Source organism: Xenorhabdus griffiniae (assembly GCF_015163655.1).
Lineage (GTDB): Bacteria > Pseudomonadota > Gammaproteobacteria > Enterobacterales > Enterobacteriaceae > Xenorhabdus > Xenorhabdus griffiniae.
Map to the genome: position 1 here is coordinate 57,672 of NZ_JADEUF010000001.1, position 56,914 is coordinate 114,585.

A 56,914-nucleotide genomic window follows, 5' to 3' on the forward strand; every position below is an offset into this window, starting at 1 on the left:
GATTACACCACTCCTGTCTGAACGTTGTGGTGTCAAACTGGATATAGAAAGGTTGGAGAAGAAATTACAACAATGGAAAAAAATTGCCATTTCTGCCTGTGAACAGTGCGGACGTAACCGAATCCCTGAAGTCCGCCCTGTTATGTCACTGGAAACCTGGTGTGCAGAAAACGATGGCAGCCTAAAATTGAATCTGCATCCTCGTGCCAGCCATAGCATTAATACCCTCCCACTTCCTGTGGAAAAAGTGCGCCTGCTGATTGGCCCTGAAGGGGGATTGTCTGCCGAAGAAATAGAAATGACAGCAAAATATCAATTTACTGATATCCTGTTAGGGCCTCGCGTCTTGAGGACAGAAACGACGGCACTTACCGCAATTACCGCATTGCAAGTACGTTTTGGCGATCTGGGTTAAGGAGAAAAAATGATCAAGCTCGGTATTGTGATGGATCCTATTTCATCCATCAACATCAAGAAAGACACTAGTTTTGCCATGCTGCTGGAAGCACAAAAGCGCGGGTGGGAAATCCATTATATGGAAATGCATGATCTCTACCTGCATCAAGGGGAGGCTCGCGCCCGCACACGTTTGCTCACAGTAAAAGAAAATCCACAACAGTGGTATCAGTTTGGCAGTGAGCAAGAAATCGCTCTCGATACTTTGCACGTTATCTTGATGCGCAAAGATCCTCCTTTTGATACTGAGTACATCTATGCGACCTATATTCTGGAAAGGGCTGAAGCCAAAGGCAGCCTGATCGTTAATAAGCCTCAAAGCCTGCGCGACTGTAATGAAAAACTATTTACTGCCTGGTTCCCTGAATGGACACCCGATACACTCGTCACCCGCAGTGCCAAAAAACTACGCGAATTCCACCAAAAACATGGCGATGTTATCTTTAAGCCTTTAGATGGTATGGGAGGCGCTTCCATATTTCGTCTGAAACAAGATGACGCCAATGTCGGCGTTATTATTGAAACGCTGACTGAACATGGCAATCGTTATTGCATGGCACAAAATTTTCTGCCGGCCATTAAAGATGGAGATAAACGCGTATTGGTTATTGATGGTGAACCTGTGCCTTATTGTCTTGCCCGTATCCCTGCTCAAGGAGAGACCCGTGGTAATCTGGCGGCAGGTGGTCGTGGAGAAGCACGTCCATTGTCAGAAAGCGATTGGGCAATTGCCCGTGCAGTTGCGCCAGTGTTAAAGGAGAAAGGATTAATTTTTGTTGGGTTAGATATCATTGGCGATCGTTTAACTGAAATCAACGTAACCAGCCCAACTTGTGTACGTGAAATAGAAGCGGCATTCCCAGATATCTCCATTACTGGCATGTTGATGGATGCAATCGAAAAACGATTGGCAAAACAGATAGCATAACAGGCTAAACAACGTTCGTTTCCTGACAATATTTGCCATTTATAATCAGAGCCCACATACTGTGGGCCAGTCATTCTTACATTGCCAAAATAATTATCAGAAAACACATGAATCTACAGCATCATTTTCTTATTGCCATGCCTTCGCTCTCTGATCCTTATTTCAATCGTTCTGTAGTTTATATCTGCGAACATGATCAAAACGGAGCGATGGGTTTAGTTATCAATAAGCCAATAGCCAAAGTTTCTATCGAAAGTATCTTACAAAAATTAGATATCACCCCTAAGGATAGAGACAGTACGATTAATCTCAACCAGCCAGTGATGGCGGGTGGTCCTCTGTCTGAAGAGCACGGTTTTATTTTGCATACGCCACAATCAGGTTTCAGTTCCAGTATTCAAATCTCTGAACACACCATGATCACAACATCCAAAGATATGCTGGAAGCGCTGGGTACATCACGCCAACCGCAAAATGTTTTAATGACACTTGGATACTCAAGCTGGGAAGCCGGTCAGTTAGAAAGGGAAATTATGGAAAACAGTTGGCTTACTGTCAGCGCTAAACCTTCCATCATTTTTGATACCCCTATCGCTACCCGCTGGCATGAGGCAGCTTCTTTACTGGGAGTTAATATTTACAATCTCTCCTCACAAGCAGGACATGCCTGATGAAAAACCGTACAATCATCGCTTTTGATTTTGGAACTCGCAGTATTGGCGCTGCCATCGGGCAAGAGATCACAGGTACAGCCAGAGCATTGACCTCTTTTAAAGCTAACGAAGGTTCCCCTAATTGGGAACTTATTGAGAAACTACTTAAAGAGTGGCAACCCGATCTGGTTATTGTTGGTTTGCCACTCAATATGGATGGCACAGAACAACCCGTCACCGCACAAGCCCGTAAGTTTGCCAATCGCATACATGGCCGTTTTGGGGTACAAGTTGAACTGCATGATGAGCGATTAACCACCGTGGAAGCACGCTCTCACCTTTTTGATCACGGTGGCTACAAGGCACTGAATAAAAGTAAAGTTGATGCCACTTCCGCTGTTATTATTCTGGAAAGCTGGTTTGAACAGCAGTATTAGTAATAGCACTATTCGTAATAGCCATACTCATCATTAGGCATGGCTGTTACCGCAAGCGGTTTATTCCAGCAACCCCAACGACTTACGTTGTTGTCGGCTTTGCGCGTAAGTCTGCATACCACAAGCAGCGCCTGTCTGCATTAATGATGTTATTTGATGATTTTTGCCTTCCCTTATCAAATGACTAACCGCCTGATTGATGACCAAAACTTCGTAAATAGCCACCCTGCCTCCCCCTTTAGCAGGAAGCAGTTGCTGAGAAATAACGGCCTTTAAACTTCCAGCCAACTGACTACAAATCCACCCTTTTTCTTCTGCGGAAAAAACATCAACCAGGCGATCTATCGCCTGAATGGCGCCACGGGTATGCAGCGTCGACAACACCAAATGCCCCGTTTCAGCCGCAGTCAGAGCCAACCTGATCGTCTCCTTATCCCGTAATTCTCCTAGCAGGATCACATCAGGATCTTGGCGTAATGCTCCTTTCAGTGCGGTTTGATAATCCGTGGCATCCTTACCAATCTGCCTTTGCTGTATCAAACAATTCCGGCTTTGGTGAACAAATTCTATGGGATCTTCCAGTGTGATGATGTGCTTACAAACATGGCTATTCAACGCATTAATCATAGCTGACAGCGTCGTGGATTTACCGTTTCCCGTCGCACCTGTCACTAATATCAATCCACTCATCTCCTGCAAGGTAAGGTGCTGGATGATGTCAGGCGCATAAAGTTGTTCCAATGTCGGGCACTTATTCTCAATCAGTCGCAATACCAATGATAAATGAGATTGTTGATAGAATAGATTTCCCCTGAGTCGCCGTTTATCTGGCATAGTCACCACAAAATCGACATGACCGTGCTGATGTAATTGCTGTTTCTGCGTATCCGATAATATTTCTTCACTCCACGTTATAAGAGTATTAGGTTGAATTTCCTCACATTGTCTCTGTGGGTATAACACACCATTGATACGCAAAACCGGCACTTGCCCGACACAAAGGTGCAGATCGGAAGCATTATGCTTTACACTAAGGGACACCCATTTTTCCATATTCATTTTTTTATCTCCTGAGTCAACTATGAACAATATCGAACAAAATCTTCACGATGTCAGGAACCGCATGACACTTGCAGCGCAAAAATGCGGACGTTCTCCAGAAGAAATTACCTTGCTTGCAGTCAGTAAAACCAAACCTGTGGATGCCATCGCAGAAGCCATCGCCAATGGTCAGCGGGAATTTGGTGAGAATTACGTGCAGGAAGGAGTTGAAAAGATCCAATACTTTAATAACCATGACGACTTAGTGTGGCACTTTATTGGCCCATTACAATCTAACAAAAGCCGTCTGGTTGCAGAAAATTTTGATTGGTGTCATACCGTTGACAGGGCAAAAATTGCTCAACGTTTAAACGAACAACGTCCTGAAAATAGGCCACCTCTTAATATCCTGATCCAGGTTAATATTAGTAGAGAAGAGAGCAAGTCAGGCATTTTACTGGAAGAATTAACCGAATTAGCTGCAACTATTGATGGGTTACCTAATTTGGTATTGCGCGGTTTGATGGCAATACCGGCACCGGAAAGCAACTTTGAACGCCAAATAGCCATTTTTCGCCAAATGGAAAAAGCCTTGATTGATCTAAAAGCGCAATATCCCCAAGTTGATACACTATCAATGGGCATGACGGATGATATGGAAGCCGCTATTACTTGTGGTTCTACACTGGTTAGGATTGGAACGGCAATATTCGGTGCCCGTCAGTACACTTAACATACCTGAAATTAACTGATTAATAGACGAGATTATCTAATGGAAAATCGTAAAATCACCTTTATTGGCGCAGGCAATATGGCTCATGCCATGATTGCCGGGTTAGTCAGAAAAGATTATCCTGCCGGACTCATCACTGTCTGTTCTCCAACAACCACCCGCCGTGATGTACTGGCAAAAGAATATGGCATTAATAGTCAAGGCGATAATATTCGTTACGCACAAGAAGCCGATGTCATCGTCCTGGCGGTTAAACCGCAAATGATGGACGAAGTTTGTGGTGCACTGCATTCATACGTCGATTTCAATGGAAAACTGGTTATTTCTATTGCTGCTGGTATTCCAGTGTCCCGTTTTTATACGTTTTTGCAGGAGAATCTTAATATTATCCGTATCATGCCAAATACCCCTTCGCTTGTAGGACAAGGGATGAGTGGATTGTTCGCACCTGAGCATGTCGGGCAAGCTGATCGCGACTTTGCAGCATCGCTAATGCGCAGTGTCGGGAAAGTCTGCTGGGTAAATGATGAAAACGGTATCAACGATATTATCGCCATCGCAGGCAGTGCTCCTGCTTATTTCTTCCTGTTCATGGAATCGATGCAACAAGAAGCGGAACGTCTGGGATTTGACAGTGAAACAGCCAGAGAACTTGTTCTGCAAGCAGCCATAGGTTCAGCTAAACTTGCTGAAACGCAAAAAGATCTTCCTTTTGCTATCCTGCGAGAGCAGGTAACATCTAAAGGCGGTACAACGGCTGAAGCATTGCGCATTTTTTATGAAGGCAAGCTGCCTGAAATGGTGTCCAATGCCATGCAAGGAGCCATCCGCCGAGCACAGGAAATGGAAAAATTATTTTAATTCAATTGGTTTAATTCAATCAGGGCTGCTACATGCAATTCTTAAATTTCGTCTTTTTCACCGTTCTGGATTTATATATTGCCGTTTTACTGCTGCGTGTCTGGATGCAGTGGGCACGTTGCGATTTTTACAATCCATTCTCACAATTTATTGTTAAAATTACCCAACCTGTGGTGCGCCCATTACGCAGATTCATTCCTGCCATTGGTCCCATTGATACCGCGTCTGTGCTTTTCTCCTATCTGCTGATTCTTATCAAGATCTTGTTGCCTATATGGTTAGCCACAGGGCAATTTCTCGTTCCTTCTGGCGCCATATTCTTGTTTGGCTTGATTGAATTACTGACCGCTGCCGGAAAGCTCATATTCTGGTTAGTGATCGCTCGCGCGTTATTAAGCTGGATCAGCCAGGGACGCAACCCTGTAGATTATGTCCTGATTCAATTAACTGAACCACTCATGGCACCTATCCGCCGCATTATCCCTTCGATGGGTGGTCTTGATTTCTCTGCCATGATTGTCATTCTTATTCTCTACGCACTAAATGCCCTGCGCTACGATGTAATGGGGTGGTTGGCTGCCATGTTTGCAGGCTAATGAGATAGACAGATCAATAAGATACGTAAATTAATTGGACATACAGGTTAATTAAATAAATGGCAATGCAAAAAGTTGTTCTCGCCACGGGAAATGCAGGTAAAGTACGTGAATTGGCTGATTTTGGCTTAGATATCGTGGCCCAAACCGAATTAGGTGTGGAGCCAGCCGATGAAACAGGGCTTACTTTTATTGAAAACGCCATCATCAAAGCCCGCCATGCCGCAGCAGTAACGGGGTTACCTGCAATTGCTGACGATTCAGGGTTGTCTGTTGACGCATTAGGTGGCGCGCCAGGCATTTATTCCGCTCGCTACGCAGGCTGTGAGGCTTCCGATCAGGAGAACCTGGAAAAATTATTGCAAGCCATGCACGATGTTCCTGATGAACAACGTCAGGCTCAATTCAATTGTGTGCTGGTCTTCTTACGCCACGCAGAAGATCCTACCCCTCTGGTATTTCATGGTCGCTGGTCAGGCATGATTACCCGTGAACCGGCTGGAAAAGGCGGTTTTGGTTATGATCCTATTTTTTATGCCCCTGAATTTAACTGTACAGCTGCCGAGCTAACTCGTGAGCAGAAAAATACCGTTTCACACCGTGGGAAAGCATTAGCAATGTTGTTGGAAGCCATGCGTAATGCTTAAGTTGCCTCCTCTGAGTCTTTATATCCATATTCCGTGGTGCGTACAAAAATGTCCTTACTGTGACTTTAATTCACATGCTTTAAAAGGGGATGTGCCGCATCAGGAATATGTTGATCATCTATTGGCGGATTTGCATGTAGATCTTCCAATGATTGGTGATCGTGAAGTATCAACGATTTTTATCGGTGGAGGCACGCCAAGCCTGTTAAGCGCTGAAGGTATGCAACGATTGCTTGATGGCGTCAGGGCTGCACTGCCACTCTCGCCGCAAGCAGAAATTACCATGGAAGCCAATCCGGGAACCGTTGAAGCCGATCGTTTCAGTGCTTATCAGCAGGCGGGGATTAACCGCATCTCCATCGGCGTACAAAGTTTCGGGTCAGATAAACTTATCCGTTTGGGACGTATTCACGGTCCAGAAGAGGCGAAACGAGCGGCAAAATTAGCTAACGGGCTTGGATTACGCAGTTTTAATCTGGATTTGATGCATGGCTTACCCAACCAGACGCTCAAGGAAGCACTGAATGATTTGCGTCAGGCTATCGAGTTATCTCCCCCTCATCTATCCTGGTATCAACTGACGATTGAACCCAATACCAGTTTTGGCTCCCGCCCTCCGGTTTTACCGGATGATGATGCACTATGGGATATTTTTTCCCAAGGCCATCAATTACTGACAGAAGCGGGTTATCAACAATATGAAACTTCGGCCTATGCCAAGCCAGGTTATCAATGCCAGCATAATCTCAATTACTGGCGTTTCGGTGATTATTTGGGGATTGGTTGTGGTGCACATGGCAAGATTTCGTTTGCGGATGGCCGTATTCTCCGTACCGTGAAAACCAAACATCCACGCGGTTATATGCAGGGGCGTTATCTGGATCAACAAAATCAGGTGGATAATGCAGATCGTCCATTTGAATTTTTTATGAACCGTTTCCGCCTGCTGGAATCAATGCCACGTCAGGATTTCAGTGATTTCACTGGGTTACCAGAAAGTGTCATTCGCCCACAAATCGACGAAGCCTTGTCGAAAGGCTATATCACTGAAAGCGATACTCACTGGCAAATCACTAAGCACGGAAAACTGTTCCTGAATTCCTTACTGGAGCTGTTTCTTTAGGAAAAAAACTGCACCTTAAAATTCAGGGTGCAGTTTTTTCATACTATTTAATTCTTCCTGACGCACGAGCGTAAGAAAATAGCCCTCCGGCATAGACAATATTAGCAAGTTCACCAATAGGATCGATTTGATATTTTTCACCTTCTTTCAGCAAAGTAACGGTCTGGTTTTCAATATCAATCTCAATACTGTCACCTGTGACTAATTTTTCACACAAGCGCTCCTGGGCTGCAACAGGCAATAACTCTCCGGTTGATACACAATTTCGGAAGAATATACGGGCATAAGATTGAGCAAGAACCGCTTTCACACCTGAAGCACCTAATGCGGCAACCGCATGTTCACGCGAAGATCCGCAACCAAAATTCTGCCCTGCCACAATGATCGGATATTTCGCTTTTCCTTTACTTTCATCAATAAAAGGCAGCGAACCTTCCGGCAGTCCACACATCGCCAGCGAAGCCAGTTGGGCATACCCTTCAGAAGTGGAAGGGTTGACCTTGAGATACTCGGCTGAGAGGATTTGGTCAGTATCAATATTATCGGTCAAGACATAAACCTCACCCCGAATGATATTTTCCTTTAACTCACTCATAAAAACTCCTCAGGATTTGTTATTTGACCAGTAATCGCTGCCGCAGCAACAGAATAAGGGGAAGCCAGATAAATGTTGGCACGTTTATGCCCCATTCTGCCGACAAAATTACGATTGGTGGTGGATATCACTGATATTGGATCATTGACACGGCCAAACGTGTCTGGCGGACCACCACAACAAGCTGCACACCCTGATTCAGAAGAAAGTTTTACGCCTGCATCGCTTAAAATTTGGTAGACAGAAACGCCATCGATTTGGGTGGTAATCGTCCTATGGAAAACTTCTTTTGTTGCAGGCACTGCATAAGTCGGAATAGTTACCTTATGCCCTTTAATAACGCGCGCTGCCGCAACAAAATCCTCCAGCTTGCCTCCCGTACAAGAACCAATATATGCCTGAGAAATGGCGACATTGGCTACCTGGTCAATGGAAACGACATTATCTGGCGAATGGGGTTTGGCAATCTTTGGCTGCATCGTGGAAACATCTATATTTAACACGCGGCTATATTGTGCATCTTCGTCAGGGTAGACAATTTCAAACGGGAGATTATTGCGTTCTGCCAAATAATCCAACGTCGCTTGATTGGGAACCATAATGCCGTTTTTAGCGCCGCACTCAACGACCATATTGCAAATCGTCATGCGTTCTTCTACCGATAACTCATCAATGACGTTACCACCAAACTCGATGGCCTGATAGGTCGCACCATCAACCGTCAACTCTGACAATACGGATAAAATCATGTCCTTAGCCAAAACATGGGTTGGCTTGGTTCCGGTAAAATTAACCCGAATGGTTGTTGGCACCTTAAGAGGAATTTCTCCCGTACCTAACGCATAAGCGGCGTCAGTAATACCTAACCCAATGGCAAATGCCCCAAAAGCACCCGCGGTCACAGTATGAGAATCTGTACCCAGTAATACCTCGCCAGGGCGAATATGCCCCCCTTCTGCGAGTCCTATATGGCACACACCCTTATAATTAGGCGTCCCGACATCATAAAAATATTTTATGTTCTGCTCAGCGGCAAATTCACGCATGACCCGAATATTTTGGTTAGCCTGTGGATCGGCTGAATAGACAAAATGGTCTGGAATTAAAATAAAGCGTTCAGGATCCCATATCTTCGCATCTTGCCCGAACTCCTTTTTAAATACACTGGCTACACCCGGTGTGCAGGGATCGTGAGACATCAGAATATCCACTTTCGCCCAAACCACTTCACCCGGAGTGACTTGTGCACGCCCACTTGCCCGTGCAAGAATTTTTTGTGTAATAGTTTGGCTCATCTCACATTGCCCTCTGAAAGATAAAAACAGACTTAATAGATTGTCATCCTAACAAGATTACGATGCCTTAACGTAGGGAAATACCATCGTATGGTTCACTGTTTCCAGTATGGGACAGTTGTTCACAAAATGGGAAATTCTTGCCCATTGAATCTGACCTATCACTACAGGATATGTGATATGTTATAGGACAGTTCCCACGCGTAAATCATCAGGTTATTGCATGAATAATATTGAAAATCTTACCTCTATGGTGATCTTTGCCCGTGTGGTAGAGACACTGAGTTTTACCGAAGCAGCAAAATCATTAAGGCTATCCAAGTCTTCCGTCAGCCGCGAGATTGCACAATTAGAAGTAAGATTAGGTACTCAATTACTCAACCGCACTACACGTAAAATTCAAGTCACAGAAGTTGGGATGAGTTATTACCAATACTGCCAGCGGCTCCTTACCGAAGCCCAAAACGCTGAACATTTTATACGTAATTTCCATGAACAACCGATGGGAAGTTTACGCTTGATTGCTCCAGTATCTTTTGGCAGCCAATGTATTGTCCCCGCCCTGAATCACTTTGTCGCCGGGAATATTCATATCAGCGTTGATCTGGAACTGACCGACAGAACCATTAATATGGAAGAAGATCAATGTGATATTGCCATCATCATAGGGCGTGAGACGCCACAATATCCACTTGTCATGCCTTTAATTGATATCACTTGGGGACTTTATGCAACCCCAGACTATATCAACCAATTTTCGCCAATAGAGAAACCCGAAGATCTTCCTCGTTACGATTACCTGTTATTTCGTGGCCCTGCACATACTATTTCCCTGCCATTCCGTAAGGAAAGAAATAAGCTGGATATTGAAGTACGTAGCCGATTTCGCATCAATAACAGTGTGGCGCTAATGAATTCCTCTCTGGCTGCGGCTGGCATTGCCTATCTACCCGACTATGTTACCCATGAAGCCGTGGCAGAAGGGAAATTAGTACGGCTTCTCCCAGAATGGGACATGGATATTTATCAGGCATGGATACTGTTTAAATCAGAGGATACGCTATCTTCGCGTGTGCAACAGTTTGCAAACTCTTTACAACGTAAGCTAAGGCAAGATTTGGAGAGAGGAAAAAACACGTAACGACAGATATCAATGCGGGCACAACAGCACCCGCCAAAGATATTAATCAATAGTAATTGCCGTGGCGGTAATCCCAGGTAGTGAAAATATCGGACATCATCGCCATGATTTTATGTACATCCAATCCCTTGCGGATTAATACCGGACACGGGGTAATATCACGTTGCCCTTGTTGCAGTGGAACTAATTGACCATTTTCATCGACCATTGAAACCATAACACCTTGTTCATAACGAGTTTGCTCAGTTTCATTTGGCTGAATAGATTTAACATAGTCATTGGCGCAAATAATCAGATCGGCCCGCTCTTCTATCCTCTCACCGATACATTCAACCAAACCGCGATTTCCCTTACCTGATGGATTAGCTGAGCTGGCAAAAGAGAACTTGCCATATTTTTCCCACAATTCTTTTGCCAGAATTTCGCCAGGCTTGCCAAATTTAATCACGAAACAGCTCGTACCACGCTGATCCATCATCAGTTCTTTAGAACCATCATCTGGGATACGGGCTATCGCTTCTTCTTTCCACGGCAAGATACAACCTAACAGGACGTCTTCATCCCAATGTCTTTGATAAAGTTCTTCAATTTCCGCGTTAAGTTGGGCCAGCTCTTTCAACTGTTCCAAAGAACCACATAATACAACACCGGGTTTGTTACGATTACGCTGTTTAGCCTCAAATTTACGCTCCAGACCTTGCGCATCGGATGTCATAATAATGTAGCCAACTTTGGTTGGGCAGACGATCATGCCTCCATTATTAGAAAGGATCTCTACCGCTTCCGGCTGTAATCCATAGTTCCATTGAATTTTTTTGCTGCTCATATTGATACCCCTTACTGGAAACGGAAGAATAATTAATCAGTTAACGCTGGTAGTAGCCGGTAATAGATGCTGTTGCCAGGGTATTGGCCTGGATCATAAAACGCGCAACGGCATTTGTTGTTTCAGCATCAACTCCCGGTAGTTTCTCTACCGATAAAGCATGTACGGTGAAAATATAGCGATGGGCTTTATCCCCCACAGGTGGGCAACAACCACCGAAACCAGACAGACCATAATCATTTCTGCTCTGAGTTGTACCGATTGGTAATTGGCTACCATCACTTTGCCCTGCATTTGCAGGTAAGGATTGTGTTTCAACGGGAATATTGAAAGCGACCCAATGCCAGAAGCCACTACCCGTTGGTGCATCAGGATCATAGACAGTTATCGCAAAACTTTGGGTTCCGGCTGGTGCGTCCGCCCAGAAAAGTTCGGGGGAACGGTTATCACCATTGCCATCAAATTGATTAAATTCATGCTCTTTTTTCAAGAAATCATTATTCTTAAATTCAGTTGAACTAATAATCATGTTTATATCCCCCATTGGATGCCTTTTGAAATATCCTAACGTAGATTTTCTGTGTCGCAAGGCCAAGTCATGATTTAGCTTGATTGTTTCAATTTAGGAACAATATCAGTTTAGGAATAATAAGTGAGTCGAGTTTACCCTGAAATCTGAAGAATGAGATTTCAGGGTAAATTCAGAGAAAAAGGATTTTAATTTGCGAAATTACAAAGCATCAGCAACGGCATTGATTTGTCGCGTCATGCTATCCAAACCGCCACCAGACAAGTACCAAAGATCAGGCTGTAAATACACTATCTTGCCGTTTTTATAGGCATTAGTTGATTTGACTTGATCATTTTCAAACTGAGCTTTTTCTAACTTACCGGCACCAATTGCTTCACTACGGTCGATAATAAAAATCACATCAGGATTCGCTTGTGCAATCATATCCGCCGTCACGCTCCTGCTTTTGTCTTTATCCGATTTAGCCGGCAAGATAGCACGAGGTGCTTTAATCACGTTGTAAACAATAGCCTGATTATTGGGATATAATTCCCCTGCATTATGCAGTAATACCAATACTTTGCTGTTCTCTGCTTGCGCTCTTACCTGAGCGGCTGCAAGCGTTTTTTCCAAATCAGCAAATTGCGTTTTCACGATATCCTGCTTATTAAATAACTCACCCAACAATTTAAGATTACTATCAACGGATGACAGATAATTTTCATTGTCCGTGCTTAAATTAATGGTTGGTGCTATTTGTGACAGGCGATCATAGAAAGCACCTTGACGACCAGTAATAACAATCAGATCAGGTTTGATTTCCGCTAATTTTTCCAGATTCGGCTCTTTCATTCCGCCGGCATTGTGCATAGTTGCAGGCACACCATTACGCACATATTCAGGTAAGTTATTGATGGGTAATGCAATCACTCGATCAGACAATCCCAGTTTTACCAGCGAATCGTACGTTCCGAAATCGAACAAAACCACCCGTTTTGGATTCTTTTTAACCTGAGTTTCACCGGAAAGATGTTTTACCGTGACATAATCACCAGACTGGGCTGTTACTGAATTTGGCATAATTAATTCTGGTGATTGGCTAAATGCAGAGTAACTGGTAGCAGAAAGCAGTGATGCAATAACAATTGGCAGGATTTTTTTCATTAGTGACACCTAAATTAAGTCTATTAATATAAAGGTGACTTGCATTCTAGGTGGCAACATTAACATGTCAACAAAATAAGAATCAATTTCATATTGATTCTTATTTTCCTGTAGGGTGAAAACCTGTTTCATTTAATGGTATTCATAAGACTAATGCGCTGTTGTTCTAATTGGCTGGCTTTACTACATACTTCCACTTTTAAGCGTTTTAATTCTTGTTCCTGCTTTTTCCATTCTGTATCAAAACCATTTTGCATACCGCCTAACCCGCCAAGAAGAGACATTAGCATCTGTTTGCCATCACCATTTTGCTCGCTATTTTTCCGGCTCATTTCATTAATGCTATCTTGCAAGATACCACCAAGACTCTGTTCAATCAGTTTTTTGCCTTCAGGTTCTACCTGCTTGACTGCCTGAGCATTAAAAGCAAAGCCATTAGCACGGGTTTCAATCACTTTATCAACTTGTTTACTGAGGCCAGATTCCAATTGAGATAGACGGTTACGGATATTACTTTCCTTACCCATTGTTTCGACCACTACTTTATCCAGTGACTGTCGTGCATTCGCCAAATGACTTAGCGCTTCTTTCTTAACCCAAGGTAAATCCTGACGGATCGTCTGTTGATATTGTTGGGCTTTGCTACGTTGTTCTGTATCCAGCGATAACACCTGACCGTCTCTGGTTATGGAACCATCAGGCAATATCTTTAAGTTTCCACTTGCCCCTGTGATCTGGACAGAATTTGGCGTGACAATAATGTCATCATTAAACGTCGCATGACATTCAGAATTCGCCTGTGCCTGAGTAACAATGGCTTGAGACACAAATATCAATATTGCAGCAATCGTGATCCTGCGTAACATACCTTCTCCTGATTTTTAAAGTTAAGACACTGACAGGTTAAAAGATAGAGCGTCCAATACGCCCGGCTAATTTTTCCAGTGCTGCACAACCTGCCAATGAGTTACCGGATTTATCCAGCTCAGGCGACCATACTGCAACCGTAAATTCTCCCGGCACCACACAGATAATGCCGCCACCCACACCCGATTTCCCTGGCATACCGATCCTGAAAGCAAATTCGCCAGAGCCATCGTACATGCCACATGTCAACATAAGCGCATTAATCTGGCGAGTTTGTCGAAGGCTTAAAATTTGTTGGCCAGAACCCATCATTCGCCCTTGGTTGGCTAAATAAATAAAACATTGAGCCAATTCAACACAATTCATCTTTAAGGCACAGTATTGGAAATATGTTTGCAAAACGGTAATAACATCGTTCTCAAAATTACCGAATGATTTCATCAGGTAAGCTATCGCGGCATTGCGGTTGGAATGCTCCATCTCTGAACGGGCAACGATATCGTCATAGCAAATCCTTTTTTGCCCGGTGAGGCTACGGACAAACTCCAGCATTCTATGCTTAGGGGCACTTAAGCGAGATTGCAGCATATCGCAAATAATCAAGGCTCCGGCATTAATAAAAGGGTTACGGGGAATACCCTTTTCCAATTCCAACTGTACCAATGAGTTAAACGGCTGCCCCGAAGGTTCCGTACCCACCCGTTGCCAGATATCCTCTTCCTTATAACGTGTCATTGCTAATGTTAAGCTCAACACTTTAGAAATGGATTGGATGGAGAAGCGTTTTTCTGCATCTCCCGCTTTAAAAATTTGCCCATCGACCGTACAAATGGCCATTGCCAAATTGTCTGCCGGAACTTCTGCCAGAGCAGGAATATAATCCGCGACTCTTCCTTGACCAATCAAAGGGCGCACTTCTTCTAAGATATCTGCCAACAACGAATTAGAGAACCTTACCTTCACCACGTTTTCTCCAGACAAACAGGGGCCCCTAAAGAGCCCCTGCATACAGCGCTATTTTTACGTAATACGCTTTTTCTTAATGCAACAGCGAATCAATCCCACCACACATCAAACAGTTCTGATGTGATAACGTCTTCCATACCGCGATCTTTCAGCCAATTCTCAACTAACTGGCGATGTTCTTCCGTACATTTGCCGATTTTTTGCAGACAGACAATACCTTCCCATTGCAAATAACCGCTGGCATCCAGAGCAAGGCCATTTGGCTCGATCAGTTCTTCAATCAAGGCATCAACCGTGCTATCAACAACCTCAACGGAGGTATCAGCCGGAAAATTCCACTTTATTGAAAAACCCAATTCCTGAAACTCATCAATACGCAATTTTTTACGCAGACGACGACTACGGTTTTTAGCCATTATTTTACCCTCTCAAACATTAGATCCCATACGCCATGACCTAACCGCTGACCACGCGTCTCAAATTTTGTGACCGGGCGCGACTCAGGACGTGGCACATAATCACCGTTTTCCGATAAGTTGTGATACCCTTCTGCTGCGCTCATCACCTCCAGCATATGCTCTGCATATGGCTGCCAGTCAGTCGCCATATGGAAAACACCACCGATTTCTAGCTTACTTTTAACTAATTGAGCGAATTCAGGCTGCACAATTCTACGCTTGTTATGACGAGCTTTATGCCACGGATCAGGGAAGAAAAGCTGAACCATTGCCAGGCTCTGATCTGGGATCATGTTGTTCAATACTTCGATAGCATCATGGCACATCACTCGCAGATTACTGAGATTTTCATCTTCTGCGGATGCCAAACACGCTCCAACTCCCGGCGCATGAACTTCGATTCCCCAAAAGTTTTTATCTGGATTTTCGCTTGCCATTGTGACCAATGATGCGCCCATACCAAAACCGATTTCCAGCACAACAGGGGCTTTACGGCCAAAGATCTCTTCCATATTGGACAATTCTGCCTGATAGTCCACGCCCATCTCTGGCCACACATTATCAAGCGCTTGCTGCTGGCGACTCGTTAACCGCCCCTGCCGACGCACAAAACTGCGGACACGGCGCAACGCCCTGCCATTTTCATTATATTCCGGTGAAATTACGTTATTTATCATGGTACTTTTTGTCAGTTTTAAAGACATTTTTTCAGGCGTCCGGGACTTTATATACCGCAGGAGCGCCCAAAGAGAGCGCAATTATGCAAAGATGGCTGAGTTTATCAAGTTCAGTGTCCATAAGCACAACTTTAATGCTATGTTTGCGTAAGATATAGAATTACTTACTTAACTTATTGATATTAAATATTTTTAATATTTTTAATTCTACACAAACTCCTATACAACTTACTTTGAACTAAGAAGCTTCACCAATATTATTATTCTGTTGGTATTTTTTCGACCTGTGATCCAGCACTTCCACAATCAAAATCAGATGGATACGCTAACCGTTCCAACGCTATGAAGCGGTGCAACTATTGTATCAGGAGTTATTGAGAAAAGAGTAATGACAGTTTCTGGGAGTGAAAAGATATCCGACCAAGGCTTAATGCGACGCAACTTGTCATTTCATGCCTTTTTAATCGCCAACTTGGACAGAATGGCCTGCTGAACCTTTAATGCTGCATTTAATATAGCTGAGGAAGTCGACCCCGCGATATGGGGTGTCAACAGGGCCTCATCAAAAGCCTGAATTGGCGTAGAGAATTGTTCTCCTTCATTTTCGAAAGTATCCAGAGCCACACCGGAGAGCCAACCGGGGTTTTGTTGCATGAATAACGCGAGAGCCTTTTCATCGATCAAACCGCCACGCGCAGTATTAAGTAAGTAGGCACCTTTTCTAAAATGAGGAAGGATGGCACTGTTAATTAGATAATGGGTTTCAGTAGTAAGAGGAAGATGTAACGAAATCATATCATTACTAGTAACCAACGCTTTGATATTACTGGCCCGACGAACACCTAAAGCCTCTGCATTTTCATCAGTGAATCGTGGGCTGCCCAGGATTGTCACCTGAGAGGTAAAGGGTTTTAACAAATGTAATAGCGCTTGGGAAATGGCGCCACTGCCAACCAGTCCTATGCTGATATCATTCAATGAGCGTGAAGGCGGTCGCATTGTTTTCGTCCAGCTACCTCCGCGCATTTGTCGTTGATGCCAGTCTGTTCGATGTAATAGTGCCAGCATTTGCAATAAGGTGAATTCAGCGACGGCTGTCGCATTTGAACCCGGAGTGTTAATCACTTCTATTTTAAGTGATTCTGCTGCCTGGATATCGATATGATTCAGTCCAACCCCTGCTTGGCCAATCACCTGTAACGGTGTAGTCAGTTTTTTTCCAACTAAATTGCACAATAAATCCTTTCTGACAGGAATGTTAATAACTAATTCAATATCAGGAGAGAGATAGCCATTTATTTCTTTATCAAATAACTCTCCCGGGAGTGTATCTAACAAAAAAATTTTCTTTTTCATACATTGCATCCCCCTGTCAGCCTATTACTAAGTCTGCCAGCTTCTCTACCAATATTGTGTAAAAAAATTTATAGGCGGTTTCTATACAGAAAACTATGCAATAAATTGCATAGATTTAGAAAGCTAATACTGAACTGCGAGAGAATACAATGGCGTGATTCACTTGATTTTAATGTGATTAGTGGGCTTTCATAGACGGTGGGATAAGTATGTTTACAGTTTGCGTACTGCTTCGAAACAAAGTTCGGGTTTACACCAAGGTTACACTATGTTGCAATCCCGCTCACGAAACAATTACCAAATATAAAGACAATTATTCTAATGATGGAAGCTGAGCAATTTTCACAAGTGGTACTTGAGTGGTATCACCGCTACGGCCGCAAAACTTTGCCGTGGCAGTTAGAAAAAACATCCTATCACGTCTGGCTTTCAGAGGTGATGCTGCAACAAACCCAAGTTGCGACGGTCATTCCCTATTTCCAAAAATTTATTTCACGTTTTCCCAATGTTGCTTCTTTGGCTGCTGCCCCTCTGGACGAAGTTCTCCATTTGTGGACTGGGCTGGGATATTACGCCCGTGCCCGCAATTTACATAAAGCCGCACAACAGATTGTGACATTGCACAATGGCAAATTTCCGACCACCTTTGACGATGTTGTTGCACTGCCTGGTGTAGGGCGTTCAACTGCCGGAGCCATTCTCTCATTGTCCCAAGGCAAGCATTTTCCGATCCTTGATGGTAACGTAAAACGTGTTTTGGCCCGCTGCTACGCTGTTGATGGTTGGCCGGGGAAAAAAGAAGTTGAAAGCCAATTATGGGATATCAGCACGCGCGTAACTCCCAAGCAAGGTGTCGAATATTTCAATCAGGCGATGATGGATTTGGGTGCGATAGTCTGTACCCGCAGCAAACCAAAATGTGAAATTTGTCCACTTAATACGGGTTGTATCGCTTACGCCAATCACAGTTGGGCAAACTATCCGGGGAAAAAACCGAAACAAAGCATTCCTGAAAAAACAGCCTACTTTTTATTAATGCAACACGGCGATATGGTTTGGCTGGAGCAGCGCCCACTTTCTGGTATTTGGGGTGGTTTGTTTGCTTTCCCCCAATTTGCTGATCAAGTATCACTGGAACAATGGCTAAAAAACTCAGGTATCTCGCACAGCAAACTTGAACAACTGACAGCATTTCGCCACACATTCAGTCATTTTCATTTAGATATCGTTCCTATTAAAATCGATATTTTAACTTTTGATTCTTGCATGGATGAAAGTAAGGGACTTTGGTATAACTTACGTCAGCCAGCAACCATTGGATTGGCAGCACCCGTTGAGTACCTTTTGCAACAATTGGGTTAAGTTGCCTACTATTTTGAGGATTAATTATGAGCAGAACTATTTTTTGCACTTTTTTACAACGAGAAGCGGAAGGCCAAGATTTTCAGCTCTATCCAGGGGAATTGGGCAAGCGTATTTTCAATGAGATTTCAAAAGAAGCATGGCAACAGTGGATGAATAAACAAACCATGCTGATTAATGAAAAAAAACTCAATACCATGAATCCAGAAGATCGCAAACTGCTTGAACAAGAGATGGTGAAATTCCTGTTTGAAGGACATGATATTAAAATCGACGGTTATACACCTCCGGAACAATAATATTACTATTCGATTAGTATAGATTGACAAAATAAGAGCCATTTTGTATGGCTCTAAACATTGATTGAAACCTAAATATCCAACAGTATTAATATCCAACGGCATTGTAAAATGAAAAGACTGCTGGCCCTGATCCTCCTTGCTCCACTTTTAATTTCCTGTTCTAGCAAAAAAGACGTTGAATACAACGAAGAATATATAAAAGACACCAATGGATTCGATATTTTGATGGGACAATTTGCCCACGATATTGAAAATATTTGGGGTTTGCAGGAAGTTTTAATCGCAGGCCCAAAAGATTACGTTAAATATACAGATCACTATAAGACCCGCAGCCATATTAATTTTGAGACGGGAAACATTACGATTGAAACCATTTCCCCCATTGAACCCGCTGAACATTTACGCAAAGCGATCGTTACAACTTTGCTGATGGGAGATGATCCTGGAACTATCGATCTTTATTCCGACGCCAACGATATTCAGATCAGCAAAGAACCCTTTCTATATGGACAGGTCTTAGATAACACTGGTGAACCCATTCGCTGGGAGTGGCGCGCACGTCATTTTGCCAATTATCTGATCCAAAATAAATTGCAAAAACGTCAATCGGGGTTACACATCATTTGGTCAGTTACCATACAGTTGGTGCCTAACCATTTAGACAAACGTGCCCATAAATACCTTCCTATCGTTCGCAAAGCATCCATAAAATATGGCGTTGATGAATCTCTCATCCTTGCCATCATGCAGACTGAATCCAGTTTTAACCCTTATGCCGTCAGCCGTTCTGATGCCTTGGGGCTTATGCAGGTAATGCAACACACTGCCGGACGAGATGTTTTCAAGATGCAAGGAAAATCAGGCCAGCCTAGCCGCAATTATCTCTTCGATCCTGAGAACAACATCGATGCCGGCACTGCCTATTTGTCGATATTGCAAAATACCTATTTAGGGGAAATCAAAAACGCGACCTCACGCCGATATTCCGTTATTACCGCTTACAATGGCGGTGCTGGCAGTGTATTACGCGTATTCGCCAATGATAAAAAGAAAGCGATTCAAATCATCAACTCAATGGAACCTGGTGAAGTTTATTCAACCCTGACCAATAAACACCCTTCTGCTGAATCACGTCGCTATTTGATGAAAGTGAACAATGCACAGAAAAGCTATCGCAGATAGTTGATAATCAATGAGCGGATAGTAGGAAAATAACAAATGGAGAGGCGATTGTTTCTCCATTTTGTTTAGATTTATAGCTTATTGTGTGAATTAAAAGCATATAAATAAATTTATGTAGAAAGTGTTTGACGGATTGGGCTGAATACGGTTTAATGCGCCCCGTTAGCCCGGATAGCTCAGTCGGTAGAGCAGGGGATTGAAAATCCCCGTGTCGGTGGTTCGATTCCGCCTCCGGGCACCAAATTCCCTAACCTGGGCGTTGAAAGTGAGAAACTCAACGAACAGTAAAACTTCTGGAAACTGGATTTCAATCATGCTTAGTTGGTAGTTGAACGCATGGTTGAATGTAAACCTAAAAGAGGAATGCATGTTGCATCATGTATTCTTCTTCTCGTCTATTTTTATACATAGAGTTGGACTATTCGTCAACTCTATGTAAATTTTTTTTAATTTTTCTGCCTATCTCATCACAGTCAAACGTTTATGTTCCCCACCTAACCCCATGCCTAGGTAGGTAGATAGCTCATTCTCTAACATGTGAAGAGTGTTATGAATATCTTGGCCTATATATTCCATCGTAGAAGACAAGCTTCTATGCCCCAACACATTCTTTGTCAAGTGCATATTACGGTCAGGGCTACGCATTAATGTGGTTGCTAACGTATGACGAAAACGGTGTGGGCTAACTGGAAAACCACATTCCGTAGAAAAACGCCGAAAAAATGATTTCACAGGTTGGCTATCAATTATCTTTTCTCTATCTACTTCTCTATCTGATAACCGATGTACATTGAAAAATATGTCATTAGGAGTAGCTCCTCTTAATACCATTTCATTTAACAAATTTTGCAATAGTGGTTTCAGTGGGCTTAATAAAGCTACTTGGTGCTCACAATGGTTTTTACTACTTTCGCTCCGTAAGAAAATGGCATTTTCTTCAAAATCAATATCTTTGATCCGAATATGAACTAATTGGTTTAAACGTATACCCGTTAATCGAAATGTTTCCATTACAACAATCCAAAATCGTGTCGGGTATAATGCACAACAGCGATAAGTAGCTTGCTGTGCTGATAATTCCTTCTCTAGTTGCGTAAACCTTTCAAAAACACGATACATAGTACGAAGCTGTGCTTCTGTAAAAACTTTCTTCCTTTTTATCCCTGGTTCAACCTGGCTATCAAAAAACGGGTTATCTTTACTTGTTTCAGCTAACAAACCTTTTTTTATCCAAAAGCTATATAGCACTTGCATATGTCTAGCTTTTGTATTCCAAGTTCTTTCTGCCACACCTCTAATATTTAACTCATGCCTACGCCAACGCAAAACATGTTTATGAGTTACTTCTTCTGGGTTTATTTGTATATTTTCTATTCCCCTTAAATATTTAAGAAATAGTCTAACCACCTTACGATACGTTTTTTCTGTATCTGGGCGCAGAACCTTTGAGTAAAAATACTCATCCAATAGTTCATACCAAATAGGATCATCTTTTTCTTGCTTTAAAGACATTTGTTTTTTCATAAGGAATACTTCCATAATAATTTTCTTAGTATCATTCTGAGGAAAAATCGACGAAGAGACTGTCTGGGGTGAATTCAGAAAAAATCAAACTCATTTTCACTAAATATCCGCTAGCACGTAAAAATTTATTATTTTTACATGCTTCCTCTGTAACAGGAACTGGATATATTTTGCATGTGTAATGGCGTTTTCTTCTGTTTCCCTTCTTTTCGACTCTATGCACATTCAATGACTCGAATGCAGATAATAATTGCTTATGATCGATTTCTAGTTCTGGGTGTTGGCGCAAAAAAAGAAAAAAGATTGCTGGAGTTTGTAAAAATACAAACCCTGCAACGCAATGTACTTTTGCGCTAGCAGTGTTGTACTCAATTTTTTCAGCCTGCAACCCTTGTTTAAGCCATTGCCAAAATTTGACCTTCAATGGTTCATTTTTTCCTTGTTCTTGTCCATCCATCCTTATGTGTGCTTCCTCTGTGTCCTTTTCCTCTCTCCCTTTAAGAAACACATTTTCTTCTATAATTTCAACTGATTTATTTTCAGCAAGTGAATTATTTCTAATTTTACTTTCACCATTGGGCAATTCATGCTCAACATGTTGATTTTTCAAACTATTTAATGATGAACTATCAACACAGTTGTCTTGCTCTTTTTGTGCTACTTCTTCTTCTTTTATGTCTAAAAGCGACATTGCTGTTTTTAAATCATCACTAATAGCTTCTTTTGTGTTCACTACAAAAGCAGTTTCTGATAGTTCCTCTTTTTGGGACGTAGTTTCATTAAATGCACTTTTTAGTGACACTATATCTAAACTCTGCGTTTCTTCTTGAATTTTGTTTGCATCACTCTGTGTGTATATTGCAGATTGGGTTGGAGGTATAATGCTAATATTTTCAGTTGGTTCTAAAACAGAATTATTAATATTTTTTCCTATAACATCATTTATATTTGGCAACTTATTTACAGCTTCATCTATCAAATTACTAACATCTCTTCCACCTTCCCATTTTCCTACCATACAGTGCATTAAAGCTTGTAGTGCCACAGGAGTTTCACTCAACCAGTAAATAACTTTTTCTGGTAACAGTGTATAGCTCATTAATGCACCTGAGACAGAACGCAATTCCTCTAAATTTGAACTATTAGGCTTGGATCTAAATCGGTAGGCTTTATTTGGTGTCACTACTCCAGGCATCCAGCACGTTTGATCTATATACTCTCCATCAAATTGTCCCATCAACGGTAACCAATGAAACATTGATGCATAAAAGACTACCGCGTTCCAAGCGCTGCTTTGACTAGATTGTTCTTCCGGTAATGCTCCGGTTGGCAATAACTTTTTTTTTGATAGTCTGACTGAATAGACCATGGTAAGTAATGTAAGGTCAAGCAGCCCTCCTTCCAGAGCAAAAATTCCCCGATTAAACGCTGGCAAGTTCTGAATTCGTTCTGCGGCTGAAGACAATGGGAATAAAAAAAATTCTTGATATTGTGCTTTTGATAGAGAAGCATTTTCCCAAAGTTGCTGTAAGCAATTCTTACGTAATGTAGTATTAAACAAGTCACATGATTTTTTAGGCAGAAAATAACCATCTGGTGCAACGGGTATCTCGCTTTTAGATTTGTTTCCCCCCGAAACATCGAAACTACTATTTAACCACTTTTTAAATATCTTCATATAAATCTTCCGGTAATTTCAGTAAAACATTAAACACACTTTCCATGATTTTTTAGGTAAAAAAAATAACCATCTGATGTAACGGATATCTCGCTTTTAGATTTGTTTCCCCCCGAAACACCGAAACTACTATTCGATTTTTAAACATCTTCGCATAAGTCTTCTGATGATTTCAGTAAAACATTAGATACACTCTGATCAACTAAATTTTCTTTTGTTAAATTATTTCCGTTCTCAAGTACGCTTTGAATAATGTCGTTAATCATAAGCTTTTTACGAGCACGAGTTGCAGCAACATAAAGCAAATTTATTTCATCTCTTCTAGACAGTTCTGTTAATTTAGGATCAAATAAATCAGGGAAATCATTATTTAACTCAACAAATTCCCATTCTAATCCCTTAGCTCTATGCGCCGTTGAAACCGTTATATTCGCGTTACTTTCATTAGTTATCGCAAATTTGCGCATTATTTCTAAATTTTGGGGTAACGGAAAATATCGTTCTAACAGATTGATAGATTGCATCATTTCAACATCTTGTGTGGCCCTGGCTATTCGGCAATATTCATCATAATTTTTGTAGTCCCGCATTAAACGAGGCTGTTGTACTTTTTGTGGCATATCTACCGAGAACCAATACAAATCTTCTAACTCTTCAGTTCGATAAGCTTCAATCCCTCCAACCCAATATACTGATTTTTTTTCTCTTGCTGCTCCTAGTGCTGTATCAATTACACCTGCCACCGTTCGGCTCAATACTGCTTTATGAGGTACATCAAATTGTTGTGGTAACAAAACTTCATCTTCTTCCCCTAACCCAATAACTTGGTGAGTTTCACCATCAAAGGCAAGTAACGAATTCGCTATCTCAGCAACATGTGAACCAAAACGAAAGCTATTTGTTAGCCATAAACGATCAGCATCAGCTAGTTGTGGCACATCCAAGGCATTATCTGCTCCCCGAAAACGGTAAATTTGTTGATGTTTATCGCCAACTAAAATTACATTTGTATGCTGATTCAAAACAATCGCATGAATGACAGGGTTAGCATCTTGGGCTTCATCAAACAAAATTGTTTGATAGTTGCGAGATAAATCAGGTTGAGATAATTGATAAAGTTTCAAATAAGTATCATGTGTAATCGGAAAGGAGTCATTCAAATTTTTCATCAAATTCCAAATATGCTCTGATCTTTGAATTATTTTAATTGGGTCAATGCCCTCTATTACTTCTTCATCTGGGCAATGAATTAACTTTATTTTTCCATCAGCACTAGATAGAAAACGATTTAACGTACTTTGAACCCTATGGATTAATGACCAATGTCGAGTATTTAAAGCCCGCGCAATGTCTGTAATACGTAGTTGATTAACCAGTCTATGCTTGTAATGACGACCTTGGGTTGACCAGGCTAATTGGTGTGATGTTTTACAGTCAACATTAAAAGGAAATTTACGTTCTGCTTCTTCTCTTACGGAACGATTAAAAGCCAAATAGAGCATCGAAACTTTAGGATTAGCTAACGCATAATTTACTAATGTACATGTTTTCCCTGTTCCCGCAAATGCATTTACTACTAATTTCGAACCATTCCATTCTACTACTGCTTTTTGTTCATCCGTCAGCGTAAGCATAAATAGCACCTCTATTTTAAAGTAGCCAATTTAATTTACGGTAATAATTAAAAACGCGGGGACTTAAGTACAGTAAAAATTCTTTTTGTGTATTGATAAAAAAACGCCTCCGAAGAGGCGTTCAGTAAAAGTATCTCGAAGAAGCATTTTTTTAATAAGAAACTGATATTTTCGATATATCTATCGGTATTCCTATCTTATTAAAAGTTTCTGCGGGAGACAGACCTTGTTTAATAAAACTTTTTACTGTTTTATCATCATTTAAAACTGTACCACTTAATGTCATACCAACATGTTGCATTAACAACATATGCGCCAGCAATTTGAAGCGAATAATGTCATATCGCATAAATTCCCTCTATGCTACTCTACTTTTGTATTTTCGATCCTGGTTAATAATAAATCAATTTGATTATTTTTTAATAAACAGAGGCAGCACTTTAATTGCTTTCTGCGGTTTCCATTTAACAAATCCATCCAGAATATCGCGCAGTTCGGAATATTTCATTCCTCTTTTCTTAGCGTGTGCTTTAATTAAATCCTTATCAACGAGCGCCCATAATTTTTTAGCTGCTTCTTTATTTGTATTAAAATCATATTTGATACACTCCTGCTTGTCTTTTTTCTGCCTAGCTTGCTCAGCTTTCCATTTGTCAATCTGGTTATCGATATTCCCACGTTTATGCAGTGGAATATTTAAAAGCCCGTGGTCTAATGACATATTGTCATACCTTAATTATCTGTTTAGAAGAATAATTGCATTGGTAGGTAACATACCCCCAAGCTGTTTAGTCGCAGAACGCTAAATAGGTTTTCATAATACTGAGAGTATCAGATGTTGGAGTTCCTTACCCCGCGCTCCGCGCGGGGTAAGGAATACTCCTAAGATAAAAATGCGTACTCCCCCTAGGCGGTGAGAGTACACCGCCTGGTGAAAAGTAAGTAAGATTAGAGTATTAAATCAGCCATCTGATTTTTACCACCACGCCCAAAAAAATAGATCGTGGTTATCAAAATCAAAAGATTTCAGCGTACTGCTAACCCAGTTTTTTACTTCTTCAACATCCGATCAATAATATTGATCATATTCAGTTGAACCAAAGAAAAAACCATCTTCTGTAGGGAATATTGTCATGCAATTATCTTTTGTCAGTCTATTTAAATCTGCTAATAATTGTTCTAACTTTTGTTTTGGTATCAATATACTTTTGCAATTATCGACACTTTGAACATTGTAATTAACCCAACGAAAAAGCGAGTTAATTTTTCGAAAATATCCCACTTGTGTATCATAATCAACACGTTCTTTCTGTTTTTCACCTGAAAAAAAGTGAATATCAAGTCCCATTTTTTATTCCTCATATAATAAAAACAAAGACAGGGACTTTCCCGCAGGAAAGTACCCTGCGGGGTTGGTCAATTAAGTTATTATTAATTATCTTCAGTCTTCACTGGTAGTTCATCCCATGAAACAAAATAATGATTGCGATAATAGCCTTCCTCAACTTGGATTATTCCGTGGTTTCCACATTGAGTACATATAGCATCATCATTTTCACAGAGAAAATCATCATCGCCATCAGTTAGATACACTCCTTGATATCCACAATTTTCACATGGTTCCAACCAATTGATGAATACTTTCGTAAGTATATTTCCCATTAGGCGTTCCCTCTAAAGCGGCTCTTCCATGAAATTATGGTGTCTTGTGAAAAAAAAGCATTTGCATTTATTTCATCATGTAACTGATATTTAGAATCTACAACGTGCAATAACAATAAACCAGCTTTATGCCACATTTGTCTGGCTGTTTCATAGTCATTCCAACGGTGCTCACCAGATCCTTCGTCCCAAAATTTTTTGTGCATTTTGTATAATTCAGTTTCATTTGTAATAGGGTGTGCCCAAGTGATGCCACCATTTAATAACTCACCACCTAACACTTTTCTATTATGACGATCATAAATGATTACAGTCATAGGATAAAAATTAATCGGCCCCATATCACGCCCTAAATCAGGGTCATAATAATAATCCTCATCTTTATCCCGAAAAGGCCAGGAGTTTGCTTTATACATAATTTTGAGCTTATTAACAGCATCAGTAAATGTAGATGTTTCACAAATGATCAGAGTTCCTTTGTTTTTATAAGTACCATAAATCGAATCGTCTTCAGGATACTCAAACATACCTGTGACTTCGACCCTAAACTGTCTATGGTAAATATCCCAACGTAATGAAACGCCTGGCTCATAAGGTGTACGTAAGAACTTCTTACTCATAAGACTTCTCCATAATTAAATAAAATAGAGAAATCTTCCCAGGGGAAAATTTCCCCATTAGGTGAAAAGAATAATTGAAAATGTTACTGTCTATTGTTATGAAAAGTTTCTTAATCGCCTTAACGATCCCCGTTTTCAAAGAATAAACGGGTTTACCCAGAGTATTTACTGTCTGCTTTTTCAGGTATAGCAGATGGCGCAGTCACCCGAAAGCGTTCCTCTCAGACTACCGGAACATTAGTTATATAGCCACCCGAAAGCGCTCTTCTCAGGCTATTAGAGCATTAATAGATTGCACAAGGCAATGTAAGAACAACATTATTTTCTAACTAAGATTGCTACCTGTCAATAGCAAAAATAAAATTATAAAGATAACTTCAAATATTCCATCACTAGATTTGCTCCGTGCTTAGTAATATGGATTCCATCATCTGTTCTAATTTTTTTTCCATCTAAAAAACCTGTATACTTTTCACCCATCACAGCATTTTGTGTTATATCTAAATACGTAACACCTAATTGTAATAAAGATTTTTTAATAATATATCGTGTGTTTTTTAACAAAAAATCATGCTCCTTATTTTTTAAAAATGGGGGAGAAATCCAGATAATTTTTATGTCATAATTTTTACTCCTAATCCTGCCAATCAGTTCAAAAATAGAACGAGAATAATCAATTGAGTTTATTTCTTTATTGAAGTCGTTTGTTCCAATGCTTATAATAATGAGGTCATATTTATCAAAATCAATACGTTCAATAGCAGAAAACCAATCATACCTATGCCTATTTAAAAGCCCAGAGCCAACTTGGTAAAAAACATCCGCACTTTTATTAATTAAAGATTTATATGATTCACTATAAACATAACTTAAAGAGTCACCTAAAATTAAAGCCTTACAATATCCATTTAATGAAAAAAAGGAAAATAAAATGAAAGAAAATTTCATTGAATGAATAAAACTCATTCGTCACCTCCATTTACACTCTGGTAATATACTTGATTAATATACCTACCTCTACCATCACCATGACCTAAATCCATAGATACCTGTGCTAATATTTCTTTTTTATTAAATCCTGCTTTCTGATAATGGGCACTGAGTTCTTTAGCAACATAATATCGCATACTGTGAGGTGCTTTTTTACCAACTAATCCGGCTGAACGAACTATGTTTCTATAACGATCAACCGCCTGATGAATATTAGGTTTATCAATTAATTTACCATCACGTTCTTTCATCACATTTTCAGCATAATTAATAGCGTTTTTAAGTTGTTCATTATTTAAAATTGTAGTATCTCTAGGACGCCCGCCTTTTGTGCCAAAGACCACTCTGACAGAATGATGTCCATTGCTTAAAGATTGCTTCCACGTATTTATAGATTTACAAGCTTGAACAGCTTCTTTTGTTCTCAGCCCTAAAACATATGCCAATTGTAAAGTTGCAGCAACACCTTTATCAATTTTTTCTACTTCTTTAAATGCTTTCTTAAATTCATCGGGAGATAATGCTTCTTTTGTTCCCATACGGCTTGCGCCTGCTATTCCAAGAGAACGATTATTCAATCGTTCATTATTTGGATCAGCTAATTTATGTTTTCCTGCTTGTGAAAGAATACCACGCAATGCTGACATCTCATTTTGTAAAGTTCGATTGCTAATGTTTTCAGATTTTCTGTTTTCAATATACCCCTCGATATATTTAATTTTCAGGCTATCTAACTGACGTAATTTAATGCCCGAAGAATTCAAATAGTTCAGAAATTGTTTGGCTATTCGAGTGCGATCGGCCACCGTAGTAAAACTCCCTCCTGCTTTACGGGCACAAGTAATAAAATCTTTCTTAAATATTTCTACCTTTGATCGTGACGTTTTTTTATCCATAAAAACCTCCAATAGCAATAATGTTATGAATAATAAAAGTTATTTATAACATTATTGCCTTATCACAAATTGTTAGTTTTTCGTCATTACAGACGTTCCCTGCGTATCGGTTATGTGTGTCATCCTGACAGTCAGATATTGTGTAGCAGGGCGCTATCATGTTGAGTTATTGCAGGAGCGCGCTCTGTGCTCTGCACTGCGCTTTAATGCTCCCCGTTCAGAGCCTGCTACCAGGATGAACGCCTCAATATCTGGACTACTTATCTCCTATTTATCAAAAAGTTAGATTCATTATTAATTGAAACTAAAAGTCGAAGTTTTCCCAAGCGACCGTTCGTAAAACGGGCGCGTCGGGCGCTTTGTAAAAAATTTAAGACACTCTCTTACAACGTTTTGAAGCATACTAACTTTTGTCTTCATTTGGTAAAACCGTTTGAAAGGATGTCTTAACGTTAGCTGTAATGCGGTCTGGAAGTTTTACGCCTGGCGGCGTCACTTGGTAATCGCTACGCTTTTACTCAAGTGACGCCGCTCATCTTTCTGCTTCCAGTACCGCGACTCGAAGATAACGAAGATGCCAAATGTTCCAAATGGCATACCGTTATATCGACGCTGTTAAAGGCCGCAAAAGCTCTCGACGCATGTACAAAAGACGCATTACATCGACAAAGATGTTTGATGTTTTTCTGCATCAAACAGCATGTTTGAAGGGGTTCATCTACATTTGACGAACTTTAGTTGAATATTTCTTAATCGCTTTAGCGATCCCCGTTTTCAAAGAATAAACAGGTTTACCCAGAGTATTTACTGTCTGCCTTTTCAGGTACGGCAAATGGTGCAGTCACTCGAAAGCGTTCCTCTCAGACTACTAGAACATTAGTATTTGCAATCACCCAAAGGCGCTCCTCTCAGATTGCTGGAACATTGATTGGTTACCATAAGGTAACGTTACAGCGATGAAAATCTTACACTTGTAGCTCATACTCGTCAATGATTGAAAACCACACACAAAAATCAGGTTGCTTTTTTTTGCACAAAGTACATACTTTAAATATGTATTAATAATATACACTTTAGGTGCATAATGAAACATAGAGTTAATGTAACAGTTGATAAAGAAAATTATCTAATTCTAAGCTCCGCTGGCATAAATATTTCAGGCTTTGTTAATGAAACCATGGCAAAGGAAGCTCAGCGCATCAAAGCTGAAAATTGGAAGGTAAATAATCGTAAAGGAATGGAAGAGGTTGCACAATTTATTACGCAATATGGCTCATTTGCTGATGAAAATAGGAACTGGTAAATGCAATTTATTGTTTATCAATATAAACGAAAAGAAAGCAAATACAGCCTGCTTATTGATGTGCAAAGCGACATTATTGAAACACCAGGAAGGCGTATGGTCATACCTTTGATTGAAGCGTACCATTTGTCAAACAAGGTAAGTCACCATTTATTTCCCATAGTGCAAATAGAACATAAAGATTATCGGCTTTTAACAACAGAGCTTTCAAGTGTCCCAGAGAACGCAATTGGAGAGAAAATTTCTGATGTGGCTCAATGGTCGTCAGATATCAAAGATGCACTTAATCTCTTATTTTGGGGAATTTAAATAATCGTTCTTGCATACTGAATGATACTATCTACTTATTATAGAATAAGGGTGGTTATATGCAAAAAGATCTAAAGGTGAGATCCCGAGGAGAATTTTGGGGGATAAAAGCAGCGTGTATCTGGAAACGCTGTTTTAATAAATTGAAAAGCTGGGATAAGACGTGCGTTAGTAAAGCGAAGAAAAATAATGTTCCTGCATGGATTGGTCATATTCCAGTATTTGTAGCAAGTGCCTTAGCCATAACAGCACTTATCTTAAGCACTATTATCACTATAATTACAGTGTCAATTTTCTTTATTATAATATTAGTTTTATCTAAAACACCTAGTGTAGAGCCTTTAAAACATGGGCATTACGATTTAGACGGATATCATTACCCTGATGGGAGTATTGATCAGAGTGATCCGTGATAATTATTTAGCATTAACGAAATTCCGCTTCCTCGCTTTAGCTGTTCGTTCCTCGCTCTGCTGCGGTACGCCTCAGCTAAAGACTGCGGCGAGCGTTGCGAGGGTGGAAGGTGGAGATTGTTTCCATCCTAATATAGGTTATCGAACGCTGTTTTGGTTTTTTGAAAGATAATAGACGTATTTTAGCTGTTATTAGGTAAACTAATTAGCACGCGGTCATTTGATATGATAAGAATTCTGTTTGAAAGAAAATCATCACCTAACAGGCCATCAAAATCTATCCGTTCATCTGGAATTTGATAGATAGCCGCAGATAACTTAATTCCATCAGGTGTTATAATAGTTTGCTTTGGGCAGGTCTGTGATAAATTGGCACACCCGTTCTTTGAACGAGTAAAAAGCACCGTATGACTTGCACCAGTATCAATAACCATGCGGTTTATCTTCTTACCTTCAGATAATACACTAATTTCTATCCCATTCCTTGTGCGAGTAAATGGAATAGATTGCCAACGATAGCCATCGGGAAGAGCTTTGAGATGATCGGTTATCGTCAGTACCTTTGAAGCGTAGTTGATAATAAGCGTTTTGTTTTTGGCAATACCCAGCCCCAACACGCCATCTATGATAAGTTGTCCCTTATTATCGAACATGCCGTTCCCCCACGGTTTAAAGAGTTCAACGTCAACATCTGAAAGGTGTTCACCATTAACAGTCATATTGGCCGTCCTTGCCACTACAGTAGATTTATCAACTCCAAAAACATCTACGGAATTTTGCACGGTTATTGTGTGATAATTCCGCTTTGGAAAAAGAGAATCAAAGATAGATCGAGGGAGATAAAAAGCACCAGACGCCCCAGTATCAACTGAAAGTCTTTTAATCTCTTCACCATTGATATTGAGCGAAACAGAAGGAGTTATATGCTCAAGGTAAACAATCGGTGCAGTTATATCTGCCTTTACTGCTTCAACTGGAACGATAGTAAGGCACAACAACAGGCACCGACTCAGAATTCTATTCATATTAAACAACCCATTAAGAGCAGTGGATGATATTTAATTCAAACTTTTTCCCCATCTTAAAACATAGCAATGAATAGTTTAGACTACAAATATTTTTGTTTTGGAATTAATTTATTTCATTCACATAATAATAGTTGATAAAAATTGTGTGGTCAATGACCACACAATTATATCACGTACTCTTATCTTCTATCCCATGTAGTTTTAAAAAATATACCATCATCATCAGATGAACCACCGCGAACAGCATCAAGTAGTTCAGACGCTTTTTGGCCCTTCTGATTTTTCAGGTTTGCAGAATTTTCCTGAATCACTTTCTGTAGTTCTTTCATATTAAGATCCTTAAAAAGATTGAAATAAAGAAGATAATAACCTAATTTGTGTTTTATTTTGCTAGCCTACAAGAATTAATTTATTAAAATTCATTTGTAAGCCACATTGTTTAATATATATTATTCCAGAATAAGATCAACAGTATTTTTACATAAAAAACAAATGCGTAACATCCGTAAAATATAAACATATCAACATAATATAATTAATATTATTAACGTTAAAAATTATAACTATAAGGGCTGATTACATATTCAAAGGATATCTCTAAAATGGTAACCTAAATACCCCGCGGGTTAATATGAACCCGTATCATCAATCAATGTGTTTGAGTGATTGCAAATACTCTTGAGGGGTTGTAAATACACCGTTAACCATATCAAAAACTTTGTCGGCCACAGCGATAGCATCTGGTCGATGAGCCGCAAAAAGACGCGTTATTTTCATGGCCTTAATGGCTTCGTTTATTTTCCGCTCGTTTTCGATATCCAAAGCAGATGTGGATTCATCCAATATGAGAATTTTAGGTCTTCTATAAAGTGCCCGTGCAATGGAGACTCGTTGTTTCTGGCCTCCTGATAACACACTCCCCATATCCCCAACCCTAGAATTATAGCCATCTGGCATCATCTCTATTCCATCATGAATAGCGGCCATCCTTGCACATTCATGCATAAGTTCAATGTCTGGCCTTTCGGCAAAGCCAGTAATATTTTCCTGTAATGAACCGGTAAACAAAAAATCATCCTGTAAAACATAGGAAACATGCTTACGATAAGCCTCAAGGCCAATGTTAGATATAGGAACACCGTTAATTTTTATAATCCCTTCAGTCGGTTCAAGCAGTGAAGCAAGAACATGAAGCAATGTGGATTTACCACAGCCTGATGGACCTACAAACGCAACACTTTCTCCTGATTCAACAGCAAAAGATAGTCTCTCAAAAATATAAGGTTCATTAGCTGAGTAAGCAAAAGACAAAGATGATATTTCTACTTTCCCGTTAAATTCCACAGGCAAATTTTGAGAGGCATCAGAGTGCATATTTTCGCTTTCGGTAAGGACTACATCGCTAAGCCGATTTGTATGCATTGAAAGCATTTTAAATTCATAAACAGCATCACAAAAATTAATCGTCCTTTGGATGAACATATCAGCGTACACCATGAAAGCAAACAGAACACCAACAGTAAAAAAACCATTTTCAGTCAACTGTGCACCAATATAGACAACCAAACATGCTGACAGCCCTGTGATAAACGCACTAATTAGCCGAAAAACGAGATCAATTCGAAAACGCTTGATATTTGCAGCAATGTTTTCAGTTGAGAGGTTCAACCATTTTATTTTTCTGTTAGTGCTCAGACACAGCATTTTGATCGCTGAAATACCGCGAACAGTTTCTATAAAATGTGAACTTTGAGCGGCAGTTTTACTGATAGATTCAGCCAGTGCGATTCTGTACATCCCAAAACAATACCATTTGATCAGAGCATAGAGCAGTGCCAGAAAAACTACACTAGCGCAAAGCACTACGCTGTAACTGCTCATGACTACCAATAATGCAACTGTAACCACCGCATCAAGAATCGCATTTACCATACGCGCAGTAAACGCCTCCTGAATTTGGTTTAGGGATTGTAGGCGAGATACAACATCGCCTAACTGGCGTTTTCCAAAGTAGGTAACAGGCAGACTGATTAATTTGCTCAAAAATCCTTCAGACCAACTTAATCCAATAGAATATTTAGCTGCGGTAATAATCCAGTCACGAAGCCATGTCAGCAGCATTCGCATAAAAAGCAAGGCAATAACAGCGGCTGAGATAACATTCAGGGCAAACATATTACTCGTGCTAAGAATGTTATCTATAATGAACTGTGAAGAAGCGGGGATAAGCAGCGTAACAAGTTCTATAGTCGCTGATATTGCAATGAGTCGTGCTATCACACCGCCTTTACCTTCTATCCCAGCTAGCATGTCTCTGATAGAAAGTGCTGAAGATACTTTTTTTCGCTCAAACGTAGCACTGGGTTTCATTTCGAGTGCTATACCAGTGAAGCAATCTGATAACTCAGAAAGCATTATACTGCGTTCGCCAACAGCCGGATCATGAATAGTTGCGCCTTTTCGGGACAGTTTTTTGAGCACCACAAAATGATTAAAAGACCAATGCAGGATACAAGGCAACGAAAGTGAATTCAGTTCTTCCAGTTCTACTTTTACGGGACAAGATGACAACCCTACTTTTTCACCTACGGTCACTATTTCCTTAAGGCTCATGCCATGTTTTGAAACATCAAAAAGTTTCCGCATAGAAAGAAGATCAGTATTGAAACCATGATAACTTGCGATCATAGCGATACAAGCAAGTCCGCATTCTGAAACTTCAGACTGAATGATTACCGGAAGAGATTTCCCGACAGAAAACGTTGAAAAAAAATCTTTCACATATTTATCCATAAATTTAATCAACCATTCTAAGCAGCCATCTATAAAGACGTTTTTCACCTGTTAAAATTGAGGCATCAACCTGCATTCCCTGTTTCAATGGTAAACTCGAACGCTCTTCAGGAATGGCTATTACAGTAAAGTACATGTCATCCTCCCGCCTAATTGCAGCCTCTGATATTGAGGCGACTGTAGCAGTAAATTTTCCGTATCTTCTCCACGGATAAGCCGATACGCGTAATTTCACCTTCTGTCCAATTTTTATTTCACCTGCTGATTCAGCACCTACCTGAAGTCGGACAACAGGCATCGCGTCACTAGGTATAACTACGGCCAAAACATCTCCGCGCGTTACATTATCCCCAATCATCTTATCTACCCCAGCCACTCTTCCATTTATGGGACTAGTGATTTTTATTCGTTCAACGACATCCAACTGTGCTAAGGATTGAGAAATTTGAGTAATTTCTTGATATACATCGTTTGTTTTTTCTTCTAATTTATGAGTTTTTATATCCATTTCAGTTTCAAGAGCGATGATATCAGCCTGCGTTTTGGTGATATTAACTAAAGTGTTTTGCATCTTTTCATCAGCCCGTAAGATTTCCTGCCGGGATTCATGAATCATCATTTCAGAAATGATCCCTTTTTTGCTGTGTTTTACAAATGAGTTGTATTTCTTCTGTGATTCGGTAAAAGCGTTTCGATTAATCAAAAGTAGTTCATGCAGTTGCTCCAACTCGTTTTTTTTATTAGCTATAGCGGTAGGTATTTTGATGAGAGCGCTTTCTCTTTCCTTCTCAAATAATACTAATTTTTCAGTAAGTAATTGTTTTTTTTCTGTCAGCGCAGCACGTTCCCTTTGAGAGATCAACCCTGATTCAGTCTTTATCTCATGCGAAACTACCATGATTTCCTGGCCTACGTTAACCTGTTGACCGTCAATGACTCCCAAACTCTCCGCTATACCATCCATCGGAGAAACGAGAGAAGATGCATTAGGATTAAAGATTACTCTTCCAGGAGCTTCTACATTAATCCCGTAAGATCCCCAAATGAGGCAGGAAAGCAACATTATGCCAGTCGCAGCACTTAGAATAAGGGGGAAAGTTGTTGATTGAGGGATATTAAGGGTATGCCTACCAATCCATGTGTTTTTACGATGAAAAATAGCTTCTTTACGAAATAATCCGTTCACCAGAAATCCTTAACTGTTATTAGTAATTAACAATCGGTTACTTCAATATCGATTACAAGTCTGTTAACCTCTTTACCGCTGATATTGATTGCTAAGAGGTTACAGACTCAAGGTGAACAATCGGCGAGGTTTATTTCTTCAACTGGAATTATCGTAAGATCCTGAGCCACACATACACTCAGAACTTTATTCATAATTCAGCAATTCCGATGTTTTTTGCGAGTTCATTTTCACTCAGGCCAAGTTCCACAAGGTAAGCAGCCCCCCGACCGAGTAATGCCGCCATTGTATCGCAATAAATCGTTTTATTGTTAAAGGCATTATCTCGCGAATACCTGTTTACAGGTTTTCCACCCGCACAAATTTTTTGCCAAATACATCCTTGGCAATCCACAGGTAAAGAGGATTCAATTTTGTGAAATTCGCGCATGGGTTGGCTGTTTACTATCTGAGCGTAAGTTGCATCTGCGATATTACCTATTGGTGTAAATATCTCTGAAACCGTTGAGCGCAAAGTATCATCAATGTAGATGTCACCAGTAGACGTAACAGTTATGGCTAAGGCTTCAAATCCTTCAGTCGGAGGCGTCACTCCCAATACTATATATTTCGATGATCCAGCCAGTCTAGTGAAGTAACTGGATAAAATTCTTACATCACAATTAGGATCACTTTGTTCAAACCAAGCATCGCAGACATCAATAAGAAAACGTTTAACTCCTTCTGTGTTGGTTGTATTTTCGTAATTGCTGTCAGGTAATAGAAAATCAAATCTTTTACACTGCATATCATGATAAAAGTGGTCAAAAAGTTCTTTACCACTGGCTTCGGGATCAATAACAGAAAGTATGGAGGGATAGTTAAGAATATTTCTTTCTTTCGCCGCTGTACACAATGCCTTATATCCGTTTAAGGTTGCCTCATATGAGCTACGCCCTTTGTGATCGATACGGTATTTGTCGTTTATGTGTTTCGGACCATCGATGGAAATGTTTACAGAAATATTAAACTTTTCAAAAATGGCAATCCATTCATTGTTGATCAAGGTTGCGTTAGTCTGTAATGCAAATCGCAACTCTGCCCCCTTGTAATCTCCAGAATTGAGCGTTTCACATAGGTAAATTAAACGCTCTTTCTTGAGCATCAATGGTTCACCGCCATGCAAATCAATTTGTATTACGTCTGGGTTAACATCTTCAGCAACCCTTTCTAAAAAACCTTTCAACCCTATTATAGTGTTGTGGGAAATAACTGGAGCACTGTTTAGTGCAATATCACTTCCCATATTAAACACATAACAATATGAACAGTTTAGATTACAGCGCTCGCTTATTTTGAGAATTACTTCTAAGTGATTTATTTTATTCATATTTAGCAAGCCATTAAGGAAGTTGGTAAAAACATGTTGTCATCGACCACACGTTGACGTAAAGATCCGCCTTCTATGAAGGCGGAATTAATTTCGCCCCAAAAGGACGTACTAATAAAATACCTAAAAATAAATCTCTACCAATTCTGATAATTTCAAATCTAAAGGCTAATAAAAGGCAGAGTCAAAACCTATTGCTGACCACCTCCACATAAGGTGGTCTTCAGTTAAGAATCAAAAGCTCTTTTTCCAATCAAGTTTGAACCATGTTTCAGCAGTAGATGCGCCACCACGAACAAAATCAAGTAATTCAGACGCTTTTTGACCTTTCTGATTTTTCAGGTTTGCAGAATTTTCATGAATAATTTTTTGTAATTCTTTCATATTAATATCCTAAAAAAGGTTGAGTAAGAGAAGATAAAAATGGAATTTAATATAACTTTAATTCCATTTTATTTCGCTGATCTACAGAAATGTTTTGTTAAAATTTATCCGTAATCAGCATGATCCAATGTATATTACCCAAAATTAAAGTCAACAATTTTTTTACAAAAAAATAACAGACATAACACATGTGAAATATAAACTAATTCATATAATTCAATTGGAACTATTAAGTTTTTAATTATAAATTAAATGTATTAAATATAGTATTTTATTGGTGATTGTTTTTTTAGGAAATAATATTGAGTTGTTTTTATATACTTAAATTTTAAGTATTCTTTAATTTTAATTTTTGGTAATGATTCCAATTTATTGTTAGCGGTTATCACAGCTATCCAATCACTACCCAAACTCAGAACTTCATGAGCAGTTAAAACTGTGCGGCCATTGGCCGCACACCACATAAAATGCTTCTTACATTTTTTAAGCTAATCTAAGCTCTTGAGCCAACTATTAGCAGGAGCAGCTCCGTCACGAACAGCATCTAGTAGTTCAAACATTTTCTGATCCTTATTATTTTTCAGGTTTGCAGAATTCTCATGAATAATTTTTTGTAATTCTTTCATATTCAAATCCTTAAATATATTGAAGTAGAGAAGATGATAATAGAATCTAACTATAAACACATTAATATAATTTAATTAACATTATCAACATTTAAAATTATAATCATAAGACAGATTGCACTCACATATGATATTTTTGCTTAAAGCCTATTGCTGACCACCTCCTTTTACTTTTTCAATTTATTAATAGCCGCCTCCCCACCTTTACCCCCTGCTTGCTTAGATTCGGTAGTTCCTCTTTGCATTGCTCCAGTTTCCAATGTTCCACCGACTTTAACACCTGCCCAGGATAACGCTCCCATCCAGACTGCGGGTAGTACTAAAAACATTGTTCCCATGACAAAGTTGATAATAATATCATCCGACGTATTTTGTATTCCCATCATATTCCAACGGCTATGTGTATCTGAACTATATAAAGCTTCGATCATCCAGCTATCCAACCAACGAGCTAATTCCCACCAGAACGTTAAGAAATTCAAGGCAAAGATCACAAATGTTAGTGTAATTGCTGTTTTAAAGTCGTAAGCTGAAAACATTAAAATCAACGGTAACATTACATATATAGCCATCAGTAATAAGCTTTGAACCATAGGCAGTGATTGCCGCATCGCGTCTAGTGCTGGAAATATTGCCAATGAACCCAAAGCTTGTCCTACCACAGATCCGACACGTGTTGCCGTATTTATTATAGTGAAATCAGCATTACCGCCATATCCCATAAACACAGAATCCCCCTGGGACACTTGTAAGCTAGCAGGGCTGACTAAACGGCGAATAACGGCTTCTTGAAATTCTTTTGAATCTTCATTTATTAGTCTCATCGCTGATTTAGCGCGCAACCACATCCCCGGATCAGCCTGTTCCATTACTAGTTTTCTAAGCCCAACTTTTTCATCTGACCACCACTGAGCGCATGTAGGATATCCTCCAGTTCCAGTATTAGAATAACCATCATCACGCTTAGAAACCCATGGAAAACCCTCTCTTGGAGTACGTGACTGTAAAGTTTGATAGGCTCCGTTTAAAAACGTTCGAGAACCTAGCCACTCCACATCTCTCAAAACACTTTCACTCGACTCCTTACCCTGGTCTTGACTCTTCCAGTCATATAATGCAAGTGAGTAACAGTCATTAGTAAAATCCTGTAATGCGGCTACTAATGAACCATTCTTTATATAACTATGCTGAACTTCAAAACGAACTTGGCGTAGATCCGGACGACACGGAATAGTTGCAACAGAAGCTTGAGTAATCCCCTTAGATAATTTATGGACCAACATCCACCATATTGGCGCTTTTGCCGTTTTATCGTCTAGGGATGAAATAGTGCCTTTAAAACCAGAATCTTCTGGTTTTGCTGCTGTCCATGTTCCACAATATTTGCTCCTACTTGAATCAATTTGCATAGTACTAAGACTAACGTTAAAAAGTGGAACACAACAAAACACCATTACGACGAAAGCACCATAAATTGCATTTTCAATCCGAACAATAGATAAAGTTCCTTTATTTCCTTCGTCCTCCCCTTCTTCACGTACTTTTAACCATATACCCGCCACTTTAAATAGTAGTGGAACAACAAAAAGCCCTGTACTGAGTAGTATGTTCCATAAACCATTATTAATTACCCAGCCCAATAAAGTCAGAAAATACTCAAGATAGTTATTTGTGGTCATAATTATTCTCCATTGTTATTGTTTATCCAAATAACCGCTTCACTGACCAGGGCGAACAACACGAACATTATCACTACACGTTTAAAAGGTTGTTGTGATTCTAAGGGTACTTTTCCTGATTTCCATAAATTCCATAAGAAAACGCCAATCAATGCATATACAACCACGCGCCATAATAGTGAAAAATAGCGCCAGCGATACATTAATTGATTAAAACCTCCGGCTAAATCAGGGTTTATTAAACTTAGGTGAGCAACAAAGAGCAATCCCATCATAAGAATAACAATGAAAACCATCCATTTTAAAAATATTTTAATTTTCATTTTCTATTTTCTTCCGTAGCAGAAATACCCAATGAATTTACTCGTTTATCTGTGTTATCGTGAGATTGAGTCTGTGGGTTAGCTAAAGTTCTTTGATGGTCGCGCTCAATAATAGTCAAAACAGTATTATTAGAAATTTCTCTTCGCAGTTCCATTTCGGTTTTTAGTGCATTGATTTCACGATCAAGAATATCAATCCGGCGATCACTCTCTTTAACAGCTTGTGATAAGTTAGCTGCATTAGGTTCTGATTGTCCGGTCATTAGCATCCTGCGCATAGTTAGCGCCAATTCAATTGTGTCTGACATAGCTAATTCGCCAGCTAAACGTTGTACTAGTGCACCGTTATCAGGATCTCTCCTTAATGACTGAATAACACCTCGTGTGACTATCAAGCTACCAGTTTTTAACTTAGATAGATTTTCAGTTGTAGGGGAAATATTGCCGTTGACTAGTTTTACTAATTGCTCTTGATTATCTTTAGCTGTCTTTTCAATCACTGGAGCAAAACCAGTTCCAGCGACGCTACTTCCAGGCTGATTTTCTGCTGTACCGTCTGCACATTGGCTAGTATCTGTACAAGTGCGAATTGATTGATCACCCAAAATTTTCACAACAGTTTGTGCGGCTTCTTCACTATTTTTAAATCTCTGACAGGCTCCCCCTGAGCACTGACCTGTAGAAATAGTTTGATCACTGTTGACTGGTAAGTGATTCATCATATTAAAGCCAGCTTTAGCCAGATCACGCGTTGGTTGGATAGCTTTTTGCCCTTTTCCTCCTTTTTTTTGCCCTCCAATCCAAGGAACTCCTGCTTCCCCTTTAGCGCTATTAAGCTGATTGTTTGTCTTGACGGCATCATTACTACCATTATTCACTAATGTTTTAGCTTCTTCCATAACCGCTGCTTGTGACCATTTGCTGTTATCAGAGAAATCCATCAATCGCTTGGACAAGTTCTGACAGTTAAATTGCGCTTTATCAAAAGCAACATTGGCCTGCAAAACTCCATTAGTCAGCATTTCGTACAATCCTGGGTTAGCTCGTTGAATAATTAACCCAGGAAGACTGGCTACAGCTCCTGTTGCTCCTTGAACAATCTCCCCCATCAAGTTTTTAAATCCATCAGTGATACCATTTAATTGGTTACTAATCGTAGTTTTTAAATCGAAGTTTCCACACATCAAATCATTGGACCATCCAATTCCCATTCCAACTCGCTGCATAGTACTTCGGCTAGGCGGTTGAGATAGAACAGTACCGCCACCAATCGTGTAGAACAATTTATCTGATACAGCACCACTCACATTTTTACCGTAACCTATTTTATTATCCTCCCAAGCAGAAGCAGAACCCGAAAGAAATAAAACACCTATAAGTACAGATTGCGAAATAATTCTCTTATTCATTTTTATTTTTTCCTTAAAAATTAGTACTACTCAGGAATTTTTGCCCACGACGTTTACAACAACTATATGGTTGCCAAAGTGCCCAAGCATAATTACCATTTTCTGCAACTGTTCCAGTTTTATCAGGAAAAACAGCACAGCTATTACTAAGTTGAGGTGATAATTTCTGCCACTTATGATTTTTAGTATTTTCTTGCACAGGATCAGGAGGCCAATAGCCAGGCTTTTTATTTGCTTTTAGAGGCGAATAAATATGGGACTGGCCTGTACGAGTTATGATATCGGCAACACGCTGAGCTACAACCGCAGCCGCTTTATAGTCGTCTTGTTGTGTAACAAAGCCGCTGCGAGGGTAAACATTTCCCCACATATTTCCCGTATATTGCGAACCAATTTCCCTTTTACCAAGAATGACGGATTCAGGGTAGAAAGTTTCAGGGATACCCGAACGCCACGGAAAGCTATCTAGCGTGCTAAGAAAATAAGGGTATAACGGCGTTGCTGCACCACTACAAGAATACCCAGGAATGCTCTTTCCAATTAAAGATGAACCAGGATGGCCAATCGCATCGGCATATTTAAAATGTAGATTAATTTTTCTCTTTGGTGTTTTCTGTTCGTTATGCCCACCTCCCGCAGATACACCAGACAATGCTCCTGTAATAGCGTTTTCCAAACCTCCAGAGGCTCCACTTACCATAGACATTTCTACCCATGGATTTCCGCTTGGTGAGTTGTATATGGATACAACAACTTCTGGAATAAAGTGTTCTACCTTTACTGAAGTTCTGACTTTGCACCCCCAGGGAGTACAGAACAGCCAATAGCAGATACCTTTTATTCGCCAACTAATACACGATGGAGATATAGAGCTGGCTATGATACTAGCACTATTAATACTAGCAGCAGCCAGCGGAATATTAATTGCTCCTAGTAGCATAGAAGCCACTAGGAGCTTCAATTTTTTCATTAATTATTCCTCCTACGATATGTATCTACCAAGATTTGAGCACGAGTAGCATCAGTACTGCCATACACAACATAGCGATCATCTATTACAATGGCTGGGTATTTTTTTATACCCAATTCCCAAGCACGGATAACTCCCTGGTATGCTATGACCATATCCTTTTCTTTTTCCCTCCATTCTGGCGATTGTAATAATTCAGTTATTAAAGAAGAGTTACTTGTATTTACAGAAATATTCATAGTGTTAAACCAGTTTTCTGAAAACATATCAGGAGCATCAAGCCAAACAACTTGAATATCGTTTCTAAAGTCGTTTCTACTTGGTGGGTTTTCATGATCGGTGTAAATGACAGTTGACGCTTGAGCTATTGATGTCAAAGCTATTACGATAAAAACAACCAGCATTTTCATTAGAATTGCCCTCAACTATTAAGTTGAAACAAGATTGCAATAACTTTCCAATAAAATCAGTAAATAATTCATAATCCAATAAATATAATTTTTTATTAAAAAAATAAATAATAATCAACTGGTTATAAGCAATGAATAAAGATACCCATTGCTTAATTTGTAGTTATTCAATTTGGTAGCTATTCATTTCATACCAAATTATTAAGATATTTTTCATATTATTCTTTATTTATCATGATATTAAATCCTTATCAGAATCGATACCTAACATTAAACAAACCGTTAATACCTTGTTTTTCTCCTATATAACCTGTGAATTTAAATTCGCCGCTAAAATTAGATTTTTCGCCGAAATCGACACCAATTGATGCAAACCCACTACCTCCTTTCGAAGATAAATCACTAACCTTCATTCCTTCAATAATTCCTTTTGATTTACCATCAAACTCATATTGGTAGCCTACTCCAGTATTTAAAGTAATATTTTCCGTAATCTTATTATGTAATAACACCCCTACTTTCATTTGATGAGAATTAATTGCATCAAATTTGATTTTTTCATGACCAAGTGCAGTTTTAATATTTACCATATCATGATTAATATGCGTATACTGATAATCACCATGAACAGTTAAACTTTTTTTACCACTAGCCTTAAATTTTTTATTAATTCCGACATGGGATCCAAAATATGATGAATCACTATTATATTGACTCATTATATTCTGATTTACTCCGAAGTCATGTGATTTGAAATCATAATTTAATTTCCCAACTCTCAATGAACCTGTGATTATCAGATCGTCAAAATTTTTTCTTTGCACTAATAATCCTGTACCTCGATAATTTACATTTCCTTTTCCTTTAATTATTGGTAAACGGCTTTGATTGTATGAAGTGTATGATGCATTTCCGGCCTCAAAAAATACTCCTAGTGAGGAATTTATTTTATCAGAATAAATAGCATTCCCAACTAAAAGATTAGCTGTTATTAGGTTCAGTTTTTTTCCTATATTAAAACGATTCTTGCCTGATTCAATTAACGCAAAAGGCTCTATGTTCATACCTTTTAATTTAACTTTTGTGACCAAACTATCATTAGCAACTAAAATTCCAGCATTTCTCCCAAACAAATAAGCTGTTGTTTGCGGATTTAACCCTAATTTTGATTCAGGTTTTTGCTCCGGCTCAGGCTGTGGTTCTAGCTCCGGCTCAGGTTGTGGTTCTGGCTCCGGCTCAGGTTGTGGTTCTGGCTTCGGCTCAGGTTGTGGTTCTGGCTCCGGCTTAAGTGGAATCACGTTAACAATGATAGATTCTTTGCCATTTTCTTTTTTTTGTTTTTCTAACCCAAATGTTAATAAAGTCGCTGTACCTAATGTTGTCTCTGAATTAACGAGTTTTACATCTCCTATTATATTACTCATTAGCGTAACTATACCGCCACCATTTACTAGCTTTGAGCCTTTATGAATACCGTCAACTGTTACTGTTGATTTATTCATATCGATAGTATCAATTGTGTTGAGTAAAACATCTTCATCTTTTACATTTTCATTTAGAAAAAATTTATAAACTTCAAATCCTGATACAGATTTCAACTTCAGTGGGTCTGCTCTAAAATTAAACACATTTCCTGTCAACCTATCTCTATCACCGAAGTTTCGACCAGCTAAAATTGTTGAACGCTCTGGAACATTAAACTCAATATGACCATCCACGGTTACGTTCACGCCATTTATGTCCTGAGAGTGAGATGTTTTGATACCTAAGATGTTTACGCTGGAGTTAAAAATGACATCTTTTAGATGCACGAAAACTGAGGTATAAGTAGGAGTTATGCTTGAAATTAAACCTGTAATATCTACTAAATTGTTAAAAATTGATTTTTCAATGCTTACTAAATTATTTTCATTATTACCTTTACTGGCTAAATTCATTGCCCCATAAATTCTGGCGTAACCATTAAAAATAGAATTTTTGATATTAATTTTATTATCAATTAAACTTGCACCACTTATGTTAGCAGCATAACCACCCAGAAATAGAGCATATTTATCAAATTGTGATTGATCAATATCAATCAAATTATTCCTCAAAAAGGCATTGTCTCTAGAACTTTCTCCACCATATGCCCCCCGTATCTCAACCTCGTTCATTAGATGGGAGTTTTTAACCGAAACAACAGAATTTTCTATTGTAGAATTAGCGCTTCCTTTAGTAAATGTTCCCGTTAAATCAGCGTTACCTCTAATTTTCACTCCATCTAAGAACACATTATTCTCTTTAGCGTACAGGCTGTTTCCAGAATGGATATAAGCCCCCGCTGAAGTTAGCTCTCCAATTTCGCCATTAGATATAAACACATTATTATTTCCAATGACATTATCACCATGCATTGCCACAGTATTTCCACCATACAATATGAAGTTTTTATCTGACACGACCTCCTGCATCATTAAATTATTATTACTCATGCCTTTTAGTTTAGTTTTTCGGGAGTAACCCGCCATAAATGTTCCATCCAAATCTTTTTCAACCACACAATTATTATTGTGCGTTCTTTCTATTTCAGAACCACACTCTACAGCTAATATCTCACCACTAAAAATAGCAGAGCTGATCAAAATAGAAAGCAATGTCCTTCTATTTTTCATAGAACAAGTTCACCTTACTGTTTAATTTAAAATATATAATTCCATGATGAACTGTATGGGGGTACGATTCACCATAGCCATTTTTGTAGACCTCTGAAACTCCTATAATTAACAAAAACACTCGATCACAGTCATAAAAACTGCTAATTTAAATAGCGTAGTTTTCATAGAATTAGTTCACCTTACTGTTTAATTTAATGATATGAAGCTACATGGTGAGTCGTATGGGGGTACGACTCACCGCTTTGCTATTCTTTCATCCGTTGATAGATCAACAGGATCAAATAGATTGCATCTGTTGTATCTGCTACATGAATAAACCATCTAGGATGCTTGTATTCTTCTGGCTTGGGCCAATAATGTTCGCCGGACACAGTTATCAAAAGGTTAACATCGTGCCCTTTTCCATCTTCTAAGTTAATTGAAATACAATTACTTTTTCCTATACGATGCGGGTGACAAGTCATCAAATATACATTTTTCAATCTCCGCCGTATTTCCGTTAATAAACGCCCCAAAGAGCGAACGTTTTCCTCAGATATAGAAGGGCATGACTGTGGTTGACAATCAAAGACAGAAAATAAATTGATATCAGAATCAGCTTTACACCTAGTCATGGGAACACGATATTTCAGAGTTAACATTCAGATATTACCTCACCAACACTACATTCACGAGATGGCAAACCGCGAGCTTTATCCAACTTTGCAGCAACTAAAAAAGCGGCTTCCAGTTCACTGCAATTGTGTTTCTTCATTAATTCCCTACGTTCTGCCTTTTCTTCTTTTTCTGTCATTCCCAGAGCCAAAAATAAGCTTGGCGGCACAACCCTAAATAGTGCTTCGACTTTTTTCGACAATACCACTCCTTCAGTATAACAACGTGGGAGTTTACTGGCGGAACGTAAGACAGCTTTTTGATCCTCACTCAATGTCTTAAATCGAGCGATATTCTCTATTTCTTTTTGTGGCATGGTGAGACAGACCCACCATTCCGCCATATTGAGCATCTTAGCGGCAATACTAGGGTAGTCTTCTAGGTTTTGAGTAGATAACCATAACCAAGCCCCTAATTTTCTCCACATTTTTACAACCTTAGTCATATATGGGGATAACAAAGGATTGGTAGTAAGAATATGGGCTTCATCAACGACGAAATTAATATCGCGTTCTAAATATTGATCTCGTTCTGCAATATTATTAATAGTATTAATTAACGATACCATTGTTAACGCCATCGCAGCTTCATACCCTTCACGAGCTAAATGAGCAAGGTCAATCAAGGTAATGTCAGCTTCTGGCCAAGCAACACCAGGCTGATTAAAAAGTTCGCCTTCAAATCCTTGGGTAAACAGGCTCATTGCTTCCGCCATCTCAGCAGCACGGGCACGACGGCGGTTATCACGGTTAACATCACTAGAAATTTCATTAAGAGCACTTTGCAAATCTTCAGCAAGCATTTGCCTTTTTTGCTCAAAGGTATTTTTCGCAGCCAATAAAATGGCTTCGCGGATCATTCCCCTGTCCGCTCTGGTTAACCGTTTTTCTTCGTCGGGTTCACCTCCTGTGATCATCATGCGGGCGGCAATCTCCATCTCCCCTAGAATATCGCGTTCTTCATTTTCTTCATCAGCATTAATATCTGGTAAATCTTCGAGTTCCAAAGAAGCAATATCTGCTTGTAGCAATTTATGCGCATCAGCAAATGGAGGTAAGCTCACTTTAGAGCCAGGCTTAACACTAATTTTATGAACACTAAGTCCCAGACTTTCAAAGTAGTCAGCCAGCAAACCGAAGCTATTTCCAGCTTCAGCAATAAATAATCTGGGGCGATGCACAGCTACCAACTGTGATAACACAGAACATAATGTTGCAGACTTTCCTGCACCTGTTGGGCCAAATAACAACAAATGAGCGTTTTGCGAACGATCATTTTTATTCTGCGGATCAAATGTCAGAACATCACCACCACGGTTAAAGAAGGAAAACCCAGGGTTTCCTGTGCCAGTTGAACGCCCTGTAATGGGTAACAACCCAGATAAATGTTGAACCCACGATAGACGGGTATACCAATGCTTTTTATCGAGTTGTGGATTAAAACACATCGGCAAGGCTCTTAAATACCCATTAAGCGGTGCAACATCATATTCTGGTTTAACCGGTTCTAATCCAGCCGTTAGTAAGGTGGATGTAATTTCAATACGTTTACGATTCAACTCCTCAATATTATTTGCCCGTAATAAAAAAGACAAAGAAGCTCTGTATAGTTTATGGCGCCTTCCTAAATATTCTTTGACTGTCTTTACATCTTCCCGGACACGCCCTGATTCAGTATTCTCACCAACTGCATTTTTTGCTAGTTTTGTAAATTTTTCTTCCAATGTATCTTGCGGTTGCACAACTATAGTAATAGAAACAACCGTTCCTTCTGGAAATAGATCCATTAATGTATTAATGTTTCTATCTCCACGCCGCTGTTCTCCAGTTAAAAGCCCAGGATTTGGTGCTTTCCTCAGGCGTTCGACGTTAACTACTCCATGTGCTTTATTATCAAACCACCAGACTCCGTTCGTAGTATCTGAACGGGGCGGGGTAAACCACAATGTTTCAGCGAAATCATTATGTACTTCTAGGTTGTTTGGTTTTTCATCCTGCTTACCCCAATATGCTCCCTCCCGATACAGTACCTGTTTATCTATCCAGTCAGGTTCTGGGTTAAAAAGACGCAGCAACCAATCATGAATTTGATAACCATTCTGACGAACACAAACAATACCTGCATTTCCCAAGGCGCTGCTTAAACGATCACATGTTTGGTTCAACATGCCTATTGGTGGCATCGGGTCGCGGGGATTTTTTCCTAACCAACGATAAATTACCATACGAGTACGGCGTTGCTGTCCGCGCCATGGTTGCCCTGTTACTAACGTATCATCGAAAAGCCCCTCTGGACGTGCAATACCCTGTAAGTGGTTTTCAGTTTCACACAACCACGCTTCAGTAAATTTCGTACCTTGAGCCGCAGGGCGAACATAATTGCGTAGCCTATTCAAATAGGCTGTTACATTACTTTCATCTTGGCAAAAAAACTGAACAATCCAAGGATTTTCATCATACTCTTCAAGGCTATCCTGCAACGCGTCTTCAACAGTATCCCTTATTTCTTCCAGACGACTTTCTGGTCGCCCTTCTGTTGGTGCTGGCTCTATTGCATATACGGCTCCTACTGAAATACCGTCATCCAATAACAAACATTGCTCATCATCTAGATATTCAGCCCATGGCAAGTAATCAATAATTGATGGATTGGCGTGATAAAGTTTTTTCTCATCTGGTAACGTCATTTTTTTTGGTCGTTTTAATGGCTGGCGTTCTTCAATATTAGAATCATCTTGAACTGGCTGTATTTTTATTGATGGCTTTTCTTTTTTACTGAAAAATTTCATCATAGCGTTTCTACCCTTTCACCTGGCATTGCATACTGCACTTGTTGGTAAAACGAAAATACAGTGCTATACCCTGGTACGGGTAAATTCCCTTGAGATAGGTGAGGGAAAACATACATAACCATATCTGGATTAGGTAAGCGGGGGAATTGCTGACTGATTTCAGTTTCCTGTGTACGAGAATAAGTGTCAGGCAGCATCATTTTATTTTCTTGTCCATACATCTCCAAAGGCCGTAGCTGAGTATTTCGAGCTTGTTGTATCAGTTGTCCACTCGATGCCTTTATACCAGCTTTACCCTGCCAGATTTCTATCATGTTATGTTCGCCAGCAGGCATCAATTTCTCTTTAGAAGTAACGCACCCCATTAGAAGTGTTGAGGCAAAGAAAAGAACAGTAAATGTTTTTAATTTCATGTGTTTTCTCCTTAATCCAATTCACTTTCCATATCACCAGCTAAGCTGAATTCATAATTTACCTTGCGCCCTTTGCCTTCATAATCAATCGGGATTTGACGGGTAATATGCACAGCAACTGTTTTACCTGGCGGAACGTAAACGGCATCAAACGTTTGCCCATAACGAGATTTCACCCAGTCAGCGACATCCTTAAAACCTCCGCCAATCGCTTTTCCTAAAGCTGCTTGTCCTGCGTCTCCTGTAAGCGCTGACGTTATTCCGCCACTACTATTAGTTTGATTTGTAAATTGGTTCTGCGAAAAAGCATCTCCGGCAGAGGCTGCTGCTGTTAAAGCAAACAGCGTCGGTAAATATGTACCCGCGTTAGTCTTGCGCTCACCGCTGATACACGGAATACCGCTCTCATCAGAAAGCCAACCAATCGCACCACCATTATTGCGCCCACTGTTATTACTGCCATCAGTGCGGTTGCTGGGCTGTGGAACAGTGCGAACAGTTCCATCAGCAAAAACAAACGTAATTGATGTAATATCTCCACGAACACAGGAAAGTGTCCAATCTCCGGTAGCTGTCCCACTTATCACAGCACCTTCTACATCTGGTAAATCAATTCCATTAGCAGTTAAATTATCTTTACCAACGACCACCTTGAATGGATATGGATCAGTTACTTTTCCATCTATTGGAACCCTGCCGAGTAATGCAGTCATTGCTTGGCTTCCGACTAGTGTAGAATTTTCTGGTAATGTATAAGCAGGTTCAACACCCTCATCAATAGTTCTTTGATTTTTAGCTGTCCTATCTAATTCAGCTTTTTGACGAGTAATTTCATTGTCTTCTAAAAATGACATAGGATAAGTGGGTTTGGCTGGATAACCACTTGTATTATTACTTGGGTCTACTGGTTGAGCGTCCTGGGGGTCTACCCAAAGAACACCTCCTTTATAAGACACAGAAGACTCTCTTTGTTGGTCTAATCCCAAACCAATTGGAATATCACTTGATGAATTTGTAGATTTATTGCCTAAATTGAATGAGTCCCCTAAATTTTCCAATCGTGCCATTAAAGTTTGCTGTTCTGTCTGTAATGCTCGCTGCTTTCTATCAGCTTCTTCACGAACTTCAATAACCGCAGCATTAATTTGGCCTGATATATCTTGGCTCTTTGTCCGTAAATGTTCATTTTCTGCGACTAATTTTTGATTCTGTTCATCTAAAATATTTTGCTTATCACGGACTTTTTTCAACGTGCCAACCAACGTACGTAAAGTATCTTCTGGAGTATCACCTTCAATACCCAATGCTTTCAGTTCATCAGCATCTAAATTTTTCAGCGACTGATCTATATTCTCTGTAGATGATGTTGGCTTATCTGCCCCACAGCTCTTAATGCCGATGAGGATAGCAACCACCAAAACAGATGGAACTAGCACTTTTACTAAAGTATTAGATTTAACTTTCATCGCTGGCTCCTTTTGTTTTATTTTTAGATACTTTTTTCGACAAAACAGGTTCAGCAATGAAGGAATTCTCTGGCTTTCCTTTCATCACCAGATACAAAGCTGTTGTATCTTCAGGTGTACCAGTTGGCCCTAACCATTGATGCTGAAATGTAGCTGTCAGAAATTGACCTTGTAACATACGAGGATCAAGCACGACTTTTTCGGTAGTCAGGTTAGTGAGTTTCAATGCAACGACAGTTACACCATTAGCACGCCACCCAGCTAATGGTATTACTTGAATACGAGCACTTGGGTACAATGTCGTAATACATTTAGACAACGATAACGGTATAGATTGGACACCAGGGACAGCTTCAACGGTCCGTAATGGTGCATATAAATTCTGTGCCGCATAGCGTGTTAGTAGCGCTGGGAGTGGAGCACTATAGGAAGCCTTCTGTTTTTTCTTATTTTGGGCATTGGTATTACTCGGACTCTGATTGTTATCTCTTGAAGAACGCTGCTGTGTTACTTCTCCTGAATAAACAAGCCTAATTGGTTCCAGTGTTCCTTTATTAGGTTTAGTAGTTACATCTAATAGAATAATTTCACCGTTTTGCACATCTTGTAATTGCAAACGAGTCGTTTGAAATTCTCCCTCTGCTTTCAAATACACAGTTCCGCCAGTACTTTGAACACGCAATTTACCATTCAGCTCAGGTGGAAAACCGACACGAACATTTTTTTCGACAAAAATAATTCGTTCCACTCCAACGTTAAGGTGAACTGGTAACGGAATACGCTCCCACTTCACAAGCTCTACCGCATTCGCTGTAGTAGACACCACTAATGAAATTGCAGGTAAAATTAATGATAAAATCAGAAGTGCCGATGAAGAGTAACATTTCATTTATTTATTCCTCTTAGCGTCTTGGGCTTCAGAAATAGCTTCTAAACGCTGCGGTATTCCATCATAACAATCTAAAGCCAATCCAAATGGGTTCGACTCTTGATCTCCTTCCCAACGAGTTACTTTAATCGGGTAACGTACAACTGCACGTTTAACTGGCTCTGCATGATAATATTCATCAACAACAACATCTAATTGAACTATCCAATTATCTCTATTTACAATAGAGACTTTATTTTCACTATATCCACGACCAGGAATTTCATATATAACCCTAACTCTATCTCTTAACTCTCCAATATCAGTACGATATTGTGCTTCTTTTTGAAAGAAAGCCTTACATGATGGAGTTAAATAAGGTGATAGCATTTCAATTTTTTTAGGGAAATCCGTCTCCCCATCCTTAGCCCAGGCATTAATTTGTTGGAAAATATAAAAAGTAAAAGCATATACTGTTGAATCAGGAATTTCCCACCATGCGCGAGTACTCCCCGCCCGTAAATCTGGAGGGTTATGAATAGTCAAGTTACGAGGGGCACTGAACCACCCTCCAAATGCCACGAAAAGGAGTAAAATCAACACACAACAAATAACACGTAAAGTTAAAATATGTTGATCACGATTTAATAAGGCATGACGAAACTGACTCATAATTTACATTCCTTTTATTTTGTTCGACGTAATGACCATGCCTGATCATGGACAATTAAGTTAGTAGCATCTCCCATTCCCCATTTCCTTTTAATCAAAGCTAATTGACGATAAATATAGTTTTCTGGTTTTCCTCTTTTAAGGCGAGTTAGATATCTTCCACCAAAAAAAACCACTAATAAAGGTATAATTAAAATGAAGGTTGGGATAATTACCCAACCTACTAAAGGAACGAAAAATAAACTAATTACAAAACCCACAACTGAGCCAAACAATGCAGCCAAGCCCAATTCAGGCATAGTAAGACCCCGATAAACAACTGGTTCAGAATTTAATCTATCCGGCATAAATTGTATGGTCTGCATTTCGATCTTTTCTCTATTAAAAAATAACGCTTGCTGATTTTGTAATAAGCCAGATAACAAGCACAAGCAAAATAACACCAACTACCAAAATACCTGCAAATTTACCCCATCCAGCTTTTTCATCACGAACTTCCTGAAATGTCTTTAATGCTGCGCCAGCAACAACAACAAATGCACTTGCCGTTACAACTAACCCTAATAAAACGATCCCATCATTAAAGTATCCAGTTAAATCTCCCAAAAAGCCACCTTTACTACCTGATGTTGGAGGCTCAACTTTTGGCAAAGCTGCTAAACCAGGCGTAGTAACGCCCATTGCTCCCCAAAATATCAATGCCCACGTTACAGAACGTTGTTTAACCCGGTTAAGTACCTTTTTTATTTCCATAAAGTTTTCTCTCACTAATTAATAAACATCCAAATACAAATCAATATAAGAAAAACTGCCCTGATACAAAATTGAGTTAGAACAACCTCACGAACTTTCTCATTAGCCCAACCTTTATATACATCCACCATTCCCCATGCAGCCCATATAAACAGAAGCGCAATTAAAAGACCGATACAAAAAATTTCAAGTGAAAATGGCTCTATACCTCCCCCGCTTCCCGCTTTAAAAGCTTGTTCCTGGACGCTATCCATCGCCATTAACGTTGTTCCTTACGGTAGTCACCGCTAATTTGATATTGCGATTGAATAGGAATGATAGGTTGTGCTCTTGACGGTTCTAAATACCTACTAATTCCTTGGCGAATAATTTCAATGTCTTTAGAGGCTTTTAAATAATCAAAATAAAAACGACGACTGACGTCTTGATTTGCTAAAGTTCTAGCACGCTCAAGACTCGCTTGGATTTGTTTAAGTTGTTTCATCGTTAATGCCAACTCATCTTTTTCTGCCGCCCATGCAGAATTAGCAAAAAAAGAACTTAGAGTTAATATTAACGTAATTGGTGCTGGAGAAAACAAACGCATATTCATAACCTCTTAGCGAATTACCTTTGCGTTTAGGATAAATTTTTTAAAAATAAATTCAGCAATAAACTCTTATTAGAAAAAATAAAAAATTGAATTTTTCTATCATAGAATAAACGTAGCCTGGTAGTAGGCTACGTTTACTCAATATGGGTCGGTGATTGTTATAAGCGGAGGTAGTTATAGTGGGAAAATCGCCAAATTCACCAAGGTAACGTAATTGATTTTCTTATTTTTTATAAAGTTATCAACGAGTATAAAATCCATCACAGGTACGGAAGAAATCTATAATCAGGTTTTTCAGATCAATCCGATGTGTAAGCATAAGCCTTCCACTTCCCAATTTATCCAATAACGTACATGCCTCAATTAAGTCAGCAATTTTTCGTGCTATTTCTGCGCTACCTTCTGCGGAATCACAAAAATGCCGATTATCAATGAACTGTTCCATTTCTTGGATATCCAGAATTTCATACCAAACACCGTTTGGTAGTCCTATTGTTAATTGGTTGGTTTTTTTATCTACTAATGATACGGCCACAATAATCCTCCCGCCGCAAGAGCTATAGCGTAAATGTAATTCATTTGTACTTATTTAGTAGCTAACTTTTTATGCCTATTGTATATAGTCTGCCTACTCACATCGTACCGCCTAGCTATGTCACCTATCGTAAATACTTCTGATGCAACTAATACATCGATTTCTTTGATTTGATCCGCTGACAAGGAAGGTGGTCTTCCTCCAATTCTTCCTCTTGCTCGCGCAGCGGCTAAACCTGATAGAGTCCGTTCTCTGTTACGATTGTGCTCAAAATTAGAAAAAATAGCTATCAATTGTAAATATAACTCGCCAGCAAATGAACTGGTATCAATGTTCTCTTTCAGGCTTTCAAAATTAATTTCACGTAATTGCAAATCTTCCATTAAGTTGACTAAATCGCGTAAGCTTCCCCCTAACCGATCTAATGCCCAAACTACCAGTGTATCACCAGTGCGTAATGCTCTTAGGCAGTTATCTAGTTCAGGGGTTCCCGATTTTCGCCTACGTTCACCACCTCGCGAAACCTGTTCTTGATATACTTGTTCACAGCCTGCTTCATATAACGCATCAATTTGATGCGCCAAATCCTGTTCTACTGTTGACTTCCGAGCGTACCCTATACGCATACTTTCCTCTTAGTTATACACCTTTATTAGACATAGATAATTTTACAGGTTTTTTGACATTTTTCCTGAAGAAGAAGTCCCAAACTAAAAAAGTTTGAAGCATGTCAAAAAAATCATGGTTTTTTTGACATTTTAGAATAAAGCATTTTGCTTTATCATGTTTTTTACTTTATCATGTGTTTTGCATGATAAAGAAAACTAACTATAGGAGATAGCAACAGGTACAAAAATGCAGTCTATTCATTGAATATTTTGATATTATGTAGACTGTATTATAAATTAGCTGAACTAAAATGTTCATCAAAAGAGTACATTATGGAAGTTTATAGCCTAGAAGATTATATAAAAGTTTATTACCAAGGAGTAAAAGCAGAGTTCGCACGTAAACAGGGGGTATCACCCCAACAAGTTAGCCAATGGATTAAACAAGGTTTTATAGTAACAAAAGATCATAAATTGTATTCTTGGCGCAGGGATTTAATAAAGCCACTAAACAATAACAATTAAAAATAAATTACTTTAGGGAGTTTTTATAGAAAAAAAACAAGTAGTGAAATGATGAGTTGTACCCCCATACGGCTCATCGTGTAGTTTCATGTTATTAAATAAAAAACCGAACAACAGTAAGGTGAATAACTTATGAAAACTAGGCTATTTAAATTAGCAGCTTTTAAGGCTGCACTCATTTCATCTTTATTAGTAAATTCAGTATTAGCTAATTCTGGCACTGTTCAATTTTCAGGTGAAATTGTGTCCCCTCCTTGTGTAGTGCATACCAAAGATGAAAAAGCTGAAGTGCGTTGCTTTATTGAGAATAAAGAAACAATAAAAGCAGTAAACCCTCAAACATTAAAAGGAGTATTGAAAACTAATCAAAGCAATATTTCCGTTAACCGCCTAAGTAAAAATGTAGCAATTTTAATTATTACGCATCATTAGATGGCTGCATAATACGGAGGTTTTTTATTACCTGAATATAGGAAAAACAATAATGAGTGAGAAAATAAAAGTAGTAATTTCAGCGGAAGCTCGCGTTCATTTTAGAAAAATCGTCGAAATGGATGTAACTGACTACGATAAATATTGGGAGCTATTGGATTCTAATAAGCGGAACAGTGAAATTGATAGTGAGTTAGCTGGAATAGTATATAAATATGGTTTTGATACGCACGCTGACCGCATTGAGGACAATGACGAATTAGGAGAAATTCAATTCGATGCTGTGGATGAATAACAGGAGGGCTTATGGAGTTGGTTAAATGTTTCGATAGGTTGCCTGCCTGACTGATTTAGATACACCAGCTTTTGGCGGGCAAAGGGACGTCATGTCCGTGGGTGACTGACGAAGAGCAAATGATTTTAAAAACCGTGAATAAAATGAAAATAAAAGGAAATTTAAAAAATTGTCCTAAGTGTGAAAGTACAGCGGGTTTTTATGTGTTAGTAAAAATAGTTCGACACTCATCAGACCATTTTAATTTTGATGGGGAATATTTAGATAACA

66 protein-coding genes and 1 tRNA gene (2 of these 67 only partly in view) are annotated in these 56,914 nt (G+C 39.4%); 21 read left to right on the forward strand and 46 right to left on the reverse strand.

Annotated features, from left to right (window positions below):
* The 4 genes from rsmE to ruvX form a co-directional block, all read left to right on the forward strand.
* A protein-coding gene (rsmE, locus tag IQ211_RS00280) for a 16S rRNA (uracil(1498)-N(3))-methyltransferase (protein ID WP_189758033.1) crosses the window boundary here: on the forward strand, positions 1-415 show its 3' portion. Its footprint begins 317 nt before the window's first position; only the last 415 of its 732 coding nucleotides appear in the window; its start codon lies off the left edge, out of view; the stop codon is at positions 413-415.
* A gap of 9 nt (positions 416-424) precedes the next feature.
* A complete protein-coding gene (gshB, locus tag IQ211_RS00285; protein ID WP_189758032.1) occupies positions 425-1,384 on the forward strand; it encodes a glutathione synthase in 960 nt (319 codons plus the stop codon).
* A 107-nt stretch (positions 1,385-1,491) separates the two neighbouring features.
* Positions 1,492-2,055 (forward strand): YqgE/AlgH family protein, encoded by a 564-nt coding sequence (locus IQ211_RS00290; protein ID WP_189758031.1) that lies wholly within the window; start codon positions 1,492-1,494, stop codon positions 2,053-2,055.
* Positions 2,055-2,474, forward strand: coding sequence for a Holliday junction resolvase RuvX (ruvX, locus tag IQ211_RS00295; RefSeq protein ID WP_189758030.1), 420 nt, complete (start codon positions 2,055-2,057; stop codon positions 2,472-2,474). Before IQ211_RS00290 ends, ruvX begins: the two co-directional genes overlap by 1 nt.
* Before the next feature lie 60 nt (positions 2,475-2,534).
* Here ruvX and IQ211_RS00300 read toward each other — a convergent pair whose 3' ends face one another.
* A complete protein-coding gene (locus tag IQ211_RS00300) occupies positions 2,535-3,533 on the reverse strand; it encodes a type IV pilus twitching motility protein PilT (protein ID WP_189758029.1) in 999 nt (332 codons plus the stop codon).
* A 22-nt stretch (positions 3,534-3,555) separates the two neighbouring features.
* On the opposite strand from IQ211_RS00300, the gene IQ211_RS00305 reads away from it, so the two are divergent.
* The 5 genes from IQ211_RS00305 to hemW all read left to right on the forward strand — a co-directional run bounded on the left by IQ211_RS00305 (position 3,556) and on the right by hemW (position 7,475).
* Complete coding sequence (locus IQ211_RS00305; RefSeq protein WP_189758028.1) at positions 3,556-4,248, forward strand: YggS family pyridoxal phosphate-dependent enzyme; 693 nt, start codon at positions 3,556-3,558, stop codon at positions 4,246-4,248.
* A 39-nt stretch (positions 4,249-4,287) separates the two neighbouring features.
* Complete coding sequence (gene proC / locus IQ211_RS00310; RefSeq protein WP_189758027.1) at positions 4,288-5,109, forward strand: pyrroline-5-carboxylate reductase; 822 nt, start codon at positions 4,288-4,290, stop codon at positions 5,107-5,109.
* A gap of 32 nt (positions 5,110-5,141) precedes the next feature.
* On the forward strand, positions 5,142-5,705 hold the full coding sequence (locus tag IQ211_RS00315; protein ID WP_189758026.1) for a YggT family protein: 564 nt from the start codon (positions 5,142-5,144) through the stop codon (positions 5,703-5,705).
* A 65-nt stretch (positions 5,706-5,770) separates the two neighbouring features.
* Positions 5,771-6,352 carry an RdgB/HAM1 family non-canonical purine NTP pyrophosphatase gene (gene rdgB, locus IQ211_RS00320; RefSeq protein ID WP_189758076.1) on the forward strand — a complete coding sequence of 194 codons (582 nt, stop codon included), beginning with the start codon at positions 5,771-5,773 and terminating at the stop codon, positions 6,350-6,352.
* Entirely contained in the window at positions 6,345-7,475 is a 1,131-nt protein-coding gene (gene hemW, locus IQ211_RS00325) for a radical SAM family heme chaperone HemW (protein WP_189758025.1), read from the forward strand. The genes rdgB and hemW overlap by 8 nt, the downstream gene beginning before the upstream one ends.
* A 43-nt stretch (positions 7,476-7,518) precedes the next feature.
* Here hemW and IQ211_RS00330 read toward each other — a convergent pair whose 3' ends face one another.
* Together IQ211_RS00330 and IQ211_RS00335 are read right to left on the reverse strand one after the other, a co-directional pair.
* Positions 7,519-8,070 (reverse strand): LeuD/DmdB family oxidoreductase small subunit, encoded by a 552-nt coding sequence (locus tag IQ211_RS00330; protein WP_189758024.1) that lies wholly within the window; start codon positions 8,068-8,070, stop codon positions 7,519-7,521.
* Complete coding sequence (locus IQ211_RS00335; RefSeq protein WP_189758023.1) at positions 8,067-9,365, reverse strand: 3-isopropylmalate dehydratase large subunit; 1,299 nt, start codon at positions 9,363-9,365, stop codon at positions 8,067-8,069. The genes IQ211_RS00330 and IQ211_RS00335 overlap by 4 nt, the downstream gene beginning before the upstream one ends.
* Positions 9,366-9,588: 223 nt before the next feature.
* Between IQ211_RS00335 and IQ211_RS00340 the strand changes: the two genes are divergently transcribed.
* A complete protein-coding gene (locus IQ211_RS00340; protein ID WP_189758022.1) occupies positions 9,589-10,506 on the forward strand; it encodes a LysR family transcriptional regulator in 918 nt (305 codons plus the stop codon).
* Between the two features lie 46 nt (positions 10,507-10,552).
* On the opposite strand, the gene IQ211_RS00345 is transcribed toward IQ211_RS00340, so the two are convergent.
* From IQ211_RS00345 to IQ211_RS00380, 8 genes are all read right to left on the reverse strand, one after another.
* Positions 10,553-11,332 carry an L-threonylcarbamoyladenylate synthase gene (locus IQ211_RS00345; protein WP_189758021.1) on the reverse strand — a complete coding sequence of 260 codons (780 nt, stop codon included), beginning with the start codon at positions 11,330-11,332 and terminating at the stop codon, positions 10,553-10,555.
* A 40-nt stretch (positions 11,333-11,372) separates the two neighbouring features.
* Positions 11,373-11,861, reverse strand: a complete 489-nt coding sequence (locus tag IQ211_RS00350) for a YbhB/YbcL family Raf kinase inhibitor-like protein (protein ID WP_189758020.1) — start codon at positions 11,859-11,861, stop codon at positions 11,373-11,375.
* Between the two features lie 201 nt (positions 11,862-12,062).
* Positions 12,063-13,007, reverse strand: a complete 945-nt coding sequence (locus tag IQ211_RS00355) for a siderophore ABC transporter substrate-binding protein (RefSeq protein WP_189758019.1) — start codon at positions 13,005-13,007, stop codon at positions 12,063-12,065.
* 128 nt (positions 13,008-13,135) lie between these two features.
* Positions 13,136-13,873 (reverse strand): DUF2884 family protein, encoded by a 738-nt coding sequence (locus IQ211_RS00360; protein ID WP_189758018.1) that lies wholly within the window; start codon positions 13,871-13,873, stop codon positions 13,136-13,138.
* Between the two features lie 37 nt (positions 13,874-13,910).
* The gene (gene glsB / locus IQ211_RS00365; RefSeq protein WP_399477611.1) at positions 13,911-14,837 is read right to left on the reverse strand and encodes a glutaminase B; all 927 of its coding nucleotides are present in this window, start codon (positions 14,835-14,837) and stop codon (positions 13,911-13,913) included.
* Positions 14,838-14,929: 92 nt separating this feature from the next.
* Positions 14,930-15,256 carry a YggL family protein gene (locus IQ211_RS00370; RefSeq protein ID WP_189758016.1) on the reverse strand — a complete coding sequence of 109 codons (327 nt, stop codon included), beginning with the start codon at positions 15,254-15,256 and terminating at the stop codon, positions 14,930-14,932.
* Positions 15,256-15,975, reverse strand: coding sequence for a tRNA (guanosine(46)-N7)-methyltransferase TrmB (gene trmB, locus IQ211_RS00375; RefSeq protein ID WP_189758075.1), 720 nt, complete (start codon positions 15,973-15,975; stop codon positions 15,256-15,258). Before trmB ends, IQ211_RS00370 begins: the two co-directional genes overlap by 1 nt.
* 450 nt (positions 15,976-16,425) lie before the next feature.
* Positions 16,426-17,331 (reverse strand): NAD(P)-dependent oxidoreductase, encoded by a 906-nt coding sequence (locus IQ211_RS00380; RefSeq protein ID WP_189758015.1) that lies wholly within the window; start codon positions 17,329-17,331, stop codon positions 16,426-16,428.
* Between the two features lie 321 nt (positions 17,332-17,652).
* On the opposite strand from IQ211_RS00380, the gene mutY reads away from it, so the two are divergent.
* From mutY to IQ211_RS00400, 4 genes are all read left to right on the forward strand, one after another.
* Positions 17,653-18,693: an A/G-specific adenine glycosylase gene (gene mutY / locus IQ211_RS00385; protein WP_189758014.1), complete on the forward strand. Its 1,041-nt coding sequence runs from the start codon at positions 17,653-17,655 to the stop codon at positions 18,691-18,693.
* A gap of 26 nt (positions 18,694-18,719) precedes the next feature.
* On the forward strand, positions 18,720-18,992 hold the full coding sequence (locus IQ211_RS00390; protein ID WP_189758013.1) for an oxidative damage protection protein: 273 nt from the start codon (positions 18,720-18,722) through the stop codon (positions 18,990-18,992).
* Positions 18,993-19,103: 111 nt separating this feature from the next.
* On the forward strand, positions 19,104-20,177 hold the full coding sequence (gene mltC, locus IQ211_RS00395; RefSeq protein ID WP_189758012.1) for a membrane-bound lytic murein transglycosylase MltC: 1,074 nt from the start codon (positions 19,104-19,106) through the stop codon (positions 20,175-20,177).
* A 165-nt stretch (positions 20,178-20,342) separates the two neighbouring features.
* Positions 20,343-20,418 (forward strand) — tRNA-Phe (locus IQ211_RS00400).
* Positions 20,419-20,636: 218 nt separating this feature from the next.
* Here IQ211_RS00400 and IQ211_RS00405 read toward each other — a convergent pair.
* From IQ211_RS00405 to IQ211_RS00450, 10 genes are all read right to left on the reverse strand, one after another.
* Positions 20,637-21,701 carry a tyrosine-type recombinase/integrase gene (locus IQ211_RS00405; protein ID WP_189758011.1) on the reverse strand — a complete coding sequence of 355 codons (1,065 nt, stop codon included), beginning with the start codon at positions 21,699-21,701 and terminating at the stop codon, positions 20,637-20,639.
* A gap of 31 nt (positions 21,702-21,732) precedes the next feature.
* Complete coding sequence (locus IQ211_RS00410; RefSeq protein WP_189758010.1) at positions 21,733-23,379, reverse strand: TraI domain-containing protein; 1,647 nt, start codon at positions 23,377-23,379, stop codon at positions 21,733-21,735.
* Positions 23,380-23,519: 140 nt separating this feature from the next.
* Complete coding sequence (locus IQ211_RS00415) at positions 23,520-25,013, reverse strand: UvrD-helicase domain-containing protein (RefSeq protein ID WP_189758009.1); 1,494 nt, start codon at positions 25,011-25,013, stop codon at positions 23,520-23,522.
* Between the two features lie 151 nt (positions 25,014-25,164).
* Positions 25,165-25,362 carry a hypothetical protein gene (locus tag IQ211_RS00420; protein ID WP_189758008.1) on the reverse strand — a complete coding sequence of 66 codons (198 nt, stop codon included), beginning with the start codon at positions 25,360-25,362 and terminating at the stop codon, positions 25,165-25,167.
* A gap of 63 nt (positions 25,363-25,425) precedes the next feature.
* The gene (locus IQ211_RS00425; RefSeq protein ID WP_189758007.1) at positions 25,426-25,734 is read right to left on the reverse strand and encodes a hypothetical protein; all 309 of its coding nucleotides are present in this window, start codon (positions 25,732-25,734) and stop codon (positions 25,426-25,428) included.
* Between the two features lie 348 nt (positions 25,735-26,082).
* Positions 26,083-26,361, reverse strand: a complete 279-nt coding sequence (locus IQ211_RS00430) for a hypothetical protein (protein ID WP_189758006.1) — start codon at positions 26,359-26,361, stop codon at positions 26,083-26,085.
* An 83-nt stretch (positions 26,362-26,444) separates the two neighbouring features.
* Complete coding sequence (locus IQ211_RS00435) at positions 26,445-26,675, reverse strand: hypothetical protein (RefSeq protein WP_189758005.1); 231 nt, start codon at positions 26,673-26,675, stop codon at positions 26,445-26,447.
* Positions 26,675-27,295 (reverse strand): hypothetical protein, encoded by a 621-nt coding sequence (locus IQ211_RS00440; RefSeq protein ID WP_189758004.1) that lies wholly within the window; start codon positions 27,293-27,295, stop codon positions 26,675-26,677. The genes IQ211_RS00435 and IQ211_RS00440 overlap by 1 nt, the downstream gene beginning before the upstream one ends.
* Positions 27,296-27,658: 363 nt before the next feature.
* A complete protein-coding gene (locus IQ211_RS00445; RefSeq protein WP_189758003.1) occupies positions 27,659-28,261 on the reverse strand; it encodes an SGNH/GDSL hydrolase family protein in 603 nt (200 codons plus the stop codon).
* Entirely contained in the window at positions 28,258-29,181 is a 924-nt protein-coding gene (locus tag IQ211_RS00450; protein ID WP_189758002.1) for an integrase domain-containing protein, read from the reverse strand. Before IQ211_RS00450 ends, IQ211_RS00445 begins: the two co-directional genes overlap by 4 nt.
* A 1,084-nt stretch (positions 29,182-30,265) precedes the next feature.
* Between IQ211_RS00450 and ccdA the strand changes: the two genes are divergently transcribed.
* The 3 genes from ccdA to IQ211_RS00465 are packed head-to-tail and all read left to right on the forward strand — an operon-like array spanning position 30,266 to position 31,206.
* Complete coding sequence (ccdA, locus tag IQ211_RS00455) at positions 30,266-30,484, forward strand: type II toxin-antitoxin system antitoxin CcdA (RefSeq protein ID WP_189758001.1); 219 nt, start codon at positions 30,266-30,268, stop codon at positions 30,482-30,484.
* Complete coding sequence (gene ccdB / locus IQ211_RS00460; protein WP_189758000.1) at positions 30,485-30,793, forward strand: type II toxin-antitoxin system toxin CcdB; 309 nt, start codon at positions 30,485-30,487, stop codon at positions 30,791-30,793.
* A gap of 59 nt (positions 30,794-30,852) precedes the next feature.
* A complete protein-coding gene (locus tag IQ211_RS00465; protein ID WP_189757999.1) occupies positions 30,853-31,206 on the forward strand; it encodes a hypothetical protein in 354 nt (117 codons plus the stop codon).
* A gap of 182 nt (positions 31,207-31,388) precedes the next feature.
* Here IQ211_RS00465 and IQ211_RS00470 read toward each other — a convergent pair whose 3' ends face one another.
* The 25 genes from IQ211_RS00470 to IQ211_RS00590 all read right to left on the reverse strand — a co-directional run bounded on the left by IQ211_RS00470 (position 31,389) and on the right by IQ211_RS00590 (position 55,410).
* Positions 31,389-32,231 (reverse strand): pepsin/retropepsin-like aspartic protease family protein, encoded by an 843-nt coding sequence (locus IQ211_RS00470; RefSeq protein WP_189757998.1) that lies wholly within the window; start codon positions 32,229-32,231, stop codon positions 31,389-31,391.
* A 182-nt stretch (positions 32,232-32,413) separates the two neighbouring features.
* Positions 32,414-32,563: a hypothetical protein gene (locus tag IQ211_RS00475; protein ID WP_189757997.1), complete on the reverse strand. Its 150-nt coding sequence runs from the start codon at positions 32,561-32,563 to the stop codon at positions 32,414-32,416.
* Positions 32,564-32,879: 316 nt separating this feature from the next.
* A complete protein-coding gene (locus IQ211_RS00480; RefSeq protein WP_189757996.1) occupies positions 32,880-35,027 on the reverse strand; it encodes a peptidase domain-containing ABC transporter in 2,148 nt (715 codons plus the stop codon).
* A 4-nt stretch (positions 35,028-35,031) separates the two neighbouring features.
* Positions 35,032-36,213, reverse strand: a complete 1,182-nt coding sequence (locus tag IQ211_RS19985) for an HlyD family secretion protein (protein WP_189757995.1) — start codon at positions 36,211-36,213, stop codon at positions 35,032-35,034.
* Positions 36,214-36,403: 190 nt separating this feature from the next.
* Complete coding sequence (xyeB, locus tag IQ211_RS00490; protein WP_189757994.1) at positions 36,404-37,582, reverse strand: cyclophane-forming radical SAM/SPASM peptide maturase XyeB; 1,179 nt, start codon at positions 37,580-37,582, stop codon at positions 36,404-36,406.
* Between the two features lie 234 nt (positions 37,583-37,816).
* Complete coding sequence (locus IQ211_RS00495; protein ID WP_189757993.1) at positions 37,817-37,966, reverse strand: hypothetical protein; 150 nt, start codon at positions 37,964-37,966, stop codon at positions 37,817-37,819.
* A gap of 488 nt (positions 37,967-38,454) precedes the next feature.
* The gene (locus IQ211_RS00500) at positions 38,455-38,592 is read right to left on the reverse strand and encodes a hypothetical protein (RefSeq protein ID WP_189757992.1); all 138 of its coding nucleotides are present in this window, start codon (positions 38,590-38,592) and stop codon (positions 38,455-38,457) included.
* A 167-nt stretch (positions 38,593-38,759) separates the two neighbouring features.
* A complete protein-coding gene (locus IQ211_RS00505; protein ID WP_189757991.1) occupies positions 38,760-40,271 on the reverse strand; it encodes a conjugal transfer protein TraG N-terminal domain-containing protein in 1,512 nt (503 codons plus the stop codon).
* 2 nt (positions 40,272-40,273) lie between these two features.
* Positions 40,274-40,594 (reverse strand): hypothetical protein, encoded by a 321-nt coding sequence (locus IQ211_RS00510; protein ID WP_189757990.1) that lies wholly within the window; start codon positions 40,592-40,594, stop codon positions 40,274-40,276.
* Positions 40,591-42,003, reverse strand: coding sequence for an integrating conjugative element protein (locus IQ211_RS00515; protein WP_189757989.1), 1,413 nt, complete (start codon positions 42,001-42,003; stop codon positions 40,591-40,593). Before IQ211_RS00515 ends, IQ211_RS00510 begins: the two co-directional genes overlap by 4 nt.
* Before the next feature lie 13 nt (positions 42,004-42,016).
* Positions 42,017-42,973, reverse strand: coding sequence for a TIGR03756 family integrating conjugative element protein (locus IQ211_RS00520; protein WP_189757988.1), 957 nt, complete (start codon positions 42,971-42,973; stop codon positions 42,017-42,019).
* On the reverse strand, positions 42,973-43,383 hold the full coding sequence (locus IQ211_RS00525) for a TIGR03757 family integrating conjugative element protein (protein ID WP_189757987.1): 411 nt from the start codon (positions 43,381-43,383) through the stop codon (positions 42,973-42,975). The genes IQ211_RS00520 and IQ211_RS00525 overlap by 1 nt, the downstream gene beginning before the upstream one ends.
* 251 nt (positions 43,384-43,634) lie before the next feature.
* Positions 43,635-46,037 (reverse strand): autotransporter outer membrane beta-barrel domain-containing protein, encoded by a 2,403-nt coding sequence (locus IQ211_RS00530; RefSeq protein WP_193836308.1) that lies wholly within the window; start codon positions 46,035-46,037, stop codon positions 43,635-43,637.
* Positions 46,038-46,285: 248 nt separating this feature from the next.
* Complete coding sequence (locus IQ211_RS00535; protein WP_189757985.1) at positions 46,286-46,681, reverse strand: acetyltransferase; 396 nt, start codon at positions 46,679-46,681, stop codon at positions 46,286-46,288.
* A complete protein-coding gene (locus tag IQ211_RS00540) occupies positions 46,675-49,485 on the reverse strand; it encodes a conjugative transfer ATPase (RefSeq protein WP_189757984.1) in 2,811 nt (936 codons plus the stop codon). Before IQ211_RS00540 ends, IQ211_RS00535 begins: the two co-directional genes overlap by 7 nt.
* Positions 49,482-49,898, reverse strand: coding sequence for a TIGR03751 family conjugal transfer lipoprotein (locus IQ211_RS00545; protein WP_189757983.1), 417 nt, complete (start codon positions 49,896-49,898; stop codon positions 49,482-49,484). Before IQ211_RS00545 ends, IQ211_RS00540 begins: the two co-directional genes overlap by 4 nt.
* Before the next feature lie 11 nt (positions 49,899-49,909).
* The gene (locus IQ211_RS00550; protein ID WP_189757982.1) at positions 49,910-51,364 is read right to left on the reverse strand and encodes a TIGR03752 family integrating conjugative element protein; all 1,455 of its coding nucleotides are present in this window, start codon (positions 51,362-51,364) and stop codon (positions 49,910-49,912) included.
* Positions 51,354-52,253, reverse strand: a complete 900-nt coding sequence (locus IQ211_RS00555) for a TIGR03749 family integrating conjugative element protein (protein WP_189757981.1) — start codon at positions 52,251-52,253, stop codon at positions 51,354-51,356. Before IQ211_RS00555 ends, IQ211_RS00550 begins: the two co-directional genes overlap by 11 nt.
* A complete protein-coding gene (locus tag IQ211_RS00560; RefSeq protein WP_189757980.1) occupies positions 52,254-52,904 on the reverse strand; it encodes a PFL_4703 family integrating conjugative element protein in 651 nt (216 codons plus the stop codon).
* Positions 52,905-52,918: 14 nt separating this feature from the next.
* Positions 52,919-53,269, reverse strand: coding sequence for a TIGR03750 family conjugal transfer protein (locus tag IQ211_RS00565; protein WP_189757979.1), 351 nt, complete (start codon positions 53,267-53,269; stop codon positions 52,919-52,921).
* Positions 53,270-53,285: 16 nt separating this feature from the next.
* Positions 53,286-53,657 (reverse strand): TIGR03745 family integrating conjugative element membrane protein, encoded by a 372-nt coding sequence (locus tag IQ211_RS00570; protein ID WP_189757978.1) that lies wholly within the window; start codon positions 53,655-53,657, stop codon positions 53,286-53,288.
* 14 nt (positions 53,658-53,671) lie between these two features.
* Positions 53,672-53,917, reverse strand: coding sequence for a TIGR03758 family integrating conjugative element protein (locus IQ211_RS00575; RefSeq protein WP_189757977.1), 246 nt, complete (start codon positions 53,915-53,917; stop codon positions 53,672-53,674).
* Complete coding sequence (locus IQ211_RS00580; RefSeq protein ID WP_189758074.1) at positions 53,917-54,243, reverse strand: integrative conjugative element protein, RAQPRD family; 327 nt, start codon at positions 54,241-54,243, stop codon at positions 53,917-53,919. Before IQ211_RS00580 ends, IQ211_RS00575 begins: the two co-directional genes overlap by 1 nt.
* Before the next feature lie 247 nt (positions 54,244-54,490).
* Entirely contained in the window at positions 54,491-54,784 is a 294-nt protein-coding gene (locus tag IQ211_RS00585) for a hypothetical protein (protein ID WP_189757976.1), read from the reverse strand.
* Between the two features lie 50 nt (positions 54,785-54,834).
* Positions 54,835-55,410, reverse strand: a complete 576-nt coding sequence (locus IQ211_RS00590; protein ID WP_189757975.1) for a recombinase family protein — start codon at positions 55,408-55,410, stop codon at positions 54,835-54,837.
* Between the two features lie 315 nt (positions 55,411-55,725).
* Between IQ211_RS00590 and IQ211_RS00595 the strand changes: the two genes are divergently transcribed.
* The 4 genes from IQ211_RS00595 to IQ211_RS00610 form a co-directional block, all read left to right on the forward strand.
* Complete coding sequence (locus tag IQ211_RS00595; RefSeq protein ID WP_189757974.1) at positions 55,726-55,917, forward strand: hypothetical protein; 192 nt, start codon at positions 55,726-55,728, stop codon at positions 55,915-55,917.
* Between the two features lie 132 nt (positions 55,918-56,049).
* Positions 56,050-56,349 (forward strand): fimbrial protein, encoded by a 300-nt coding sequence (locus IQ211_RS00600; RefSeq protein ID WP_189757973.1) that lies wholly within the window; start codon positions 56,050-56,052, stop codon positions 56,347-56,349.
* A 52-nt stretch (positions 56,350-56,401) separates the two neighbouring features.
* Positions 56,402-56,644 (forward strand): hypothetical protein, encoded by a 243-nt coding sequence (locus tag IQ211_RS00605; protein ID WP_189757972.1) that lies wholly within the window; start codon positions 56,402-56,404, stop codon positions 56,642-56,644.
* A gap of 101 nt (positions 56,645-56,745) precedes the next feature.
* Positions 56,746-56,914, forward strand: the 5' portion of a protein-coding gene (locus tag IQ211_RS00610) for a hypothetical protein (RefSeq protein ID WP_189757971.1). Its footprint extends 89 nt past the window's final position; the window shows 169 of its 258 coding nt (coding positions 1-169); its start codon is at positions 56,746-56,748; the stop codon falls past the right edge of the window.

Coding starts and splice junctions, on each gene's coding strand:
- gshB (WP_189758032.1), top strand. CDS start 425: ATGATCAAGCTCGGTATTGTGATGGATCCTATTTCATCCATCAACATC.
- IQ211_RS00290 (WP_189758031.1), top strand. CDS start 1,492: ATGAATCTACAGCATCATTTTCTTATTGCCATGCCTTCGCTCTCTGAT.
- ruvX (WP_189758030.1), top strand. CDS start 2,055: ATGAAAAACCGTACAATCATCGCTTTTGATTTTGGAACTCGCAGTATT.
- IQ211_RS00300 (WP_189758029.1), bottom strand. CDS start 3,533: ATGAATATGGAAAAATGGGTGTCCCTTAGTGTAAAGCATAATGCTTCC.
- IQ211_RS00305 (WP_189758028.1), top strand. CDS start 3,556: ATGAACAATATCGAACAAAATCTTCACGATGTCAGGAACCGCATGACA.
- proC (WP_189758027.1), top strand. CDS start 4,288: ATGGAAAATCGTAAAATCACCTTTATTGGCGCAGGCAATATGGCTCAT.
- IQ211_RS00315 (WP_189758026.1), top strand. CDS start 5,142: ATGCAATTCTTAAATTTCGTCTTTTTCACCGTTCTGGATTTATATATT.
- rdgB (WP_189758076.1), top strand. CDS start 5,771: ATGCAAAAAGTTGTTCTCGCCACGGGAAATGCAGGTAAAGTACGTGAA.
- hemW (WP_189758025.1), top strand. CDS start 6,345: ATGCTTAAGTTGCCTCCTCTGAGTCTTTATATCCATATTCCGTGGTGC.
- IQ211_RS00330 (WP_189758024.1), bottom strand. CDS start 8,070: ATGAGTGAGTTAAAGGAAAATATCATTCGGGGTGAGGTTTATGTCTTG.
- IQ211_RS00335 (WP_189758023.1), bottom strand. CDS start 9,365: ATGAGCCAAACTATTACACAAAAAATTCTTGCACGGGCAAGTGGGCGT.
- IQ211_RS00340 (WP_189758022.1), top strand. CDS start 9,589: ATGAATAATATTGAAAATCTTACCTCTATGGTGATCTTTGCCCGTGTG.
- IQ211_RS00345 (WP_189758021.1), bottom strand. CDS start 11,332: ATGAGCAGCAAAAAAATTCAATGGAACTATGGATTACAGCCGGAAGCG.
- IQ211_RS00350 (WP_189758020.1), bottom strand. CDS start 11,861: ATGATTATTAGTTCAACTGAATTTAAGAATAATGATTTCTTGAAAAAA.
- IQ211_RS00355 (WP_189758019.1), bottom strand. CDS start 13,007: ATGAAAAAAATCCTGCCAATTGTTATTGCATCACTGCTTTCTGCTACC.
- IQ211_RS00360 (WP_189758018.1), bottom strand. CDS start 13,873: ATGTTACGCAGGATCACGATTGCTGCAATATTGATATTTGTGTCTCAA.
- IQ211_RS00370 (WP_189758016.1), bottom strand. CDS start 15,256: ATGGCTAAAAACCGTAGTCGTCGTCTGCGTAAAAAATTGCGTATTGAT.
- trmB (WP_189758075.1), bottom strand. CDS start 15,975: ATGATAAATAACGTAATTTCACCGGAATATAATGAAAATGGCAGGGCG.
- IQ211_RS00380 (WP_189758015.1), bottom strand. CDS start 17,331: ATGAAAAAGAAAATTTTTTTGTTAGATACACTCCCGGGAGAGTTATTT.
- mutY (WP_189758014.1), top strand. CDS start 17,653: ATGATGGAAGCTGAGCAATTTTCACAAGTGGTACTTGAGTGGTATCAC.
- IQ211_RS00390 (WP_189758013.1), top strand. CDS start 18,720: ATGAGCAGAACTATTTTTTGCACTTTTTTACAACGAGAAGCGGAAGGC.
- mltC (WP_189758012.1), top strand. CDS start 19,104: ATGAAAAGACTGCTGGCCCTGATCCTCCTTGCTCCACTTTTAATTTCC.
- IQ211_RS00405 (WP_189758011.1), bottom strand. CDS start 21,701: ATGAAAAAACAAATGTCTTTAAAGCAAGAAAAAGATGATCCTATTTGG.
- IQ211_RS00410 (WP_189758010.1), bottom strand. CDS start 23,379: ATGAAGATATTTAAAAAGTGGTTAAATAGTAGTTTCGATGTTTCGGGG.
- IQ211_RS00415 (WP_189758009.1), bottom strand. CDS start 25,013: ATGCTTACGCTGACGGATGAACAAAAAGCAGTAGTAGAATGGAATGGT.
- IQ211_RS00420 (WP_189758008.1), bottom strand. CDS start 25,362: ATGCGATATGACATTATTCGCTTCAAATTGCTGGCGCATATGTTGTTA.
- IQ211_RS00425 (WP_189758007.1), bottom strand. CDS start 25,734: ATGTCATTAGACCACGGGCTTTTAAATATTCCACTGCATAAACGTGGG.
- IQ211_RS00430 (WP_189758006.1), bottom strand. CDS start 26,361: ATGGGACTTGATATTCACTTTTTTTCAGGTGAAAAACAGAAAGAACGT.
- IQ211_RS00435 (WP_189758005.1), bottom strand. CDS start 26,675: ATGGGAAATATACTTACGAAAGTATTCATCAATTGGTTGGAACCATGT.
- IQ211_RS00440 (WP_189758004.1), bottom strand. CDS start 27,295: ATGAGTAAGAAGTTCTTACGTACACCTTATGAGCCAGGCGTTTCATTA.
- IQ211_RS00445 (WP_189758003.1), bottom strand. CDS start 28,261: ATGAGTTTTATTCATTCAATGAAATTTTCTTTCATTTTATTTTCCTTT.
- IQ211_RS00450 (WP_189758002.1), bottom strand. CDS start 29,181: ATGGATAAAAAAACGTCACGATCAAAGGTAGAAATATTTAAGAAAGAT.
- ccdA (WP_189758001.1), top strand. CDS start 30,266: ATGAAACATAGAGTTAATGTAACAGTTGATAAAGAAAATTATCTAATT.
- ccdB (WP_189758000.1), top strand. CDS start 30,485: ATGCAATTTATTGTTTATCAATATAAACGAAAAGAAAGCAAATACAGC.
- IQ211_RS00465 (WP_189757999.1), top strand. CDS start 30,853: ATGCAAAAAGATCTAAAGGTGAGATCCCGAGGAGAATTTTGGGGGATA.
- IQ211_RS00470 (WP_189757998.1), bottom strand. CDS start 32,231: ATGAATAGAATTCTGAGTCGGTGCCTGTTGTTGTGCCTTACTATCGTT.
- IQ211_RS00475 (WP_189757997.1), bottom strand. CDS start 32,563: ATGAAAGAACTACAGAAAGTGATTCAGGAAAATTCTGCAAACCTGAAA.
- IQ211_RS00480 (WP_189757996.1), bottom strand. CDS start 35,027: ATGGATAAATATGTGAAAGATTTTTTTTCAACGTTTTCTGTCGGGAAA.
- xyeB (WP_189757994.1), bottom strand. CDS start 37,582: ATGAATAAAATAAATCACTTAGAAGTAATTCTCAAAATAAGCGAGCGC.
- IQ211_RS00495 (WP_189757993.1), bottom strand. CDS start 37,966: ATGAAAGAATTACAAAAAATTATTCATGAAAATTCTGCAAACCTGAAA.
- IQ211_RS00500 (WP_189757992.1), bottom strand. CDS start 38,592: ATGAAAGAATTACAAAAAATTATTCATGAGAATTCTGCAAACCTGAAA.
- IQ211_RS00505 (WP_189757991.1), bottom strand. CDS start 40,271: ATGACCACAAATAACTATCTTGAGTATTTTCTGACTTTATTGGGCTGG.
- IQ211_RS00510 (WP_189757990.1), bottom strand. CDS start 40,594: ATGAAAATTAAAATATTTTTAAAATGGATGGTTTTCATTGTTATTCTT.
- IQ211_RS00515 (WP_189757989.1), bottom strand. CDS start 42,003: ATGAATAAGAGAATTATTTCGCAATCTGTACTTATAGGTGTTTTATTT.
- IQ211_RS00520 (WP_189757988.1), bottom strand. CDS start 42,973: ATGAAAAAATTGAAGCTCCTAGTGGCTTCTATGCTACTAGGAGCAATT.
- IQ211_RS00525 (WP_189757987.1), bottom strand. CDS start 43,383: ATGAAAATGCTGGTTGTTTTTATCGTAATAGCTTTGACATCAATAGCT.
- IQ211_RS00530 (WP_193836308.1), bottom strand. CDS start 46,037: ATGAAAAATAGAAGGACATTGCTTTCTATTTTGATCAGCTCTGCTATT.
- IQ211_RS00535 (WP_189757985.1), bottom strand. CDS start 46,681: ATGTTAACTCTGAAATATCGTGTTCCCATGACTAGGTGTAAAGCTGAT.
- IQ211_RS00540 (WP_189757984.1), bottom strand. CDS start 49,485: ATGATGAAATTTTTCAGTAAAAAAGAAAAGCCATCAATAAAAATACAG.
- IQ211_RS00545 (WP_189757983.1), bottom strand. CDS start 49,898: ATGAAATTAAAAACATTTACTGTTCTTTTCTTTGCCTCAACACTTCTA.
- IQ211_RS00550 (WP_189757982.1), bottom strand. CDS start 51,364: ATGAAAGTTAAATCTAATACTTTAGTAAAAGTGCTAGTTCCATCTGTT.
- IQ211_RS00555 (WP_189757981.1), bottom strand. CDS start 52,253: ATGAAATGTTACTCTTCATCGGCACTTCTGATTTTATCATTAATTTTA.
- IQ211_RS00560 (WP_189757980.1), bottom strand. CDS start 52,904: ATGAGTCAGTTTCGTCATGCCTTATTAAATCGTGATCAACATATTTTA.
- IQ211_RS00565 (WP_189757979.1), bottom strand. CDS start 53,269: ATGCAGACCATACAATTTATGCCGGATAGATTAAATTCTGAACCAGTT.
- IQ211_RS00570 (WP_189757978.1), bottom strand. CDS start 53,657: ATGGAAATAAAAAAGGTACTTAACCGGGTTAAACAACGTTCTGTAACG.
- IQ211_RS00575 (WP_189757977.1), bottom strand. CDS start 53,917: ATGGCGATGGATAGCGTCCAGGAACAAGCTTTTAAAGCGGGAAGCGGG.
- IQ211_RS00580 (WP_189758074.1), bottom strand. CDS start 54,243: ATGCGTTTGTTTTCTCCAGCACCAATTACGTTAATATTAACTCTAAGT.
- IQ211_RS00590 (WP_189757975.1), bottom strand. CDS start 55,410: ATGCGTATAGGGTACGCTCGGAAGTCAACAGTAGAACAGGATTTGGCG.
- IQ211_RS00595 (WP_189757974.1), top strand. CDS start 55,726: ATGGAAGTTTATAGCCTAGAAGATTATATAAAAGTTTATTACCAAGGA.
- IQ211_RS00600 (WP_189757973.1), top strand. CDS start 56,050: ATGAAAACTAGGCTATTTAAATTAGCAGCTTTTAAGGCTGCACTCATT.
- IQ211_RS00605 (WP_189757972.1), top strand. CDS start 56,402: ATGAGTGAGAAAATAAAAGTAGTAATTTCAGCGGAAGCTCGCGTTCAT.